The organism is Pseudomonas sp. R1-1, assembly GCF_051132135.1.
Classification (GTDB): Bacteria; Pseudomonadota; Gammaproteobacteria; order Pseudomonadales; family Pseudomonadaceae; genus Aquipseudomonas.
In genome coordinates this window covers 4,242,420-4,297,567 of sequence record NZ_CP071663.1, presented here as the reverse complement: position 1 = coordinate 4,297,567, position 55,148 = coordinate 4,242,420, and the positions used below count along the sequence as shown (strand labels likewise).

General features: G+C 59.5%; 60 protein-coding genes and 1 tRNA gene (2 of these 61 cut by a window edge). 29 read left to right on the top strand and 32 right to left on the bottom strand.

All coding sequences use genetic code 11. The features are described 5' to 3' along the window. From J3P75_RS19205 to puuE, 6 genes are all read right to left on the bottom strand, one after another. A protein-coding gene (locus J3P75_RS19205; RefSeq protein WP_039763799.1) for a nucleobase:cation symporter-2 family protein crosses the window boundary here: on the bottom strand, positions 1–626 show its start. The gene continues 727 nt to the left of window position 1, outside the view; only the first 626 of its 1,353 coding nucleotides appear in the window; the start codon lies at positions 624–626; the stop codon falls past the left edge of the window. Positions 627–787: 161 nt separating this feature from the next. Continuing rightward, positions 788–2,092 carry a urate hydroxylase PuuD gene (locus tag J3P75_RS19200; protein ID WP_434707829.1) on the bottom strand — a complete coding sequence of 435 codons (1,305 nt, stop codon included), beginning with the start codon at positions 2,090–2,092 and terminating at the stop codon, positions 788–790. Between the two features lie 51 nt (positions 2,093–2,143). After that, positions 2,144–2,647, bottom strand: a complete 504-nt coding sequence (locus tag J3P75_RS19195; protein ID WP_016982872.1) for an ureidoglycolate lyase — start codon at positions 2,645–2,647, stop codon at positions 2,144–2,146. Positions 2,648–2,789: 142 nt separating this feature from the next. Then, positions 2,790–3,785 carry an allantoicase gene (alc, locus tag J3P75_RS19190; protein WP_126361596.1) on the bottom strand — a complete coding sequence of 332 codons (996 nt, stop codon included), beginning with the start codon at positions 3,783–3,785 and terminating at the stop codon, positions 2,790–2,792. 87 nt (positions 3,786–3,872) lie between these two features. Then, on the bottom strand, positions 3,873–4,388 hold the full coding sequence (gene uraD / locus J3P75_RS19185) for a 2-oxo-4-hydroxy-4-carboxy-5-ureidoimidazoline decarboxylase (protein WP_434707828.1): 516 nt from the start codon (positions 4,386–4,388) through the stop codon (positions 3,873–3,875). Next, entirely contained in the window at positions 4,385–5,311 is a 927-nt protein-coding gene (gene puuE / locus J3P75_RS19180) for an allantoinase PuuE (RefSeq protein ID WP_203421325.1), read from the bottom strand. The genes uraD and puuE overlap by 4 nt, the downstream gene beginning before the upstream one ends. Before the next feature lie 430 nt (positions 5,312–5,741). Between puuE and uraH the strand changes: the two genes are divergently transcribed. Next, complete coding sequence (uraH, locus tag J3P75_RS19175) at positions 5,742–6,095, top strand: hydroxyisourate hydrolase (protein ID WP_008031462.1); 354 nt, start codon at positions 5,742–5,744, stop codon at positions 6,093–6,095. A 100-nt stretch (positions 6,096–6,195) separates the two neighbouring features. Here the strand turns inward: uraH and J3P75_RS19170 are convergent, their stop codons facing one another. The 7 genes from J3P75_RS19170 to J3P75_RS19140 all read right to left on the bottom strand — a co-directional run bounded on the left by J3P75_RS19170 (position 6,196) and on the right by J3P75_RS19140 (position 17,999). Further along, positions 6,196–7,668 (bottom strand): hypothetical protein, encoded by a 1,473-nt coding sequence (locus tag J3P75_RS19170; RefSeq protein ID WP_434707827.1) that lies wholly within the window; start codon positions 7,666–7,668, stop codon positions 6,196–6,198. 5 nt (positions 7,669–7,673) lie between these two features. Further along, positions 7,674–9,077 (bottom strand): hypothetical protein, encoded by a 1,404-nt coding sequence (locus J3P75_RS19165; protein WP_434707826.1) that lies wholly within the window; start codon positions 9,075–9,077, stop codon positions 7,674–7,676. Between the two features lie 433 nt (positions 9,078–9,510). Then, positions 9,511–11,349, bottom strand: a complete 1,839-nt coding sequence (locus tag J3P75_RS19160) for a hypothetical protein (protein ID WP_434707825.1) — start codon at positions 11,347–11,349, stop codon at positions 9,511–9,513. Between the two features lie 167 nt (positions 11,350–11,516). Then, a complete protein-coding gene (locus J3P75_RS19155; RefSeq protein WP_434707824.1) occupies positions 11,517–15,107 on the bottom strand; it encodes a calcium-binding protein in 3,591 nt (1,196 codons plus the stop codon). 128 nt (positions 15,108–15,235) lie between these two features. Continuing rightward, positions 15,236–15,865 (bottom strand): LysE family translocator, encoded by a 630-nt coding sequence (locus J3P75_RS19150; protein ID WP_434707822.1) that lies wholly within the window; start codon positions 15,863–15,865, stop codon positions 15,236–15,238. An 87-nt stretch (positions 15,866–15,952) separates the two neighbouring features. Next, a complete protein-coding gene (locus J3P75_RS19145; protein ID WP_434707821.1) occupies positions 15,953–17,302 on the bottom strand; it encodes an NCS2 family permease in 1,350 nt (449 codons plus the stop codon). A gap of 250 nt (positions 17,303–17,552) precedes the next feature. Then, positions 17,553–17,999, bottom strand: a complete 447-nt coding sequence (locus J3P75_RS19140; protein ID WP_434707820.1) for a MarR family winged helix-turn-helix transcriptional regulator — start codon at positions 17,997–17,999, stop codon at positions 17,553–17,555. An 82-nt stretch (positions 18,000–18,081) separates the two neighbouring features. On the opposite strand from J3P75_RS19140, the gene J3P75_RS19135 reads away from it, so the two are divergent. Next, complete coding sequence (locus J3P75_RS19135) at positions 18,082–19,248, top strand: PLP-dependent aminotransferase family protein (protein ID WP_434707819.1); 1,167 nt, start codon at positions 18,082–18,084, stop codon at positions 19,246–19,248. A gap of 161 nt (positions 19,249–19,409) precedes the next feature. Here J3P75_RS19135 and J3P75_RS19130 read toward each other — a convergent pair whose 3' ends face one another. The 5 genes from J3P75_RS19130 to J3P75_RS19110 form a co-directional block, all read right to left on the bottom strand. Then, positions 19,410–19,781: a glutathione S-transferase N-terminal domain-containing protein gene (locus J3P75_RS19130; RefSeq protein WP_394507765.1), complete on the bottom strand. Its 372-nt coding sequence runs from the start codon at positions 19,779–19,781 to the stop codon at positions 19,410–19,412. A gap of 105 nt (positions 19,782–19,886) precedes the next feature. Next, positions 19,887–20,432: a GTP cyclohydrolase I FolE gene (gene folE / locus J3P75_RS19125; RefSeq protein ID WP_003236739.1), complete on the bottom strand. Its 546-nt coding sequence runs from the start codon at positions 20,430–20,432 to the stop codon at positions 19,887–19,889. Positions 20,433–20,511: 79 nt separating this feature from the next. Continuing rightward, positions 20,512–21,069, bottom strand: coding sequence for a Smr/MutS family protein (locus J3P75_RS19120; protein ID WP_434707818.1), 558 nt, complete (start codon positions 21,067–21,069; stop codon positions 20,512–20,514). A gap of 73 nt (positions 21,070–21,142) precedes the next feature. After that, on the bottom strand, positions 21,143–21,463 hold the full coding sequence (locus tag J3P75_RS19115) for a hypothetical protein (protein ID WP_007914024.1): 321 nt from the start codon (positions 21,461–21,463) through the stop codon (positions 21,143–21,145). 130 nt (positions 21,464–21,593) lie between these two features. Then, a complete protein-coding gene (locus J3P75_RS19110) occupies positions 21,594–22,184 on the bottom strand; it encodes a cysteine hydrolase family protein (RefSeq protein ID WP_090282502.1) in 591 nt (196 codons plus the stop codon). A gap of 238 nt (positions 22,185–22,422) precedes the next feature. Here J3P75_RS19110 and prmB point away from each other — a divergent pair, with 238 nt between their 5' ends. Continuing rightward, the gene (gene prmB, locus J3P75_RS19105; protein ID WP_434707817.1) at positions 22,423–23,331 is read left to right on the top strand and encodes a 50S ribosomal protein L3 N(5)-glutamine methyltransferase; all 909 of its coding nucleotides are present in this window, start codon (positions 22,423–22,425) and stop codon (positions 23,329–23,331) included. 232 nt (positions 23,332–23,563) lie between these two features. Here the strand turns inward: prmB and J3P75_RS19100 are convergent, their stop codons facing one another. Together J3P75_RS19100 and J3P75_RS19095 are read right to left on the bottom strand one after the other, a co-directional pair. Next, positions 23,564–24,355: a hypothetical protein gene (locus J3P75_RS19100; RefSeq protein ID WP_434590632.1), complete on the bottom strand. Its 792-nt coding sequence runs from the start codon at positions 24,353–24,355 to the stop codon at positions 23,564–23,566. 99 nt (positions 24,356–24,454) lie between these two features. Further along, positions 24,455–25,408 (bottom strand): alpha/beta hydrolase, encoded by a 954-nt coding sequence (locus J3P75_RS19095; protein WP_434707816.1) that lies wholly within the window; start codon positions 25,406–25,408, stop codon positions 24,455–24,457. Positions 25,409–25,538: 130 nt separating this feature from the next. Here J3P75_RS19095 and aroC point away from each other — a divergent pair, with 130 nt between their 5' ends. The 5 genes from aroC to mtnC all read left to right on the top strand — a co-directional run bounded on the left by aroC (position 25,539) and on the right by mtnC (position 29,759). After that, complete coding sequence (gene aroC, locus J3P75_RS19090) at positions 25,539–26,630, top strand: chorismate synthase (RefSeq protein ID WP_434707815.1); 1,092 nt, start codon at positions 25,539–25,541, stop codon at positions 26,628–26,630. Between the two features lie 34 nt (positions 26,631–26,664). Further along, on the top strand, positions 26,665–27,810 hold the full coding sequence (locus tag J3P75_RS19085) for an MFS transporter (protein WP_434707814.1): 1,146 nt from the start codon (positions 26,665–26,667) through the stop codon (positions 27,808–27,810). Beyond that, positions 27,807–28,433, top strand: coding sequence for a methylthioribulose 1-phosphate dehydratase (locus J3P75_RS19080; RefSeq protein WP_434707813.1), 627 nt, complete (start codon positions 27,807–27,809; stop codon positions 28,431–28,433). The genes J3P75_RS19085 and J3P75_RS19080 overlap by 4 nt, the downstream gene beginning before the upstream one ends. Positions 28,434–28,525: 92 nt before the next feature. Next, positions 28,526–29,071: a 1,2-dihydroxy-3-keto-5-methylthiopentene dioxygenase gene (locus J3P75_RS19075; RefSeq protein WP_434707812.1), complete on the top strand. Its 546-nt coding sequence runs from the start codon at positions 28,526–28,528 to the stop codon at positions 29,069–29,071. 4 nt (positions 29,072–29,075) lie between these two features. After that, positions 29,076–29,759: an acireductone synthase gene (mtnC, locus tag J3P75_RS19070; RefSeq protein ID WP_434707811.1), complete on the top strand. Its 684-nt coding sequence runs from the start codon at positions 29,076–29,078 to the stop codon at positions 29,757–29,759. A gap of 217 nt (positions 29,760–29,976) precedes the next feature. Here mtnC and J3P75_RS19065 read toward each other — a convergent pair whose 3' ends face one another. Further along, positions 29,977–30,255: a DUF3509 domain-containing protein gene (locus J3P75_RS19065; RefSeq protein WP_016773780.1), complete on the bottom strand. Its 279-nt coding sequence runs from the start codon at positions 30,253–30,255 to the stop codon at positions 29,977–29,979. A gap of 383 nt (positions 30,256–30,638) precedes the next feature. Here J3P75_RS19065 and J3P75_RS19060 point away from each other — a divergent pair, with 383 nt between their 5' ends. From J3P75_RS19060 to J3P75_RS19015, 10 genes are all read left to right on the top strand, one after another. Beyond that, the gene (locus J3P75_RS19060; RefSeq protein WP_434707810.1) at positions 30,639–32,477 is read left to right on the top strand and encodes a long-chain-acyl-CoA synthetase; all 1,839 of its coding nucleotides are present in this window, start codon (positions 30,639–30,641) and stop codon (positions 32,475–32,477) included. A 96-nt stretch (positions 32,478–32,573) separates the two neighbouring features. Continuing rightward, complete coding sequence (locus J3P75_RS19055) at positions 32,574–33,092, top strand: ankyrin repeat domain-containing protein (protein ID WP_434707809.1); 519 nt, start codon at positions 32,574–32,576, stop codon at positions 33,090–33,092. A gap of 87 nt (positions 33,093–33,179) precedes the next feature. Continuing rightward, a complete protein-coding gene (locus J3P75_RS19050) occupies positions 33,180–33,710 on the top strand; it encodes a hypothetical protein (RefSeq protein ID WP_434707808.1) in 531 nt (176 codons plus the stop codon). Positions 33,711–33,782: 72 nt separating this feature from the next. Further along, entirely contained in the window at positions 33,783–33,974 is a 192-nt protein-coding gene (locus J3P75_RS19045; protein WP_203421346.1) for a PLDc N-terminal domain-containing protein, read from the top strand. A 242-nt stretch (positions 33,975–34,216) separates the two neighbouring features. Further along, a complete protein-coding gene (speE, locus tag J3P75_RS19040) occupies positions 34,217–35,092 on the top strand; it encodes a polyamine aminopropyltransferase (protein ID WP_090282513.1) in 876 nt (291 codons plus the stop codon). 205 nt (positions 35,093–35,297) lie between these two features. Then, entirely contained in the window at positions 35,298–35,531 is a 234-nt protein-coding gene (locus tag J3P75_RS19035) for a hypothetical protein (protein ID WP_093103157.1), read from the top strand. A gap of 212 nt (positions 35,532–35,743) precedes the next feature. Then, positions 35,744–36,091 (top strand): ribonuclease E inhibitor RraB, encoded by a 348-nt coding sequence (locus tag J3P75_RS19030; RefSeq protein ID WP_007960698.1) that lies wholly within the window; start codon positions 35,744–35,746, stop codon positions 36,089–36,091. Between the two features lie 484 nt (positions 36,092–36,575). Next, positions 36,576–37,985 carry a circularly permuted type 2 ATP-grasp protein gene (locus tag J3P75_RS19025; RefSeq protein ID WP_103303811.1) on the top strand — a complete coding sequence of 470 codons (1,410 nt, stop codon included), beginning with the start codon at positions 36,576–36,578 and terminating at the stop codon, positions 37,983–37,985. A 12-nt stretch (positions 37,986–37,997) separates the two neighbouring features. Then, on the top strand, positions 37,998–38,948 hold the full coding sequence (locus tag J3P75_RS19020) for an alpha-E domain-containing protein (protein ID WP_007914063.1): 951 nt from the start codon (positions 37,998–38,000) through the stop codon (positions 38,946–38,948). Beyond that, positions 38,945–39,748: a transglutaminase family protein gene (locus tag J3P75_RS19015; protein ID WP_434707807.1), complete on the top strand. Its 804-nt coding sequence runs from the start codon at positions 38,945–38,947 to the stop codon at positions 39,746–39,748. Before J3P75_RS19020 ends, J3P75_RS19015 begins: the two co-directional genes overlap by 4 nt. A gap of 120 nt (positions 39,749–39,868) precedes the next feature. On the opposite strand, the gene J3P75_RS19010 is transcribed toward J3P75_RS19015, so the two are convergent. Then, positions 39,869–40,675 (bottom strand): c-type cytochrome, encoded by an 807-nt coding sequence (locus tag J3P75_RS19010; RefSeq protein WP_434707806.1) that lies wholly within the window; start codon positions 40,673–40,675, stop codon positions 39,869–39,871. A 600-nt stretch (positions 40,676–41,275) separates the two neighbouring features. Here J3P75_RS19010 and J3P75_RS19005 point away from each other — a divergent pair. From J3P75_RS19005 to J3P75_RS18995, 3 genes are all read left to right on the top strand, one after another. After that, positions 41,276–42,481 (top strand): acetyl-CoA C-acetyltransferase, encoded by a 1,206-nt coding sequence (locus J3P75_RS19005; protein WP_434707805.1) that lies wholly within the window; start codon positions 41,276–41,278, stop codon positions 42,479–42,481. Between the two features lie 25 nt (positions 42,482–42,506). After that, entirely contained in the window at positions 42,507–44,651 is a 2,145-nt protein-coding gene (locus tag J3P75_RS19000) for a 3-hydroxyacyl-CoA dehydrogenase NAD-binding domain-containing protein (RefSeq protein WP_434707804.1), read from the top strand. A gap of 91 nt (positions 44,652–44,742) precedes the next feature. After that, the gene (locus tag J3P75_RS18995) at positions 44,743–45,465 is read left to right on the top strand and encodes an amidotransferase (protein ID WP_434707803.1); all 723 of its coding nucleotides are present in this window, start codon (positions 44,743–44,745) and stop codon (positions 45,463–45,465) included. Positions 45,466–45,575: 110 nt separating this feature from the next. Here J3P75_RS18995 and J3P75_RS18990 read toward each other — a convergent pair whose 3' ends face one another. From J3P75_RS18990 to J3P75_RS18980, 3 genes are all read right to left on the bottom strand, one after another. Then, on the bottom strand, positions 45,576–46,547 hold the full coding sequence (locus J3P75_RS18990) for a magnesium and cobalt transport protein CorA (protein WP_090282521.1): 972 nt from the start codon (positions 46,545–46,547) through the stop codon (positions 45,576–45,578). A gap of 132 nt (positions 46,548–46,679) precedes the next feature. Continuing rightward, a complete protein-coding gene (locus J3P75_RS18985; RefSeq protein WP_332761751.1) occupies positions 46,680–47,402 on the bottom strand; it encodes a lysophospholipid acyltransferase family protein in 723 nt (240 codons plus the stop codon). A gap of 218 nt (positions 47,403–47,620) precedes the next feature. Beyond that, a complete protein-coding gene (locus tag J3P75_RS18980; RefSeq protein WP_090282522.1) occupies positions 47,621–48,310 on the bottom strand; it encodes a crotonase/enoyl-CoA hydratase family protein in 690 nt (229 codons plus the stop codon). A gap of 64 nt (positions 48,311–48,374) precedes the next feature. Between J3P75_RS18980 and J3P75_RS18975 the strand changes: the two genes are divergently transcribed. The 5 genes from J3P75_RS18975 to J3P75_RS18955 all read left to right on the top strand — a co-directional run bounded on the left by J3P75_RS18975 (position 48,375) and on the right by J3P75_RS18955 (position 50,232). Continuing rightward, complete coding sequence (locus tag J3P75_RS18975) at positions 48,375–48,608, top strand: hypothetical protein (RefSeq protein ID WP_434707802.1); 234 nt, start codon at positions 48,375–48,377, stop codon at positions 48,606–48,608. Then, positions 48,604–48,693, top strand: a tRNA-Ser gene (locus J3P75_RS18970). Before J3P75_RS18975 ends, J3P75_RS18970 begins: the two co-directional genes overlap by 5 nt. Positions 48,694–49,003: 310 nt before the next feature. Next, the gene (locus tag J3P75_RS18965) at positions 49,004–49,618 is read left to right on the top strand and encodes a chemotaxis protein CheB (protein WP_434707801.1); all 615 of its coding nucleotides are present in this window, start codon (positions 49,004–49,006) and stop codon (positions 49,616–49,618) included. A gap of 99 nt (positions 49,619–49,717) precedes the next feature. After that, positions 49,718–49,975: a DUF6555 family protein gene (locus tag J3P75_RS18960; RefSeq protein WP_434707800.1), complete on the top strand. Its 258-nt coding sequence runs from the start codon at positions 49,718–49,720 to the stop codon at positions 49,973–49,975. 38 nt (positions 49,976–50,013) lie between these two features. Further along, entirely contained in the window at positions 50,014–50,232 is a 219-nt protein-coding gene (locus J3P75_RS18955; RefSeq protein ID WP_434707799.1) for a hypothetical protein, read from the top strand. Between the two features lie 79 nt (positions 50,233–50,311). On the opposite strand, the gene J3P75_RS18950 is transcribed toward J3P75_RS18955, so the two are convergent. Further along, the gene (locus J3P75_RS18950; RefSeq protein ID WP_434707798.1) at positions 50,312–51,325 is read right to left on the bottom strand and encodes a chemotaxis protein CheB; all 1,014 of its coding nucleotides are present in this window, start codon (positions 51,323–51,325) and stop codon (positions 50,312–50,314) included. Between the two features lie 112 nt (positions 51,326–51,437). Further along, positions 51,438–51,674, bottom strand: coding sequence for a hypothetical protein (locus J3P75_RS18945; protein ID WP_434707797.1), 237 nt, complete (start codon positions 51,672–51,674; stop codon positions 51,438–51,440). Between the two features lie 322 nt (positions 51,675–51,996). Between J3P75_RS18945 and J3P75_RS18940 the strand changes: the two genes are divergently transcribed. The 3 genes from J3P75_RS18940 to J3P75_RS18930 are packed head-to-tail and all read left to right on the top strand — an operon-like array spanning position 51,997 to position 52,807. Then, entirely contained in the window at positions 51,997–52,320 is a 324-nt protein-coding gene (locus tag J3P75_RS18940) for a hypothetical protein (RefSeq protein ID WP_434707796.1), read from the top strand. Then, positions 52,317–52,562, top strand: a complete 246-nt coding sequence (locus tag J3P75_RS18935; protein WP_227973984.1) for a hypothetical protein — start codon at positions 52,317–52,319, stop codon at positions 52,560–52,562. The genes J3P75_RS18940 and J3P75_RS18935 overlap by 4 nt, the downstream gene beginning before the upstream one ends. Then, on the top strand, positions 52,559–52,807 hold the full coding sequence (locus tag J3P75_RS18930) for a hypothetical protein (protein ID WP_122692219.1): 249 nt from the start codon (positions 52,559–52,561) through the stop codon (positions 52,805–52,807). The genes J3P75_RS18935 and J3P75_RS18930 overlap by 4 nt, the downstream gene beginning before the upstream one ends. On the opposite strand, the gene J3P75_RS18925 is transcribed toward J3P75_RS18930, so the two are convergent. The 5 genes from J3P75_RS18925 to J3P75_RS18905 form a co-directional block, all read right to left on the bottom strand. After that, positions 52,791–53,975: an Arm DNA-binding domain-containing protein gene (locus J3P75_RS18925; protein WP_434707795.1), complete on the bottom strand. Its 1,185-nt coding sequence runs from the start codon at positions 53,973–53,975 to the stop codon at positions 52,791–52,793. The two genes, J3P75_RS18930 and J3P75_RS18925, sit on opposite strands and share 17 nt — an antisense overlap. A 106-nt stretch (positions 53,976–54,081) precedes the next feature. Further along, complete coding sequence (locus J3P75_RS18920) at positions 54,082–54,252, bottom strand: hypothetical protein (RefSeq protein WP_434707794.1); 171 nt, start codon at positions 54,250–54,252, stop codon at positions 54,082–54,084. Continuing rightward, on the bottom strand, positions 54,242–54,493 hold the full coding sequence (locus tag J3P75_RS18915; RefSeq protein ID WP_263218944.1) for a hypothetical protein: 252 nt from the start codon (positions 54,491–54,493) through the stop codon (positions 54,242–54,244). The genes J3P75_RS18920 and J3P75_RS18915 overlap by 11 nt, the downstream gene beginning before the upstream one ends. 64 nt (positions 54,494–54,557) lie before the next feature. Further along, positions 54,558–54,851 (bottom strand): hypothetical protein, encoded by a 294-nt coding sequence (locus J3P75_RS18910; protein WP_434707793.1) that lies wholly within the window; start codon positions 54,849–54,851, stop codon positions 54,558–54,560. A gap of 15 nt (positions 54,852–54,866) precedes the next feature. Beyond that, a protein-coding gene (locus J3P75_RS18905) for a toprim domain-containing protein (protein ID WP_434707792.1) crosses the window boundary here: on the bottom strand, positions 54,867–55,148 show its end. 2,517 nt of this gene lie beyond the right edge of the window; the window shows 282 of its 2,799 coding nt (coding positions 2,518–2,799); the start codon falls outside the window, past its right edge; the stop codon is at positions 54,867–54,869.

The window sequence follows — 55,148 nt, the reverse complement described above, 5'->3', positions numbered from 1 at the left end:
AGGCACATGCCGATCAGCACGGAAATGTTCACCCAGAAACCGCGCATGAAGCGGTGAACGAGCAGGATGGTTGCCAGCACCAGGGCGGCGATGGCCAGATAAATCGGTGAGCCGAATTGTGCAGCGTCGACACCGCCGCCGGCCCAATTCACGGCAACAGGGAACAACGACAAGCCGATCGAAGTGATGACCGTGCCGGTCACCAGCGGCGGGAAGAAGCGCACGACCTTGGACATGAACGGCGCGATCAGCATGCCGAAAAAACCGGCGGCGATGGTTGCGCCGAAGATCCCTTGCAGACCAATGCCGGGCATGCCCGCCATGGCGACCATGCTGCCGACCGCCGCGAAGCTGGCGCCCATCATCACCGGCATGCGAATGCCCATCGGGCCGATGCCCAGCGATTGGACGATGGTGGCGATACCGGCGACCAGCAGGTCGGCGTTGATCAGGAAGGCGATTTCTTCACGACTCAGGCCAGCGGCCTGTCCGATGATCAGCGGCACCGCGATGGCGCCACCGTACATCAGCAGAACATGTTGCAGACCGACCAGAATCAGTTGCAAAAGGGGCAAACGCTGAATGGCGGGTGCGTCGGGGATGCGCGCTTTGGACAGCTCGGACATGCAACACCTCGGATCTTTTTTATTCTTGTGATTGACAGCTGCCGGGTTGCTTGCAGCTGTTTCTTTGCATCAGGTTGACCGCGTTGTGGCGGCCATTCGCGAGCAGGCTCGCTCCCACAGGATCTCTGTAGGTGTGAGCCTGCTCGCGAAGCTTTTACGGCTTAGTTGGTCTGCGCTCCCTGAGCGATCCATGCACCGATCAGGTCACGTTCCTGCTGGGTCATCTGGGTGATGTTGCCCAGTGGCATGATCTGCGTGGTGATGGCTTGCGCCTGAATGCGCGCCGCGTTCTGGCGGATCTGCTCGGGGGTGTCGAGGATCACACCGGCGGGCGCTGCGCTGAACAACGGGCTGGTCGGCTTCGACGAGTGACAAACCGTGCAACGTTCCTGAATCACGTGGTGCACTTTGTCGAAACCTGGACCGGCATTGGCGGCTTGCGCTGGTGCGGCGGCAGGCTCGGCAGGTTGCGCCGCATCAGCCGGTTTCGCGCCACCCCCCAGCGCCGTTTCCGGCAACGGCTGGTACTCGATTTTCGCCGGTGCCTTGGCCACGTCCGGGGCGTTCGACATCGGCATCGGGCCGGTGACGTAAGCCAGGCAGATCATGCCCACCGCGCCGACCGGCAGGGTCCAGGCGAACTTGTGGCTGTCGTGACGGGTGTTGAAGTAGTGACGCACCAACACCGCCAACACCGCGATCCCGGCCAGGATCAACCAGTTGTACTGGCTGCCATAGGTGCTCGGGAAGTGGTTGCTGATCATGATGAACAGCACCGGCAGGGTGAAATAGTTGTTGTGTCGCGAACGCAGCAGGCCTTTGGCCGGCAGCGCTGGGTCCGGCGTGCGGTTCTCAGCGATGGCTGCAACCAGTGCGCGTTGCGCCGGCATGATGATGCGGAACACGTTGCCGACCATGATGGTGCCGATGATCGCGCCGACGTGCAGGTACGCACCGCGACCGCTGAACACTTTGCTGAAGCCATACGCCGCGCCGATGATCAGCACGAACAGAATCAAGCCCAGCAGGGCAGGGCGTTTGCCCAGCGCCGAGTCGCAGAGGAAGGAGTAGATGAACCAGCCGACGAACAGCGAGCCGAGACCGATGGCCACGCCTTCCGGACCACTCAGGGTGCTGCCCGGTGCGAGCAGATAGAGGGTCGGATTGGAGTAGAACACCACGCATAGCAGCGCGATCCCCGACATCCAGGTGAAGTAGGCTTCCCACTTGAACCAGTGCAGATTGTCCGGCATGGACGGTGGGGCCAGTTTGTATTTTTCCAGGTGGTAGATGCCGCCGCCGTGGATCGCCCACAGATCACCGGCCAGACCGGTTTTCGGGTTGACGCGGTTGAGGTTGTTCTCCAGCCAGACGAAGTAGAACGACGCGCCGATCCAGGCCACGCCAGTGATCATGTGAACCCAGCGCACGCTCAGGTTCAGCCATTCCAACAGATGTGCTTCCACAGTCTTTACCTCTCGCCTGTCACTCTTGTTGTCGAGTGATCAGACCTTCTCTTATTGGTGGGGGGCGAGGATCAAACGCTCATCCTCTTTGAAAAAATGCTCATCGCAGTTATTGCCTGTGCCACTGCGATCAACCACCAGGAAGTCATCCCGCTTTTCGATCGTCAGCACCGGGTGGTGCCAGACGCCGCGATGGTAATTGATGCCCTGCCTGCCGTTGGTGACGAAGGCGCGGACCAAGCCTGATACAGGTTCATCGCCAAGTGGCGCGACCACGATCAGAAAGGGGTTGCCGAGCAGCGGAATGAAAGCCTGGCTGCCCAGCGGATGGCGTTCCAGCATGCAAACGGTCAGCGGCATGTCCTGCGCGTCGGCGCGGAAAATGCTGATGATCGCGTTGTCCTCAGGCTGTGCGGTTTCGACCGTCGCCAGTTTGTGGAAGCGCATGGTCGAACCGTTGTTGATCATGAAGTGATCGCTGCCGTCGGTTTCGATCACGTCACCGAAAGGGGCGAAGGCTTCTTTGGTCAGCGGTTCAATCGTCAGTGTGCGCATGCTGTTCTTCTTTTTCGTTGAGAGATCGTTCCCACGCTCTGCGTGGGAATGCAGCCCGTGACGCTCCGCGTCACATCCAAAGCGGACGCAGAGCGTCCAGTGATGCATTCCCACGCGGAGCGTGGGAACGATCAGTGCGGTGTTATTTAGCGACCTTGCCCAGTACACGCAGGCGACTCACACCACCATCCGGGAACACGTTCAGGCGGATGTGGGTGATCGGGCCCAGTGCCTTGATCTGCTCGACGAAGGTGTGTTCGGCGTGCATTTCCAGCTTCTGGCTTGGCAGCAGTTCGCGCCAGAACAGCGACTGGGTTTCGATCTGGCTGTCGGTGCCGCCCTTGACGAACGCGCCCTGGATCGAGCAGGTGTCCGGGTAGTTGCCCTTGAAGTGCAGGGTGTCGACAACGATTTTCTCGATCTCACCCGGATGGCCCAGCGCGACGATGACCCAGTCATTGCCCGGCGTGCGACGACGTGCGGTTTCCCAGCCGTCGCCCATGTTGATGCCACGGCCCGGGTTGAGGATGTTGCTCATGCGCCCGAAGTGTTCGTCGGAGCAGGCGAGGGCGCGGCCACCGTTGAGGGCTGCAGCCAGGTCGACTTGCTCGTTGTCACCAACCGCCGACCAGTCGCGGAACGGAACGCCGTACACACGCAGACGGGCGACACCGCCGTCCGGGTAGATATTGAAGCGCAGGTGGCTGAAGGCCTGGTCATTGCTGATTTCGTGGTAGTGGTGGCTGTTGCCCTGCAGCTCTACGGCCGACAGCACTTCGGTCCACTGGGTGTTTTCATCCGGCTCGCCCGAGGCCAGGAAGCAGGCTTCCAGCGAGGCCGACGGCGGGTAGTTGCCGGTGAAGAATGAGGTGTCGATGTCGACGCCTTTGATCGAACCCGGCACGCCGAGACGGATCACTGCGCTGTCGAAACCTTCGAAGCGCTTGCGGCGCGACTCCCAGCCGTCCATCCACTTGCCGTTGTCATCGAACACGCCCTCCTTCCATACGGCCGGGGTCGGCTGAAACAGACGATTGGCGTCTGCGAACCAGTCATCGGTGACCGAAATGATCTTGGTGCCCAGACGGGCATCGGCCAGGTTGACGTATTTTTCGAAAGGTACGGCGTAAGCTTTCATTCTTCTTGTCTGCCTTTGAATTAGTGGCTGGGGATGCTTGCAAGGCCCTGGGTACTCTCCGCGTTTGATGTACTCGGGCAATGCTCGCTAAAGGGTCAGTAAACGGAACAGGGCAATCTTGTTGATCTCCGCCAGCGCGCAGTTGAACTCGGCTTCCACCGAATTGTTGATGCGCGTTTCGAACGCCGCGAGGATCTGATGCCGGTTGCTGCCTTTTACCGCCATGATGAAGGGAAACTTGAACTTGGCTTTGTAGGCGTCGTTCAGCTCGGTGAAGCGCTGGAACTCTTCGGCCGTGCATTGGTGAATACCGGCGCCAGCCTGTTCGTTGGTGCTGGCTTCGGTCAATTGGCCCTGGACGGCGGCTTTGCCGGCCAGGTCCGGGTGAGCGTTGATCAGTGCCAGCTGACTGGCGTGATCGGCGCTCAACAGGATGTCGCTCATGCGCTGGTGCAGGGTCTCGATCTCGTCGATCGAGGCGTCCGCACCGAGGTCGTAGGCCTTTTCGGCCACCCATGGCGAGTGTTCGTAGATGTCGGCGAAGGTGTTGACGAAAGCGTCGCGGCTCAGGGTCGACGGTTGCAGGGTTTGAAAGCGGCTCATTGGGCGGCCTCTTGGTACGGGTGGGTTGCGTGCCAGTGGCGCGCGATGTCGACGCGACGGCTGAACCACACCTGTTCATGACTTTTGGCGTATTCGATGAAGCGTTTGAGCGAAGCGAGGCGACCGGGACGGCCGATCAGCCGACAATGCAGACCGATCGAGAGCATTTTCGGCGCTTCGGCACCTTCGGCGTAGAGGACGTCGAACGCGTCTTTGAGGTATTCGAAGAAATCGTCGCCCTTGTTGAACCCCTGCACCTGGGTGAAGCGCATGTCATTGGTGTCGAGGGTGTACGGAATCACCAGATGCGGCTTGCCGGTCGGGTTGTTCGGCTCCCAGTAGGGCAGGTCATCGTCGTAGGTGTCGCAGTCGTAGAGGAAACCGCCTTCTTCCATCACCAGCCGACGGGTGTTCGGCCCGGTGCGGCCGGTGTACCAGCCCAGCGGGCGCTCGCCGGTCAGTTCGGTGAGGATGCGGATCGCTTCGAGCATGTGCTCGCGTTCCTGCGCTTCGTCCATGTACTGATAGTCGATCCAGCGGTAGCCGTGGCTGCAGATTTCATGGCCGGCATCGACCATCGCGCGGATCACGTCCGGGTGGCGCTGAGCGGCCATGGCCACGGCGAAAATGGTCAGCGGAATATCGAATTCCTTGAACAGTTTCAGAATGCGCCAGACGCCGGCACGGCTGCCATACTCGTAAAGCGATTCCATGCTCATGTTGCGCGCGCCTTGCAGCGGCTGCGCGGCGACCATTTCGGAGAGGAACGCTTCGGACTCTTTGTCGCCGTGGAGAATGTTGCGCTCGCCACCTTCTTCGTAATTGAGTACGAAGGACAGGGCGATGCGGGCATTGCCCGGCCAGTGTGGGTGAGGAGGGTTACTGCCGTAACCGATCAGGTCGCGTGGGTAGTCAGCGCTCACTGCAGTCTTCCTTCTTATACGTTGACAGAGGGTGTGGCGGCCTGGCGGTGAGGGAACAGGCTGGCGTCACAGCGATGAGCTGATTGTATACAACTTTATTTACATTTTGTAAGCCCGAATTTTCGCATTTTTCGCCGACTGTCATCTTTTCCTGATATTGGCGTGAGCCTGCAAGAAACCTGCCTGACCCGTCAGCTATTGAACGGAAGGGGCAATGAATAGGCGTATCGCCGTTCAATCAGGAGGAAACCCCCGAATGGCGGGGGTGAGGTGAAAAATGTCGTTTTTATTGTGTACAATTTTTTTGAAAAGTGTCTTAATCAGTCGCACGCCGCAGCGTTTCGTGCCCCGAATCGGTGCGGTCTCCTTTCCAACTGACTTCGGGAGGCGCGAAGTCTGACTGCTCCACGCAGGCAGGCGCGCAGAATCAATGGGACGTTTGACTACTCACGTTTTGGACGCTGCACACGGTTGCCCGGGCAGTTCGATCAAGGTCGAGCTGTACCGCGTTGAGGGTTCGCAACTGGAATTGGTCGCCAGTGCGATTACCAACAGCGACGGCCGGGTCGATGCACCGCTGTTGCAGGGCGATGATTATCGCACCGGGGTTTATCAGGTTCAGTTCCATGCAGGCGATTACTACCGCGCCCGCGGTGTCCAGTTGCCGGAGCCGGCGTTTCTGGACGTGGTCGTGCTGCGCTTCGGTATTTCTGCCGAGCAGGACCACTACCACGTGCCGTTGCTGATTTCGCCTTACAGCTATTCCACGTATCGGGGCAGTTGATCCCCCAAGCGGCTGCCCCTGCCGGGAAGCGACTGCGCATATAGCTTCTTTGGTCTTTCGCCCGCTCACACTGCGGGCTTTTTTTCGTCTGGCGGCCCCTTCAACGTTCCCTGACAACAAATAACGTCGTCTGCCCCAGCGCGTCCGTTTGCACACCACCACGCAAACAGACAACGTCGCTGGCCTCTGTATGTGTGCGCTCCGACTCGCCTTTTGTCGGCACACGCCCGGCATCTTCGCGTGCGTTCAGCGGATAAATCGTCAAGGCAAATAGCTGATCGATGCCGTCGCGATGAAAGCGCAATTCACGCCTCGATTCCCCCGCAGCGGCGCGTTCGATGACATAGCCTTCATCGGCCAGCACCTCGCTGAAAAGTCTTTGCAAGCGGTCCGTCGAAGGCTGGCTGGCGAAGCGGTTCCAGTGTTGGGCGAAGCGTCCGGGATCAAAGTCCAGGCGCGGTAAACCATAGCCTGGCGTCGAGGCGAGCGGGGTGCGTAGCATCAGCAGCGGGTCGGCCAGTTCCCCTTGAGGCGCTTTGTGCAGATCCCGGTGGGTCCAATAGCGCAGGACCCGGTTCAGCACAGCCAACCCTGCACCAGTAATGACTTCGGAGTGACTGGCTTGATTGAACATGGCCCGGGCCAGCGCGCTGACGGAGCGGTCCGCAAGAGATCGGAATGTGGTGGCGATGTATTGAGTGATCGGCATGGCAAAGGGAACGGGATCGTCCAGCACCGTCCACTGGTTGTTGCGGTTGACGACGAACTTGGGCTGCAGTGACGGGTGATCGCGCAGCATGGATTCGAAGGCGTCGTACAGGGCGGGGGAAAACAGCGGGTGTTGCAGGTACGCCAGTGATGGCTGGGCATTCAGGTTCTGCTGGACGATCGGGTAGTACTGGCCGTCTATTGCAATGTGCTGCCCCAGCAGTGGGCGACTGCTGCGTCCCCAGTTTCGCCAGAGTCCGAAACGCAGATTCGTCGCTTCGGGATTGGCCGACAGCAGGCTGGCCGCCAGTGCTGCGCCGGAATCGGTGGGTGGCGGGGCAGGCTCATGGCGCGTGACTTTGCGCTGCCACAGTCTTGTCCCTGGAATCGGTTCGAACAGCAGAGCGAAATCAGTGCGGCGCGTCGCCGAGCTTTGCTGATAGTCGCCGGCGCTGTTCTTGCGCACCATGACCGTTCCTTGCGCCGTATCGACGTATGTCTTGCGGTGCTTGTCATAGCGGATGCCGTCGAGGTTATCCAGAGGCGATGAGAGGCGGGCGGCGTCAGCGGCTGCCAGATAAATCGGCTGATCGGCCTCTGCGTACTGCTCTTCGCGCTGTGAATCTTGCGTCAACCAGTCCGGTATTTCGACGTTCCACAACGGTTGCCGTTCTGCCTTGATCAGCACGGACGCTGGCAGCGTAGATGCGTCTGGTCCGCCAGCAGAATCAGCCTGTTCGTTTGCGTGGTGGCTGTTTTGCAGATCGATACGAGGCCGTTCCGGTGCGTCATTTATCGGGTGCAGGGGTATCGGCGGCGTATCGGCAGGAACGACTCCCGCGCCGCGCTTGGGTGGTTTGACCATTGGTTTCAACCCTCACGCACGATGAAAAGCGTCTGGGTGTCGGCGGACAGCCGTTGCACGCCACCCACCAGATGGGCGACCTCAACCTGACTCAGGTATTGATCAAGATCGCGTTTGTTCTCTGCGCCAAGCCCTGCGAGAAAATAGGGATCGGCGAAATTGGAGCCGGGGGCGGTATAGCGAGGTACCTGGTCGCCACTGACCAGCGGCAGTTTCAATATGAATAACCCGGCGATATCAGGGCGGTGAAATATGAGAGCGTTTTCCACAAGCAGATTGGTCGGGGGCGCGAAAATGTAACCGTCGTCTTGCAGCAGGTTGAGGAACATCGCACGCAGATTGAGTGCGCTGGGCTGCGCGGTATACGCGGCCCATTGCGCAGGGAATTTGCTCGGGTCGAAGTCCAGACGCTGTAGCAGAGTGGAGTTGTAGTCAGGCAGGGCAAGCAATCCTGCGCCTGGAGTGCTGCCGGGTGGCGTCGACAGTTTCGGTAGCATCAGCAACGGTTCGGCAAGGCCGAATCCCGGTGCCACGTTATTCACCCTGTCGAGCCAATGGCGATACGTCAATGACACCACGGAAAGCCCGTCGCCGTTTATGCCCGTGGGCAGAGAGGCGCGATCGAACACGGCTCGGGCGAGGTTGCTGCTCGAACGTTGCGACAGGTGTCTGAATGCCGTGGCGACGTATTGGCTGGGGGACATTTCAAAGGGTGGATAGCCATCCAGAACCTGCCAGTGGCCGTCGCGTTTGCGCGCCCACATCGGCTGGCGCGACGGTTCATCGCGCAGCATGTTTTCGAAGGCATCGAACCTCTGCGGGGTAAAACCCGGGTGCTGCACATACACCAGGCCGCTTTCAATGCCCAGATGTTGTGCAAGGATCGCGTAGTGCAGCCCGTCTATTTCGATCGAATCGCCTGATTCGGGTCGGGTCGACCTGCCCCAGTTTTGCCAAGGGCCGGCGGAAAGATCCAAAGCCTCAGTTTGGCGCGATACAAGATTGTCGATCAGCGTGCGGGTATCGCTCGGGGCAGGCGATCGTTGTGTCGCGGGCGCGGATTGAACAAGACTGATCGGCGATACCGAGGCCGTTTCACGCCAGAGTGTCGAGCCAGGAATCTGCTCGACCTTTTTTCCGGTCGGCGTCGATTCGCCGGCATGGGTCTGGCGCCAGCCATCGGCGGCATGGCCGACCATGACGATGCCTTCTTGTAGCTCGACATAGGTTTTGTTGCGCTTGTCGTACAGAAAACCCTCTTCGCTGTTGCGTTTGCGCGTCAGTTGCGTGGCGAATTCCGGGTTGATAAAAACCGTCTCCGACGAACCTTCGCTGGTGGAGGGGCTGCCCGATGTCGGCGGCTCGGTGCCAAGAGCATGCTGTTGTACTGAATCGCCGGCGCGGGTCATGCTCACTGCAGTGTCAGAAGCTGGAGGCTCACTGATGGTGACTATGGGACGCGTCGCACGGGTGTCCGGGAAAGGGCTTGCGGTGATTACGCTCGCGGCGGATTGCCCGCTGTCGCCTGCTGAGGTTCCTTGTACAGCAGGCGAAGGATGGGTCGACGTAGTCGGCGTTTGCGTTGAAGACGGGCGAGGGATTTTCTTGGGGGGCTTGGCCATAAAACTGCTCCGATGAACTGCCGATCAGGGTGGGCCGGACAAGCGGGGGCGGGTTCGTGCCTGCCCGATGCCCTGGCCTGAAAGCGTTATGGTCGGCAAAGGGCAGGCGAGGCGTGCGGTACATAGGTATTGCGCTGAGCAGGCGTGTTGCCGCGTGTTGCGCGGCGTAAACGATCCGCCGCCAACACCCGCCATCCAGGGCGAGTGTTGGTAAGGCAACTCAGCGCTCCCGGATGATGAACACCGAGTCTGGATTCGATTCGACCTTCAATACGCCACCGATCAGCCAGATCACTTTGCCTTGCGTGGCTGCGGTGGTCAGCTCACGAAACGCCTCGCTGCCGATTTTGCTCGGCAGGCTCGGGTCTGCCAGTTCATTGCCGGGCCTATGGGACAAGCCAACCTGGGCAACCGAGCCGAGCTTCAAGAAGTACACCGGGTCATGGCCTTCGCGCTTGAACACCAACGTCGGCTGGCGGTGTTCGTACGTCAGAGGAAAGACGTCATAACCGCAGCGAATCAACAGCGCACCGAGCAGGCGCCTGAGGTTCAGATCGGTGGGCCAGGTTTTGTAGTGATTCCATTCGATGGGAAAGCGTTGTGGATCAAAGGTCAGCCGTTGCAGGTCGCTGTCCGATTGCGAAGGCATGGGGATGAGTTTCTTGCCGCCGACATCGATCGAGGGCGCGATCGCCAGCATATTCAGCGGGTCGGCATAGGCCGGTGCGCTGGGAAACGGCTTCTGCTTCCATTGGTGCAGGACCGCCTGGATATTGACCAGACCGGTGCCGGTGATGACGGCGGAATTGTCGGCGAGTTCGAACAGCCTTTTGCCCACCGCCCATGCCGTGGCTGCGGAAAAATCGGGGAAGGTGTTGGCCACCGATTGCGATATGGGCTCTTCGAAAAAGCGTTTGCCGGGGTGGATCTCACCGGGATCGTTACCTATGCGAAACGTGGCGACCGGTTGCAGTGACGGCGCGGAGCGCAGCATCTGTTCGAACCCCTCGAAGCGAGCCGGGGCAAAGTCCGGGTGCTGCACGAAATAGACTTTCGGAGTGCGATTGGAGCCAACCGGCACGATCGGGTAATGCAGCCACCCCAGTTGGATCGACTCCACAACGGGAGGCTTGTTCAAGTGCCCCCAGGGTAACCAGAAAAACGGCGTCTGATCATTCGGCAAACTGGCGGCGGGCGGTGGAGTTGTGACTGTCTGCTCGCTAGCATCGAGGCGCACGCGTTTGTTGCTCTCGACAGTCGGCTCGGCGATACGACGAGGCACGCCAGTTGAAATTCCAGCCTGAACCTGTGTGGTTTTTCGTCGCCAGAGCAGGCTGTCGGGGATCTGCTCAAAGACGATGTCGGGGGCGCTTCGCGTGGTCGCCGAGACATGCAGGTACTCGCCTTGCGGATTCTTGCGAACCATCACCGTGCCTTCTGCCGTGTCAACGAAGGCTTGCTTGAGCTTGTTGTAACGGATGCCTGCGCTCGACATGTCCGCTCGGGTCAGGGTGTTTGCATCTTCAGGCGAAAGGTAGGCGGGAAGCGGGGTATCGGTGGCTGTGGTTCGCGTCTGGCTGGATGCCCGGCCGGGGCGCTGAAGTTGCCAACTGGCGTGCCCTTCAGGCTTCGTCAGAAACGGGCCGGCGACACCGGGTGCGAAAGTCATCGGCATGTAATAGCGGCCTTGCGCATCCTCTTCGACAAGAAAGCGTCCTTCGCTGCCGAGTTGCGCGTAAGTGCGTTGATCCGGTCCGGTGAACAGTCCGCTGTTTTCTCCGATCGGGGTCAGCTCGCTCAGGCGATTGTCAGGCCAGGCGACGGCATGGCGTGGGGCACTGACCGATTGGGTGGCTGGTCCCGGCATCGTGCTGACGGTGATCACCGCAGGGGCGATGTTTGCCGTACTCGACGAGCCGCTGGTCGAGTCGACGCCGGATAACGGTGTGTCAGGCAGACTGACGTTGCTGCGAGTACCTGAGCCTGACTGAACTGGTCGGGTGGTAACGGTGGTGTCGGCTGCTGTGGTCGCAGGAATCTTTTTCGGTGGTTTGGCCATGGGCAATTTACTCATTCGGTTTTGATATCGAGTGCTGTCAGCGCGCTCGCCGTATCGTTCAGGCGCACGCGCAGGCGTCCCGCAAAAGTCTGGTCCGGAACAGGATCTGGAGGTTGGGTCGTTGCTGTTGCGCGGACGTTGTCAGTGCTGAGTAGCGGTCGCCCGCGTCATGCCGGTGGGACATCGAGCGCAGGCGGATTGAAAATGTGCGCATCCTGATGGCTGCACCGATTGATGACTTTCAACTTCGAATATTCGACGCGGGATTTGTCGCTGCGCAGGATCCAGCCGTGGGCGGCAAAGCTGTAGCTGAACGCACCGGGCCAGTTGTCGGCAAAGAGGATGTTGCGCACTTTGACTTGTTGATTCGCCATCGACGCGAAGGCATCGGGGAGGGCTTTCGCCGGGTCGGGTTCTTCAAAGAACCGCGCATCGAGGCCATCCCGGTAAACCCGGTCGAAAGAAAGATCCACCACATGGACGATGCCTTTTTCCGTGATGACGCGGATCTGGTCGATCAGGTCTTCACTTTCATAAACTGGCAAGTGCACCGTGCAGGTACCGATCTGCAATTGGTTGTTTTGCAGTTTGACCTCAACCTTCCCCAGCGCTGTCGCGTCGAGCTCCCAGGTGGATGAGTAAGGCAGCCTGACCACCGCGTTGGCCAGTGCGCCCGGGGTTGTCAGCCTGATGGTCCGGTCGGCGACAAGATGAATCAGGTAGGTGCCACCTTCACCCTCCAGTGTTTCCAGTGCTGTCTGATTGGCGCCGGGCGCAATGACGGCGCATACGTTTTTTGCACTGAGCTTCCACGCTTCGTTCGTTGGTAACTCATAAGTGAACTGCCGCGCACGAAACTCAAGGGGCAACTTCAGCGCCGTCGTCCAGCACCTGAAGGCATTGATCTGGTAGTTGTCGTCGGCCGGGGCGGCGTCGGTTTCTGCCGTAAGCTGCGCATTCAGTGCAACGCCGTCGTTGAATATCAGCAGGTACTGGTGACTGGGGCGGGCAGCCATGGTGCGCAGGATCTTCACCATGTTGCGGGGGGCTGAGCCGCCTCGCGCCCAGGCAAAATGTTTCAACGTCAGGGTTTTATCGCCGAAGTGGTAGGTCAGGTCGCAGCCGGCCAGCAGGTCGCTGCTTTTCGCCGATTCCGTGGCGCGGAAGTGAGCTTCGACTTTGCTCAATTCGGTGCTGGCGTAATCCAGGTGGATACAGGTAATGACGTCGGGTCGTTCGGCTGAATAGAACGTAGTGCTTTGCCCGGTGCGCGGCAGAAAATAACGCGCTTCATGCTGATGCAGGATCCAGCATTCAGGGTTGTAATGGATGACGGGTTTTGGAGGCTTGCCGTGTTTCAGGATGACCACTTCGATATCGACCGTCTCGCCGTTTTCGATGGTTTCCGGCAGGTCCGGTCGCAACACATAGCCGTCCTTGGTCAGGAAGGTCAGTTTGTTGTTTCTCAAACGGCGCTGTTTGTTGATCGTTTCATAGACCTCATGAATGAAGACCACGCATTTGGGCCTGTCGAAAAACTCGAATCCGGACGTAATGACCAGCGAGTTCTTTTCAATGACCCAGCTTTCGATCAAGCTGACGCGCCAGGCAAATTCAATGCTGCTTTCCTGCTTGCCGTCTTCGATGATGCAGAACCGACCCTCCTGATGAGCGATGAAATACTCATCGATACCTTCTTCACCCGAGGCGATCGCGCCTTTGTGCAGCAACCGTATCTGGTCGTTGCCGGCTCCCGCTTTTATCGTGTCGCGGCCGCGGGATTTGATGATGTTACGTTGCTCGGTGCCGGTGACCACGCTTGCCGCACTGTTCACCGTTTCCACATTCTCGATGCTTTCCAGCAGACTTTGGAATGTAAAGTCGGCCCCGTCGTCGGTATTGGAATTGGGCTTCCTCACTTGCAGCGTACCGGCCTGCAGGTCGACGTCATGGCCCTGTTTCGTGAACTTGAAGCCATCCAGAACCAGGGTGTCGTTACCTGCGCCGCCCCTCAACTTCGAATACGTCGATCCCTCGGTTTTTTTCGAGATGGAATCGGCGGCCGACTGGAATACGAAACGGTCGTCCTTTTCGCCACCGGTCAGATCTTTAGCCCCTGATCCGTACTGGAAAATGTTCGATTTCTTTTCCACACCCTTGATCGAATCGCGACCATCGCCGAGCAGCCATAAAATACTCTTGTCGTCGCCGGCGATTCCCAGCACCGCGCCGGGGGTGTCTTTGGTGACGCCTTCGCGGGCATCGATGGTGTCATCGCCACCACGGATCACCGGGACGTTTTCGGTTTCCCAGGCATCGATCTTCGTCCACCAATTGCGTTTCCACACTTGTCTGCTGACCAGATCGACTTCGAACGCGCCATTGACCACCGCTTCGGTGGAATCCTTCAGATCGACATCCAGCAATCGGCGGGCATTGCGCTTGAGTTGTTCGGTGTGCTGAATCAGGGTTCTGGCCCGGCTGTAGCGATCCTTGACGCCTTGCTCGACGTCCATCATGCAGAACGAGAAAAAGCCCGAGCGCCAGCGTTCGCCGACGGTGAGTTCGATGTAATCATCGATGTCGTCGACAATGCGTACCGCGCCATAGATCTGCGATCCGATGGCCAGCATCGCGCCGGCCAGCAGGCCTGCCGGCCCCACGAACGACAATCCCGCCAGTGCAGCGCTACCGAGAATGATGGTCATGGCGGCGCTGGTAATGCTCAAGCCGGCGCTGACGTAATGGTCGATGGCCTCTTTGCCGGTTGCATGGCTCGCGGCATTCAGCGAGCGGACGGCGGTGTACACATCGAATGGTAGTGTCAGCGCTCCGCCAATCAGTCCACCGGATCGACCGAGCCGCACCGCAAACCTGGTTTTGGCGAAATCCTTGAAAGCGCTTTGTCCGGCCGTCAGCATCTCGGCGGCGATTTTGCTGACCCCGATGTCGATGGCGATAGAGCCGAGTTCCGAGGCAATCCCTACGCTGTTGATCACGACTTCAGCGTTATCACCGGCCTTGACGGCCTGAACCACGCCACGCAAACCCATGAATATGCCGAACGCCTGAAGCCCTACGCTCGAGCCGACGGTCAGGTGCGTCTTGGCCGTGGCAACCCAGCGCCGAGTGTTTTGCGGTAACTGACTGTGCTGCAGATCGAGTTTCTGTGCCGAGCCGAGGAGTTTCTTGATCTTGCTGCGGTAACCCGATGAATCGACGTCGTCTTGCGGGTTATCGCTGATCAGCGGCGGGGCGGTCAGCGGGCGGCGGCTGGCCATGTCGAAAAGCAAGGTCGGCAGCAGGTAGGCGTTGCTGCCGCTCGATGACTTCATGTGCCGTTCGATAGCGCTGGCGCTGAACTGTATCGAATTGATGAATGAGCGCTGAGGCGTGCGGAAGAAGGTGTTTTTGCTGGTTATAGGTTGGCCGTCGATTGTCGCTCCCAAGGCATCGAGAGAGGCTCGGGTAATCGAGACTTCACCAATATGGAAAGGGCCGAACACCGAGTCGTTGAATTTCAACTGATGAAGTTTGCTTTTATTCGAAGTGGCCGCTGCGTTGTCGCTACTGTCGATGAAATCGACGGTCGAGACGTTATGTTCATTGGTCTCGATCTGCATATCCGTGATGACGACCGGGTCAGTTTGTATCGAGGCTTCGCTTATCAGGGTGGCCATGTGAACGTCCTTGTTCTGGCGGGTTGTCGTAAAAACACGCCGAGATAGTACGAGGAGCGTTCCAGGGATGTATATCAACGGGTTGTTGCGGTGTATTGCGCGGCCTGCAAGAGAGCAGGGCGTTGGGAATTGCCGACAGGCGAGGAGAGCGCCAGCCTGACCTGGAACAGTTCAAGTCAGACTGGCGGGGGGCGCGGTCAACGATCTCATTGGCTGCTGAGCAACGAAGCGGCGCCAGCGCCGCCGAACAGACCCGCACTGATGCGGTTGAACCAGCTCTGGCCCTTGCCGCTGCGCAGGTAACGCGCCGCGCCGTGGGCACCGAGGCCATAGGCCAGTTTGCACAGCAGGTCCAGCACGGTCCAGGTGGCGATCATCACCAGCAGTTGCGGCAGAAACGGTTGCTCGGCATTGAGAAACTGCGGCAGGAACGCGGCGAAGAACAGGATGTCTTTCGGGTTGCTCGCGCCCAGCACGAAGGCGCGGGTGAACAGTGCGCGAAAACGCGGCACCGGTGCGGCTTGCGGGACGTCGGCACCGACCGACGGCTGGCGCGACTGTTGCCAGCTCTGCCAGGCGAGGTAGAACAGATACAGCGCGCCGACGATTTTCAGCGCGCTGAACAATTGCTCGGAAGCGAGCAACAATGCGCCCAGCCCCAACGCCGATGCGCTGAGCAGACAGATCGATGCCGTCACACCGCCGAGAAACGCCGGGTATGAACGGCGCAATCCGTAGTTCAGGCTGTTACTGATCATCAGCAACGACAGCGGCCCCGGAATGAGGATTACCACCAATGCCGCGCCGCTGAACAGCAGCCAGGTTTCCAGACTCATCTTGTTGCTCCTTTTTGTTGTGTTCATGAATGTGCAAAAGCCCCACCGGCGAGGGTGGGGCTGTCTGGAAACCGGACCGCGCAGCGCTTAGAGGAAAATGAACTTGGCGATGAAGATCGCGCAGAGCACCCACAGGCTGACGGAGATTTCCTTGTACTTGCCGGTACCGGCCTTCAACGCCACGTAGGTGATGAAGCCCAGTGCGATGCCGTCGGCGACCGAAAAGGTCAGCGGCATCATGATCGCCGTGACGATGGCCGGAATCGCGTCGGTGGCTTCGTCCCATTCGATATGGGCCATGCCGCCCATCATCAGCATCGCGACGTAGATCAGTGCACCGGCGGTGGCATACGCGGGAATCATGCCGGCCAGCGGTGCGAAAAACATTGCAGCTATAAATAGCACACCTACGGTGACGGCGGTAAGACCAGTCCGACCACCCGCGGCCACGCCGGCAGCACTTTCCACGTAGCTGGTGACCGGCGGAACGCCGACCACTGCGCCGAATACGCTGGAGGCGCTGTCGGCTTTCATTGCGCGCGAAAGGTTTTCGATACGACCGTCAGCGTTGACCAGATTGGCGCGCTGGGCGACGCCCATCAGCGTGCCGGCAGTGTCGAACATGTGCACGAACAGGAAGGCGAGAACCACGCTGATCATGCTGACGTTGAACACGCCGGCGACGTTCATGGCCATCCAGGTCGGCTCCAGGCTCGGCGGGGCGGACATGATGCCTTGATAGTGAACGATGCCCAGGCCCCAACCGGCGAGGGTGACGGTGATGATGCTGATGAGAATGGCGCCGAAAACTTTGTGGTAGCTGAGAATCGCAATCATCAGAAAGCAGATCGCAGCGAGCAGCGGGCCGGGGTCGCGCAGCGAGCCAAGTTTAATCAGGGTCGCCGGACTATCGACGACGATGCCAGCGGTTTTCAGACCGATCAGGCCGAGAAACAGGCCGACGCCGGCGCCCATCGCAAAGCGCAGGCTGACCGGGATGCTGTTGAGCAGCCATTCGCGGATGCGCGAGAACGTCAGGATCATGAACAGCACACCGGAAACGAACACCGCGCCCAGTGCGGTTTCCCAGTTGTAGCCCATGGTCCCGACGACGGTGTAGGTGAAGAATGCGTTGAGGCCCATGCCGGGCGCCAGACCCACCGGCCAGTTCGCATAGAGGCCCATCAACAGGCAGCCCAGCGCGGCGGCGATACAGGTGGCGACGAAGGCTGCACCGTGATCGATCCCGGCATCGGCCATGATGTTCGGGTTGACGAAAATGATGTAAGCCATGGTGATGAAGGTTGTCAGACCGGCAATCAGCTCGGTCTTCACCGTGGTGCCATGCAAGCTGAGTTTAAACAGACGCTCCAGCAGGCCAGTGCGTAAGGGCGGCGAGAGATCCAGCGGCGATGCTTCGGATTTGCGGCTTTCCACAGCGAGTACTCCTCAAGAGTTTTATTGTTATTTCCAGGGCCGGACCCATGAGGGGTGGCAGCGGCCCTTTGAGGCATACGCGAATTTGTTGACCATGCGGTCAGGAACTCGCACGCTGTGGATTATGCTTTTGTGTACAAATAAAGCAAATATTGTTTTTGGTTTTGTCTTCAGTTCTTCCATTGATAGCGATATATGGCCCGCACAGGCCAATGTGGGAGCCAGCCTGCTGGCGATGGGGCCGGTACAGTCAATCAACAACTGTCTGGCTTTTGCCCAGCGCCACATTCACCGCCAGCCAGCCATTCACCGCCGCCTCGCCAGCCTCGGCAAACACCCGCTCGAGTAATTTCACCTGCTCGCGGCGCAGCGCCTGCTCGAACTTTGCGCCTTCGGCGGTCAACTCCAGCAGGCGCTTACGCTTGTCGGTCTGCGACGCCACGCTGTCCACCAGATGCATTTCCTGCAACTGGCGCAACGGCATGTTCAGTGCCTGTTTGCTCACGCCGAGCAGCGCGAGCAATTCCTTCACGCTCAGATTCGGGTAACGCGCGACGAAAAACACGATGCGCTGATGTACCCGCGACAGTCCGCGACGCTCGAGCATTTCGTCTGCCTTGGCAGTGAACGCCTGATAGCCGAAGAAAAACGCTTCCATCGCGTGTTGTTGGCTGGTCGGGTTTTTAAGGTCAAGCATGTTGACGTACTCGCTCACGTTGGCGTAATTTCAGTCAAGCAGTTTGACTCATTTTCCTCACACCTCGCTACCGGTGACTTCCATGGCTTTTTCCGAACGTGTCACGCGCCTTAAAAGTTCTTTGATCCGCGAAATCCTTGCTGCCGCCCAGCGTCCTGAGGTGATGTCGTTTGCCGGTGGCTTGCCCGCCGAGGCCATGCTGCCGAAAGTCGAGTGGGCCGACATGCCGCTGTCGCTCGGCCAGTACGGCATGAGCGAAGGCGAACCGGCCTTGCGTGAAGCCTTGGCGGCGCAGGCGAGGGCGCTCGGACTTGAATGCCAGGCCAGTCAGGTGCTGGTGGTCAGCGGTTCGCAGCAAACCCTCGATCTGGCGGCGAAGCTGTACATCGACAAGGGCACGGAAATCTTGCTGGAAGCGCCGACCTATCTCGCCGCGCTGCAGATTTTCCAGCTGTTCGGCGCCGATTGCCTGACCGTCGCGCAAGAGGCCGACGGCCCGAATCTGGCGCAATTGCGCCAGCGCCTGGAACAGCATCGTCCCGCATTCATCTACCTGATCCCGACCTTCCAGAACCCGTCCGCCGTACGCTACAGCGAAGCCAAGCGCGCCGCCGTCGCCGCGCTGCTCGATGAATTCGGCGTGGCGCTGATCGAAGACGAACCCTACCGCGAACTGACGTTCGACGGCGCCAGCGCCAGACCGATCGCCGGCCGCTTGCTCAGCGCCAGTTGGATCTACACCGGCACTGTGTCGAAAACCCTGCTGCCGGGATTGCGCGTCGGCTATCTGATCGCCAGCCCAGACCTGTTTCCGCATCTGCTGAAACTCAAGCAATCGGCCGATCTGCACACCAACCGCATCGGCCAGTGGCAGGCGTTGCAGTGGATTGGCAGCGATAAGTACCAGCAGCATTTAAGCGAGCTGCGCGGGTTCTACCGCCAGCGGCGTGATGCGTTTCAAGCGGCGCTGGAGAAGCATTTTGCCGATCTGGCCGAATGGGAGATGCCGCAGGGCGGGCTGTTTTTCTGGCTGACACTCAAGCAGCCGCTGGACACGCGAACGTTGCTCAACGATGCCTTGGCCAATGATGTGGCGTTCATGCCCGGTGAGCCGTTTTTCCCTGATCCGGATAAGAACCTTGGGCATCTGCGCCTGAACTTCAGCCACATCGACCCGGCGCGGCTGGATGAAGGGCTCAAGAGATTGGCGGCGGAGGTGCGCAAGGTACAGCTCGATAAAGTTGCGTGAAAAAAAACCGGCTCGAGGGCCGGTTTGTTTTGTCCAGATTTGCAGTGATGCAGCAGGCCCCATCGCTAGCAGGCTAGCTCCCACATTGATTTGTGGTGTTTACAAAACCTGTGGGAGCTAGCCCTGCTAGCGATAAGGCCAGCACAAACACCGCCGGAATATCAGACCGCGGCAAACCGCTTGTCCAGATAATCAATAATCACCTTGGACTCATACATCCAGGTCGTCTGGCCATTCTCTTCGATGCGCAGGCAAGGCACCTTGATGCGGCCGCCCTGTTCCAGCAGGGTCTGGCGGTCCTGTTCGTTGTTCTTCGCATCTTTCAGCGCCACCGGCACATTCAGACGACGCAGGGTGCGGCGGGTCTTCACACAAAACGGGCAGGCATGGAACTGATACAGGGTCAGGTCCTTGGCGGCGGCGTCGACTTGCGCCTGAGCTGCGGCGGGGCGCTGTTTTTTGCCCGGGCGGGTGATGAAGTCGGCGAAGATAACCAGTTGGCCGAGGCCGACACGAAGCGCTTTGACGAACACGTTGAAAGCCTCACGGTGCGAATTGAGAAAGGCGCGCAGCTTACCCGATTTTTCGCGGACGAAAAAAAACCGGCGATGAAAGCCGGTTTTTTCTGCGACGGCGAATTACTTGATGAGGCTGAGGAATTCGCTGCGGGTCGCGGCGTTTTCGCGGAATTCACCGAGCATCACCGAGGTGATCATCGACGAGTTCTGCTTCTCCACACCGCGCATCATCATGCACATGTGCTTGGCCTCGATCACCACGGCCACACCCAGCGCACCGGTCACCTGCAACACGGCATCGGCGATCTGGCGGCTGAGGTTTTCCTGAATCTGCAGGCGGCGAGCGTACATGTCGACGATCCGCGCAACCTTGGACAGGCCCAGCACTTTGCCGCTCGGGATGTAGGCCACATGCGCCTTGCCGATGAACGGCAGCAGGTGGTGTTCGCACAACGAATACAGCTCGATGTCCTTGACCAGCACCATTTCGCTGTTGTCGGAGCTGAACAGGGCACCGTTGGTGACCTCTTCGAGCGTCTGTTCATAACCGCGGCAGAGGTACTGCATGGCTTTGGCGGCACGCTTTGGCGTGTCGAGCAGGCCCTCGCGGGAGACGTCCTCGCCCAGTTGGCCGAGAATCGCGGTGTAATTCTGTTCCAGGGACATGAAACTACCTGTGGGGGGATTTTCGCAAGCGGCAAGGGTACGGCGGCGGACACAACCCTGCAAGTTCGGTGTGACGCGATTATTCGTCGCGGCCTTCCATCATGGTGCGTTTGAGCATCACGTAAACCGCGCCGGCGCCGCCGTGTTTCGCCTGGCAGGAGCAGAAACCGAGTACCTGGGCGTGCTGGCGCAGCCAGGTGTTGACGTGGCTTTTGATCATCGGCCGCTTGCCATCGAGGCGCACAGCCTTGCCGTGGGTGACGCGCACGCAGCGGATTTCAAATTTCGTCGCTTCGGCCAGAAAGGCCCAGAGGGTTTCCCGGGCCTTCTCGACGCTCATGCCATGCAGGTCGAGGCTGCCTTCGAACGGGATCTGGCCGATCTTGAGCTTGCGCATCTGACTTTCCTGCACCCCGTCGCGCGCCCACATCAACTCGTCTTCCGGGCCGACGTCGATCACGAACTGGTCGGACAGGCCGTCAATGATGGTGGCGTTGCTGCGCACGGTAGCGGACTGACGCAATTTGGCGATCTGCGCGCGGTCAGCCTTGGGTTTGCCGGTGTCGGCGCGGTCGTGCTTGATCGGCTTGACGCCTTGGATGGCACTTTTGAACAGGGAAAAATCGTCGTCTTGCATGTCAGCCTCCGCGAAGGGCGGCCAGTTTACCCAAGTCGAAACAAAACGGCCCGGCAAAAAGCCAGGCCGTCGGTCAGTCGTGTTTTTTCATCAGGTGCGGAGACATGTTCAGTTCCCGCGATTGCCGTGCGCGACGGCGGCAGCGGCGCCACAGGGCGACACCGAAATACAGAAACAGCAAGCCGACCGCCAGAATGATTGCCGAGCCCATCGGCGTGGCGTTCAAGTCACCCAGCGCCGGCGGGCGCCCGAGCAGGCTGGCCGCCCCGGCCATCGCCAGCAGCACGCCGAACGTCGCCAGAATGGCAGCGATCGCCGCGCCAAATCGAAAACGCCAGTTGCTTTGGCCTTTGGGCCGCAAGCGGCGTGCGTCAAATCCATCGGATAACTTCATTCCGACCTTCCTCAATGGGTATCGGCCCTTCGACCGGGAGTTGACCGGGTTGTTCCTGAGGCTATGGCATTTGCGGCAAATCAGCGGGCTTAATGGATGAGCGGCGCCGCAAGCCGCTCATTCGCGCGGATCAGATCAGGTCTTGCGTCAGGGCGAGGGTGGCGAAGTTGTCCGCCATGATCGCCATTTCCGCTTCCTGGACTTGCTCGGCCTTGAGAACGCCGCCCTTGAATGGCAAGTCGCGGGTGGCACAGGCGTCTTCGACCAGGGTGCAGCGAAAACCCAGATTCTTCGCTGCACGCACCGTGGTGCTGACGCTGGAATGGCTCATGAAACCGCAGACGATCAGGTCCAGCGAACCCAGGTTCTGCAGGCGGTCGAGCAATTCGGTGCCGTGAAACGCGCTCGGCAGCAGTTTGCCGATAATGGTTTCATCGCCTTGCGGCTCCAGGCCCGGGATGAATTCGCCGCGCTCGCCCTGTGGGTCGAACAGGCCGCCGACGGTGCCGAGGTGACGCACGTGCACGATCGGCCGACCGGCGGCACGGGCTGCGGCAACCAGTTGTTTGATGTTCGCGACGGCCGCGTCCATGCCGCTCAGGGCCAGCGGGCCACTGAGATATTCTTTCTGGGCATCGATGATGACCACGGTGGCATGGCTCAGTGTGGCCGCTGCGTAACCGCGACCGCTGAGTTGAAACATCGTTTTTGGAACGGACATTCTGGGGCTCCTTGGGGTGGGGCTTTTGCGACATTGTCCTCTGGCTGAGCGCTTCTGTGAATCGCTACCATCGTAGGCGCCGTCGTTATTGGCCTGCAGCCTTGTCAAGTTACACCTTCTGTTCAATAGCTGATGCAAAAAACAGAAAACTCTACCGTCGCCGCACTGGTTTTCCTGCGTCGCCGTCACGCGTTTTGGCTGTTAGAATCGCCAGTCGTTTTTTCAGGAGTTCTGCCCCGTGATCACTTCCCGACTTCGTACCCTGCGCGACCATATCCGTTGGGCCGTCAGCCGCTTCCATGGGGAGGATCTGTTTTTCGGCCATGGCACCGATAATGCCTGGGACGAAGCCCGGCAACTGGTGCTGGGTGCGCTGCACTTGCCATGGGAAATCGCCGACAGTTACCTCGACTGCGCGCTGGAAGACGACGAACTGGTCAACCTGCAGCGCCTGCTCAAGCGTCGCATCGAAGAACGCATTCCTAGCGCGTACCTGCTGGGCGAAGCGTGGTTCTGCGGCATGTCGTTTATCGTCGACGAACGCGTGTTGATCCCGCGTTCACCGATTGGCGAGTTGATCGAGAACCGCTTTGCCCCGTGGCTCGGCAACGAACCGGCGCGGATTCTCGACCTGTGCACCGGCTCCGGTTGCATCGGTATCGCCTGCGCCTACGAGTTCCAGAACGCCGAAGTAGTGTTGGCGGACCTGTCGTTCGAAGCGCTGGAAGTGGCCAATCAGAATATCGAGCGCCATGGCGTTGATGAACGTGTCTATACCGTGCAGGGCGATGGTTTCGATGGGTTGCCAGGACAGCGTTTCGACCTGATCGTGTCGAACCCGCCTTACGTGGACGCGGAAGATTTCGCCGACATGCCGGACGAATATCAGCATGAGCCTGAGCTGGGCCTGGCCTGTGGCGATGATGGCTTGAACCTGGTGCGGCGCATGCTCGCCGAAGCGGCAGATCACCTGACCGAGAAGGGCTTGCTGATTGTTGAAGTGGGCAACAGCCAGGTGCACGTCGAGGCGTTGTACCCGGAAGTGGATTTTGCCTGGCTCGAATTCGCCCGTGGCGGGCATGGTGTGTTCATGCTGACGGCGGAGCAGTGCCGCGCGCATCAGGCCTTGTTCGCGTCCCGCATCTAAGGTTGTGACTGATCGTTCCCACGCTCCGCGTGGGAACGCCTCAATGGACGCTCTGCGTCCGCTTTTGGGACGCGGAGCGTCCCGGGCTGCATTCCCACGCAGAGCGTGGGAACGATCAATCGCGGGCAAGCCCGCTCCCACAGGTTTTTGTGTGTACCGCAACATTCGGGTACGGCGCATAAGCTGTGGGAGCGTGGCTTGCCCGCGATGGGACCGCCTCGGTCTTGAATCTTTACCGGTGCGTAGCAATCCAGATCAACAACCCCGCCTGAAACACCGCAAACGCCACCAGACAGGTAATGGTGAAACGCAGCCCGGCGTCTTCGCGCTTGAACTTGCTGACCTTTTCTTCCTGTTTTTTCAGTTTCACTTCCTGCTCGGCCAGATTCTGCTCAGCCTGCTGGAGCATCTGCGCCGCTTCAAGAATCTCGACGATCTGCAGCTTTTCGCTGTTCCAGTCGCCGAGCAGATCACCGACCTGCACCGTCTTGATACTGCCCTTGAGATGCTGAGCATCAGCGTAGGCCACATCAAAACCATGGACCCGCAGAAAGTGATCGCGACGCAGGCGCGTGTCTTCGTTCAGCGCGTCTTTGTTGTTCAGGTCCATGCCGTCGACGGTGTAGCCGGGCCAGCGTTTTTTTGCCCAGTTGATGCCTTGCGCGGCGATGAAACGGCCGATGCCGCGGTTCAGCGGTTCGATCTGCAAGCCGCTGTCGGGGCCGAAACGCACACGCTTGGTGGCGTGGTCGGCCCACACGTCGAGGACGTTCTGTTCCTTGCGCACGCGCTGGCCGGGCAGTTTGATCGCCATGCGCATCAGGCTGTGTTCTTTGCTGTGACGCTCGGCGTAGCCGAATTCGACGAAGCGCAGCGGCCGGCCACCAGTGTGGCGATCGGTCTGCAGCGGCGCCAGGCGGAGCATCTTGTGGTGCTCGGCGTGAACATCCGCCCACGGCAGCTCGACCGCTGGCGGCGCGTCTTTTTCAGCGGTGGTGTCGGGTGAAGTCTGGGTATCAGTCATAACGGCGCGATCCTGTCCATGCCCTGCTTGTCACCAGCCGTTGCGCTGGCGACAAAGGCTTATCGGCCGTTTTTTCAAGGACTGGAGGGCTAACAGCGGTTAACGGGTGCGAAGTCCGTCAATAAAACCGAGAATCGCCGAACCAAGCTCGGCAGCCAGCGGCAAATTCGGGTCTTTGTACGAGGCCAACTGCCGTTTCATGTCGTTGTGGACGATGCGCAGCACATGGTTCATGCCTTCAATGACCACCAGTTGCGCATCCGGTTTGGCGGCTTTGAGAAGCTTCGCGTCTTCGGTGCCGACCTGGATGTCATTGCTGCCCTGAACGATCAGCGCCGGCATCTGCAACTGCGCAAAGGCTTTGGCGGGGTCCTGGCGGAACAGCGAAATCAGGTACGGCTGCACGCTCGGGCGGAAAATCACCTGTAACGGCTGCGGTACATTGTCATCGGTGCGGCCGGCCTTGAGGCTGTCGAGCAGCTCATTGCTGCGCAGCATCAGCGGCGGTGGCAGGCTGCGCGCCAGTTGTTCGCGGATCACCTGATCGACCGGTCGCGCGCTGCCGGATAGGGAAATCACCGCCGCCGCATCGAGCTTCGGCGCGGCGAGGCTGGCAATCAGCGCACCTTCGCTGTGACCAAGGACGATCAGCGGGCCGAAACGCGGATCGGCCTTGAGCTTCTGCCCCCACGCCACGGCGTCCGACGCGTAAGCCTCCACCGACAGATTGCGCTCGTCCGGGGTCGCGGCGAGGCTCGCGGCCACTCCGCGTTTGTCGTAACGCACGCTGGCAATATTGTGTTTGGCCAGCACCCAGGCCAACCGCTTGAGACTGTCATTGCGCCCGCCGTCGGGGTTGTTTCCGTCACGATCGGTAGGACCAGAGCCAGAAATGATCAGGACAACCGGTACCGGGCTGTCAGACTTTGGCAACAACAGTGAACCGAAAAGTTCGCCGCTGCCGGTAGTCAAAGTCATCGGGCGTTGCAGGACCGTCGCTTGGGCAAAGCCCGTGAACAGGGTAAGACTCAAGATCAAAACTCGCAGCATCATCACGCCATCATTCGCCAAGGTGCCGGTTGGACTCGCCAACACCGCCAAGGTTCGAGGATGAACTACTCGGTTAGCCTGCGTATACTGGCGCGCATCAAGAATTCGGGTTTGATTTCACGGAGCGTCCTGCATGTCCGGCAATACCTACGGCAAGTTGTTCACTGTCACCACCGCTGGCGAAAGCCATGGTCCGGCGTTGGTCGCCATTGTCGACGGCTGCCCGCCGGGCCTGGAGATTTCCCTGGACGATCTGCAGCGCGACCTCGACCGCCGCAAGCCGGGGACCAGCCGCCACACCACCCAGCGCCAGGAAGCCGATGAGGTCGAAATCCTCTCCGGCGTGTTCGAAGGGCGCACCACCGGTTGCGCGATCGGCCTGTTGATCCGCAATACCGACCAGAAATCCAAGGACTACTCGGCGATCAAGGATCTGTTCCGCCCGGCCCACGCCGACTACACCTACCACCACAAATACGGCGAACGCGATTATCGCGGCGGCGGGCGCAGCTCGGCGCGTGAAACCGCGATGCGCGTAGCGGCGGGCGCGATCGCGAAAAAATACCTGGCCAGCCAAGGCATCGTCATTCGTGGCTACATGAGCCAGCTCGGCCCGATCGAAATCCCGTTCAAGACTTGGGATTCGGTGGAAGAAAACGCCTTTTTCAGCCCCGACCCGGACAAAGTGCCGGAGCTGGAAGCCTACATGGACCAGTTGCGTCGCGATCAGGATTCGGTCGGGGCGAAGATCACCGTGGTCGCCGAAGGCGTCATGCCTGGTCTGGGCGAGCCGATTTTCGACCGTCTCGACGCTGAACTGGCCCACGCACTGATGAGCATCAACGCGGTCAAGGGCGTGGAAATCGGCGCCGGTTTCGCCTCTGTAGCCCAGCGCGGCACCGAGCACCGCGATGAAATGACCCCGGAAGGTTTCCTCAGCAACAACGCCGGCGGCATTCTCGGTGGCATTTCTTCGGGCCAGCCGATCGTCGCCCATCTGGCGTTGAAGCCGACATCGAGCATCACCACCCCGGGCCGTTCGATCGACATTCACGGCACCCCGGTCGACGTGATCACCAAGGGCCGCCACGACCCGTGTGTCGGCATCCGTGCCACGCCGATTGCCGAGGCGATGATGGCCATCGTGCTGATGGATCACCTGCTGCGCCACCGTGGGCAGAACGCCGATGTACGTGTGAGCACGCCGGTGCTGGGCCAGCTCTGATGGCTGCGCTCAAAGCCGTCGCGGCATAACCGGCGTGGCGGCGCTTCCGTACTGGCGGCTGTCCAGTTTCTATCTGTTCTATTTCGCCTTGCTCGGTTCGACAGCGCCGTTTCTGGCGCTGTACTTCGATCATCTCGGCTTCAGCGCGGCGCGTATCGGTGAGCTGGTGGCGATCCCGATGTTGATGCGCTGCGTGGCGCCGAACATCTGGGGCTGGCTCGGCGACTACACCGGCAGGCGTCTGGCCATCGTGCGCTTTGGCGCGGTGTGCACGCTGCTGACCTTTTCGCTGATTTTCATCGGCAAGAGCTACGCGTGGCTGGCGATGGTCATGGCCCTGCATGCGTTTTTCTGGCACGCGGTGCTGCCACAGTTCGAAGTCATCACCCTGGCGCACTTGCAGGGCCAGACTTCGCGTTACAGCCAGATCCGCCTGTGGGGCTCGATCGGTTTCATCATCACCGTGGTCGCGCTGGGCCGGCTGTTCGAATGGCTGAGCCTGGATATTTACCCGGCGGCGCTGGTATTGATCATGGCCGGCATCGTCCTCAGCAGCCTGTGGGTGCCGAACGCGCAGCCGCCGCAAGGCAACCGGGCGAGCGGCGAGGGCTTTCTCAAGCAGTTGCGCAATCCGGGAGTGTTGGCGTTTTATGCCGGCGTGGCGCTGATGCAGATGAGCCACGGCCCGTATTACACCTTTCTGACCTTGCACCTTGAGCGACTCGGTTACAGTCGCGGCGTGATCGGCATGCTGTGGGCGGTGGGGGTGGTGGCCGAGGTTTTGATGTTCATGGCCATGAGCCGGATTCTCGCGCGGTTTTCCCTGCGCCGGGTGCTGATGGCTAGCTTTCTGCTGGCGGCGCTGCGTTGGGTGTTGCTGGGCACATTTGCCGAATTTCTCTGGGTGCTGCTGTTCGCCCAGGTGCTGCATGCGGCGACTTTCGGCAGCTTTCACGCCGCTGCCATCGCGTTCGTGCAACGTAGCTTCGGCGCACGTCAACAAGGCCAGGGCCAGGCGCTGTACGCGGCGCTGGCCGGCACCGGCGGTGCGCTTGGCGCGCTGTATTCCGGCTACAGCTGGAATGCCCTGGGCGCGACATTGACCTTCAGTATTGCCAGTCTCGCGGCGCTCGCCGCGGCCGTTATCATTGCCACACGTATGCAAGAGGACAGGCCATGAGCCTTACCCGTGAACAACTCGCTCAGCAAATCGTCGACGCCGGGCGCTTTCTCTATGGCCGCGGCTGGTCGCCGGCCACCAGCAGCAACTATTCGACGCGCCTGTCGCCGAGCGAAGCGCTGCTGACCGTGTCGGGCAAGCACAAGGGCCAGTTGGGCCTGGGCGATGTGCTTGCCACCGATCTCTCCGGCAACAGTCTGGAGCCGGGCAAAAAGCCCTCCGCCGAAACCCTGCTGCACACCCAGCTCTACAGCTGGCGCGCGGAGATCGGCGCGGTGCTGCACACCCATTCGGTGAACGCCACGGTGCTGTCGCGCCTGACGCCGGACGACTTCATTGAGTTCGAAGACTACGAACTGCAAAAAGCCTTCAGCGGCATCTCGACCCACGAATCGCGGGTGCGTGTGCCGATTTTCGACAACGATCAGGACATTGCGCGCCTCGCCGCCAAGGTGCAGCCTTGGCTCGACGCCCATCCCGATTGCGTCGGCTACCTGATTCGCGGCCACGGCCTGTACACCTGGGGCGCGCAGATGAGCGACGCACTGCGGCAGATCGAGGCCTTTGAATTTCTGTTTGAATGCGAGTTGAAGACCCGCAGCGTCATGAACCGCCAGGGCTGACTTCACCACCAGCAGCCCGTTTGCCCTGATGAATGCACTGCCCGACCGGTCTGCAAGAGCCGGACGGCAAGGCCGATACCGAGGAATTGCCCATGAGCAGCCTGTCCGTTTACCACGTTTCCAGCCCTGAGATTCCCAACAAGGTGCTGACCCATTTCGAAGACATCGCCTCAACGCTGGCCGAGCAGGGCGTGCGCTTCGACCGCTGGCAAGCCGCGGCGAAGATTCAGCCCGGCGCCACTCAGGAAGAAGTGATCAGCGCCTATAAAGAGCAGATCAACAAGTTGATGACCGAGCGCGGTTACGTCACCGTCGATGTGATCAGCCTGAACAGCGATCACCCGCAAAAAGCCGAATTACGCGCCAAGTTCCTTGAAGAACATCGGCACGGCGAAGACGAAGTCAGATTTTTCGTCGCTGGCCGTGGCTTGTTTACCCTGCACATCGACGATTACGTCTATGCGGTACTTTGCGAGAAGAACGATCTGATCTCGGTTCCGGCGGGCACCAGGCACTGGTTCGACATGGGCGAACATCCACACTTTGTCGCGATCCGTCTGTTCAACAACCCGGAAGGCTGGGTTGCCAATTTCACTGGCGAAGACATCGCCGGCCGTTTCCCGCGTCTGGAGGACTGAGCCCGTGTCGATCAAAGCCATCCTCACCGATATCGAAGGCACCACCAGCGCGGTCAGTTTCGTGTTCGACGTGCTGTTTCCGTACGCGGCCAAACATCTGCCGGACTTCGTGCGCCAGAACGCCGAGCGTGCCGATGTCGCCGAACAGCTCGATGCCGTGCGCCGCGAGAGCAACGAGCCGAACGCGGACATTGAACGGGTTGTTGAAATCCTCCTCGGCTGGATCGCCGAAGATCGCAAGGCCACGCCGCTCAAGGCCTTGCAAGGCATGGTCTGGGCTGAGGGTTATCACGCCGGGCAGTTGAAGGGGCATGTTTACGCGGACGCCGTTGAAGCCCTGCAACGTTGGCATCAGGCCGGCTATCAACTTTTTGTTTACTCGTCCGGCTCGATCCAGGCGCAGAAGCTGATATTCGGCTGCTCGGAGGCGGGGGATCTGACGCCGTTGTTCAGCGGCTACTTCGACACCACCTCGGGCGGCAAGCGCGAGGCGCAGTCTTACACCAACATCCAGCAAGCGCTGGGTGTTGAGGCGGAGGAAATCCTGTTTCTATCGGATATCGTCGAAGAACTGGACGCTGCGCAATCAGCCGGCCTGAAAACCTGCGGCCTGACGCGCGAAGGCGGGGAGCTGGGAAGCCACATCACCGTCGACAGCTTCACCGGCATCGAGCCCGAAGCCTTCTAAGTACACATAAGCCCAATGTGCGAGCCAGCCTGCTGGCGATAGCGGCAGATCAGCAAAACAGATATCAGCTGACCCACCGCAATCGCCAGCAGGCTGGCTCCCACAAGGTTTCGTGGCGAACAAAACCAGCAGGCAGGCCCTCACAGGGTTTTGTCGCGAACAAAAACAAACAGGCCGTGAAGCGCATGCTCCACGGCCTGTTTTTGTTTAAAGCGAATTACAGCGAGTGATACGTCGGCAGGGCAAAACGCTGCTGGCTCTGCAGCATGGCAATTTGCGGCAGCTCACTGGCTTGTTCGGCCAGGTCACGACGGATTGCACTGATCGCCCACGACAGTTGGTCGCCAGCGTGCAGTTGCTGATATGAGAGTGCGCGTTTGAAGACTTTGCCGTCGCTGCTACGCAGAGTCAGCAGGATGCCACCGTCAGGACGTGGGGCAGTGCTGACTTCGTAGTTGGAGAACAGCGATGTAAATTTTTCTTGAATCAGGCTCATGTCATCAGCTCCGTATGTACTTGAATGGCAAGCATGCATAGGAGGTTGCAGCGATTGTGCCAGCATTTATCTTTTTAAAAATCCTTTTAAAACAATGGTTTACAAGGAGTCGGATTTTTGGCTGTCGTGCAAACTGCATGAATGGCCATCGTGCATCCTGCATTTTGCGGGATTATTCCTGGCACCATGGAACCAAATGCCGGAGTGAAGATCCTCGCTGTGGCCGCGTGACCGGCGGATACAAAACATTGCAAAAACCGCGTGTACAGGCCGCGAAGCGCTGACGTATTTTCAAGCTCGACCCGCGTTCGAAGGCGCCGGTTGCTTCAAGCCATGCCCGACAATAAAAACATCGGCCAGCCAAGGTCGAACGGGGAGCTTTCATGCGTCACGCGCCAAGCGACACGATTACCTGGGGCATGATGCTCCGCAAGCTGCCGACGATTGCCAAAGCCATCCCGCGGGTGGTCAAGGGCATGAAAGCCGCCAATGTCACGGACCCGACGCAGAGCTGTGGCCTTGGCTGGACGTTCGAACAAGCAACGCTGCGCAACCCCGACGGCCCGGCATTGATGCAGGGCGATGTGCGACTGACGTACGCGCAGGTCAATCAATGGGCCAATCGCATCGCTCACTACCTGAGCGGGCAGGGCATCGGCAAGGGTGACGTGGTCGCGGTGTTCATCGAGAACCGCCCGGAATTGCTTGTGACCATTCTGGCGCTGGCCAAGGTCGGCGCGGTCAGTGCCTTGCTCAATACCGCACAGACCCGCGATACGCTGATTCACAGCGTCAACCTGGTCGCGCCGGTGGCGATCGTGGTCGGCGAAGAGTTGCTGCCAGCCTTTGCCGCCGTTCGCGAGCAAGTATCGATTGCCGCACAACGCATCTGGTTCGTGGCCGATCAGGACACCTACAGCCATCCAGGCATCGCGCCTGAAGGCTACATCAATCTGATCAGCGCCAGCGCCGATGCCAGCAGCGACAATCCGCCGAGCAGCCGGCAGATCTTCTGCGACGATCCGTGTTTCTACATCTACACCTCCGGCACCACCGGTTTGCCCAAGGCCGGGGTGTTCAAGCATGGGCGCTGGATGCGCAGCTCCGCCAGTTTCGGCATGATCGCCCTCGACATGAGCCCTGACGACGTCGTCTATTGCACCTTGCCGCTGTACCACGCCACCGGTCTGTGCGTGTGTTGGGGGTCGGCGGTCAACGGCGCCGCGGGTTTCGCGATCCGGCGCAAATTCAGCGCCAGTCAGTTCTGGAACGATGTACGCCGCTATCGCGCGACCACCATCGGCTACGTTGGCGAGTTTTGTCGCTATCTGGTCGATCAGCCGCTCAGTGCTGACGACAGTCGTCACGGCGTACGCAAGATGATCGGCAATGGCTTGCGCCCCGGTGCCTGGGCCGAGTTCAAAAGCCGTTTTGCCGTCGAGCACATCTGCGAGCTGTACGCGGCGAGCGACGGCAATATCGGCTTCACCAACGTGCTCAACTTCGACAACACCATCGGTTTCTCGCTAATGGCCTGGGAACTGGTGGCCTACGATCACGACAGTGGCGAGCCGCTGCGCAGCGCCGATGGTTTCATGCGCAAGGTCGACAAGGGCGAGGAGGGGCTGTTGCTGGCGCGGATCGACGAAAAAGCGCCGCTGGACGGTTACACCGATCCGCAGAAGACTGCCCGGGTCGTGCTGCAAGACGTGTTCAACAAGGGTGACCGCTATTTCAACACTGGCGATCTGCTGCGCAATATTGGTTTCGGTCATGCGCAGTTTGTCGATCGCCTCGGTGACACCTATCGCTGGAAGGGCGAGAACGTCTCGACCACCGAAGTCGAAAACCTGTTGCTGCAACACCCGCATATCTCCGAGGCAGTGGCGTATGGCGTGGAGATCCACAACACCAACGGCCGCGCCGGGATGGCGGCCATCACCCCGGCGGAATCCCTGGCAACGCTGGATTTCGCCGAACTGCTGGCCTTCGCCCGCGAACGCCTGCCGTCCTATGCGGTACCGTTGTTCTTGCGGGTCAAGGTGAAAATGGAAACCACCGGCACCTTCAAATACCAGAAAACCCGTCTCAAGAATGAAGGCTTCGACCCCGGCCAGACGGGGGGCGACCCGATTTATGCGTGGCTGCCCGGCACACAGACATATAGCCGAGTCACCGAGCAGGTGCTGGCGGAAATTCTCGAGGGCAAGCACCGTTATTGATTTCGGCTATCGCTGTGCTGTGGAAAAAGAGGGTGACAGTTTTCCTCTGCCTCGGGAAACTGTCGGCTTTCCGATTGACCGAAGTGGAGTTGCCCCATGTCCGACCAAAGCCGCCAGATGACCCCGGAAGAAGCCGCCGAATTCACCGAGCAGGTCTTCAACAAGGCGCGTGACGGTGATGCCGAAATGCTTGATCGTTTGGTGACGGCCGGTTTGCCGGTGAACCTGAAAAACAGCAAGGGCGACACTTTGCTGATGCTCGCCAGCTACTACGGCCACGTCGATGCCGTGAACGTGCTGCTCAAGCACAAGGCCGATCCGGAAATGCGCAATGGCAACGGCCAGAGCCCGATTGCCGGCGCCGCGTTCAAAGGCGATCTGCCGGTGGTCAAAGCGTTGGTGGAGGCGGGTGCCGAGATCGAAGGTTCGTCCTTTGATGGCCGTACCGCATTGATGATGGCGGCGATGTTCAATCGCGTGAAAATCGTCGATTACCTGATCAGCAAAGGCGCCGATCCAAAGGCCAAGGATGCCAATGGCGTTACCGCGCTCGACGCAGCGCGCACCATGGGTGCTGTCGATACCACCGCGCAGCTCGAGAAGCTGTTGGGCTGAAAATCCGCCCCGCCGGACTGTGGCGAAGCAGAGAATGCGCTATCCTTCGCGCCCCTGAAATCTCCCTTCGCCACAGGATCCGCCCTCATGAAAGCCGCACTCGTCGAACTCATCAGCAAAATCAGCTCCGGCTGCATGGGCGAGGACGAGATCCTGAAAGTCGCTGACGAAGCGGCGCAAGCCTACGCCGATGCCGACGCCTTTCTGACCGCCAACCCGGACATCAACTACGACGACACTTTCCCGATTCCGTTGGGCGAGTGGGTGGTGGTGGGCAGCCTGCCCGAAACCGTGCTGTTCCAGGCCGATACCTACGTTGACCTGTTCGCGCAAATCGTCGCCTCGTTCGGGCCCGGCGTGGATTTCAACCTCAAGCCCAAGCAACTGGCCAAGACCGAAGCCCTGACCGCGCTCAATCGCATTCAGGTGCAGATGAGCAGTCTGAACAAGGAAAACGGCGGTTACACGCTGATGAACTTCAGCCAGTTGCTCGACGACGAACTGCAGATGGTGCTGGTCTTCGGCAACGACGTGCCGCGGGTACTGGAACTGTGCGCCGAAGTCGGCATCAGCTCTGCACCGGCACTCGAAGCGTTGAAGGTCGCTGTTCACGTCTGATTTGCAATAAAACGGAACCCTGCGCAAGGCCGTCTATCCTAGAAGTGCATGCCACTATTCTGGAGCGACATTATGGGTTCCACGTTCAACGGTCTGATCGGTCTGATCATTCTCGCCCTCGACATCTGGGCCATCATCAATGTGCTGAAAAGCGGCGCGTCCACCGGCATGAAAATCGTCTGGACGCTGCTGATCATCCTCCTGCCGGTGCTGGGCCTGATCATCTGGGCGATTGCCGGACCGCGGGGCAATGTGCGGGTCTGACCTGATATCAGGATCACCGCAGTACCCCTGTAGGAGTGAGCCTGCTCGCGATAGCTATCTATCAGTCAATATCTCTGTGGCTGGCAAACCGCAATCGCGAGCAGGCTCACTCCTACAATGGATTGTGCTGCGACGGTGAAGTGAGGTTCGACCTGTCATCTTCGGCAACGTAGAATGCGCGCCTTTCCCGGGCAATCGTCCCCCACGATTGGCGCCCGCGCATTTCATCGGAGCACTTGACCATGACCGTCACCAAAACCAGCGAGTACCTGGAAACCCTCTACGAAGGCTACGGCCAGCGTTTTCGCATGGAAAAACTGCTGCACGAAGTGCGCACCGAACACCAGCATCTGGTGATTTTCCAGAACCCGCGCATGGGCCGGGTGATGGCGCTGGACGGCGTGATCCAGACCACCGAAGCCGACGAATTCATCTACCACGAAATGCTCACCCATGTGCCGATCCTCGCCCACGGCAGCGCCAAGCGTGTGCTGATCATCGGTGGCGGCGACGGCGGCATGCTGCGCGAAGTGACCAAGCACGCGGGCGTCGAGCACATCACCATGGTCGAAATCGATGGCACCGTGGTCGACATGTGCAAAGAGTTTCTGCCGAACCACTCCGCCGGCGCCTACGACGATCCACGCCTGAACCTGGTGATCGACGACGGCATGCGTTTCGTCGCCACCACCACGGAAAAATTCGACGTGATCATCTCTGACTCCACCGACCCGATCGGCCCGGGCGAAGTGCTGTTTTCGGAGAACTTCTACCAGGCCTGCCACCGCTGCCTCAACGAGGGCGGCATTCTGGTCACGCAGAACGGCACACCGTTCATGCAGATCGACGAAGTGAAAACCACCGCCGGTCGCCTCAACAGCCTGTTCCCGGACTGGCATTTCTATCAGGCGGCGGTGCCGACCTACATCGGCGGTTCGATGACCTTCGCCTGGGGCTCGACCAACCCGGCCTACCGCAAACTCAGCCGTGAAACCCTGCAACAGCGCTTCATCGGCAGCGGCATCGTCACCCGTTACTACAACCCGGAAATCCACATCGGCGCTTTCGCCTTGCCGCAATACGTACTGCAGGCGATCAACAAGCCGGGCAATAACTGATTTTCAACACAGTACCCCTGTAGGAGTGAGCCTGCTCGCGATAGCTGTTTATCAGTCGATATCTGTGTGACTGGCAAACCGCAATCGCGAGCAGACTCACTCCTGCAATTTGATCATCGCCCTGTGTAATCCTTTTGAACCAACTATCGCGGCAAAACGTCCAGATAGAGGTAAGCCCATCTACGGGTTGATCGAGGAGGCACTGATGCAAAAGTGGAAAGTCACTTTCGTGGATGATCATGGTGAAATCGTTGATGAAATCTTCGAACGTGAGGAATGCCCGACCGACGATGAAGCCGCCCGGCTGATCAAGGAAAGGCTCCTTCCGGTGGCTGCCCAACTGGATCTGAACGATCTGGAAGGACGCACCGCCGATGCTGGCGTTAAAAACCTCAAGACCCAGAACGGCATCGAGATCCGCAGCATCACGCCAATCTGAACACTTCCTGTCATCTTATGAACCAGGCCTTGGCAGCGCCGCTCTCTTGCGGCTACTCTGCAGGGGAGATCAGCGAATGGATCGCTAAGGTCTGGTCTTGTCAGCTACATGCTTGTTTCCCGCGTGCAACCGCAGCGTTGTCGACGTACTTAGGCCACAGGCCCGGGGCGGGAATACGGAAAGTCTATCCATCTATGCGAGGGGGACGATTCATGAGCACAGCCTATCAAGAAGACATCAGCAGCAATGTTCTGCGCCGCATGAAAGAAGGCGGTTTCGACTTTTCCAGGTTTCATCCCATCGAGTTCTACGCCATTTTCCCGGATGAGGAGCGGGCGCGCAGGGCGGCGGGCAAATTTCGCGGTGAATCCATCAATGCCCAGGTCAGCGCGCGCGACGACGGCGCCTGGTCGCTGGAACTCAGCAAGGTCATGTACGCGACCTATGACGATATCGGTGATTTCGAGCAAGGCTTTTCCGCCGTGGTCGAACCGCTGGGCGGCATCATCGAAGGCTGGGGCGTCAAGCAGGAGGTGCGCAACCGCCACCGTTTGAACTGATCGTTTGCACGGCTTGTTGAGCAACGGCTGACCTTCGGGTCGGCCGTTGTCGTTTGTGCGCTGCGCAAACGCTGTGGCAAAACCCTGAAACAAGAATCCAAGGCAAAAAAAAGCCACCGGAGAGGGTGGCTAAAAGGGAAGAGCGATACGCGCTGAAACCCTTGAGGGCTACAGCGGGCGGGCTGCCGGAGCAGTCCTGGTCGGTTGAGCTGGCCGTTTCGCGAGCCTCTGGCCGGCGAAGTTTTGCAGCGGATGCGCGGATTATCCGTACGCCGCGGCGGGCAGTGAAATCAGTTCTGACTATGCTGGTGATAGGCGTTGCAATGCGTCGCAATGAAGCGGGGGCAATCCTGTTGGAGCATTTGTCGCACAGGAATGGTGCGGCGTCTGCGATGTGAATATCCAACCGATTGAAATCAAAGCGTTTATGCCGATGGCACGGGCCTTGCGAAGGCCTGTATGTCCGGGTGACAAGGAGTACGGCATGATCCGCACCTATTTTGATGAGATGTACGATGCCGGCGGCCAGGTTCGCCCGCATTATCGCGAGTTCGCCCGATGGCTGGCCGATACGCCGGATGAGCTGCTGGCGCAACGGCGGCGAGAAGCCGATCTGCTGTTCCATCGTGCCGGGATTACCTTCACGCTCTATGGGGACGAGCAGGGCACCGAGCGCCTGATTCCTTTCGACACCATCCCGCGCAGCATTCCTGCCAGCGAATGGCGGATCGTCGAGCGTGGCTGCATTCAGCGGGTCAAGGCGCTGAACATGTTTCTCGCCGACCTGTACCACGAGCAGCGCATCATCAAGGCCGGGATCATTCCCGCCGAACAGGTGCTGGCCAACGAGCAGTACCAGTTGGCGATGCAAGGCCTGGATCTGCACCGCGATATCTATTCGCATATTTCCGGGGTCGATCTGGTGCGCGACGGCGACGGCACCTATTACGTGCTCGAGGACAATCTGCGTACGCCGAGCGGCGTGAGCTACATGCTCGAAGACCGCAAGATGATGATGCGCCTGTTCCCGGAGCTGTTCGCCGCCCAGCGCATCGCGCCGATCGACCACTATCCCAACCTGTTGCTCGACACCCTGAAAAGCTCAAGCCCGATCGATGACCCGAGCGTGGTGGTGCTGACACCGGGGCGCTTCAACAGCGCGTTCTTCGAGCACGCGTTTCTCGCCCGGGAAATGGGCGTGGAACTGGTCGAGGGCGCGGACCTGTTCGTGCGTGACGACAAGGTATTCATGCGTACCACCGATGGCCCGAAAGCGGTCGACGTGATCTATCGACGCCTCGATGACGCCTTTCTCGATCCGCTGGCTTTCAATCCGGATTCGATGCTCGGCGTGCCGGGGCTGCTGTCGTCGTACCGCTCCGGCAATGTCGTATTGGCCAACGCGATCGGCACTGGCGTCGCGGATGACAAATCGGTGTATCCGTTTGTCACCGACATGATCCGTTTCTACCTCGACGAAGAGCCGATCCTGAAAAACGTGCCGACCTGGCAATGCCGCAACCCGTCTGAACTTTCCCATGTGCTGGCCAATCTTCCAGATCTGGTGGTCAAGGAAACCCAGGGCTCCGGCGGTTACGGAATGCTGGTAGGGCCGGCCGCGACGACGGCGGAAATCGACGCGTTTCGCGAGCGCATCAAAGCCAAGCCGCATGCGTACATCGCCCAGCCGACGCTGTCGTTGTCGACGTGTCCGACCTTTGTCGAAAACGGCATCGCGCCGCGCCATATCGACTTGCGTCCGTTTGTCTTGTCCGGTCGCGAGACCCGGGTCGTGCCCGGCGGTTTGACCCGTGTCGCCCTGCGCGAGGGCTCCCTGGTGGTGAATTCCTCTCAGGGTGGCGGAACCAAGGACACCTGGGTGGTCGAGGATTGAAGGAAGCTTGCCATGTTAAGTAGAACTGCCTCGGATCTGTATTGGATGTCGCGTTATCTGGAGCGCGCGGAAAACCTCGCGCGCATGCTCGACATCAGCTATTCGCTGTCGCTGATGCCGCAGGACGGGCGTGGCGATGGTTTGCACGAACTGGCGATGCCGCTGCTGATCACCGGCACCCTCGATGATTACCTGGAGCGTCACGGCGCGCTGCATGCCGAACGCCTGCTGCACTTTTTCGCCCTCGACGCTGCCAACCCGGCCAGCATCTACAGTTGTCTCGGCGCTGCAAGGGCCAGTGCGCATGCGGTGCGTGGGCGGATCACGGCGGACATGTGGGAGAACATCAACGCGACCTGGCTGGAAATTCGCGGGATCGCCGAACAAGGCCTGAGCCGCTATGGCATGAGCCGTTTCTGCGAATGGATCAAGGAACGTTCGCACCTGTTTCGTGGCGCGTCCTACGGCACGATCATGCGCAACGATGCGTTTCGCTTCATTCGTCTGGGCACGTTCATCGAGCGCGCGGACAACACGCTGCGCTTGCTCGATGCGCGTTACGAAATGGCCGGCGATCAGGCCGAAGCCGTCAGCGACGGCACTGCGCATGCGTATTACCAGTGGAGTGCCTTGCTGCGCGCATTGTCATCCTTCGAGGCCTACACCGAAATCTATCGCGATGCGCCCGGCGCCCGACATGTCGCCGAACTGCTGCTGTTGCGCGCCGATGTGCCGCGTTCGCTGCGTGCCTGCACCGAGGAGATCGACCAGATCCTCGCGCAGCTGCCCGGTGCCAACGGGCGACCGGCGCAACGTCTGGCCGCAGAAATGGACGCACGCCTGCGCTACACCGGCATCAACGAAATCCTCGAGGAAGGCCTGCACGCCTGGCTGACCGAATTCATCCCGCTGGTGCGCCAGTTGGGCAACGCCATTCACAGTTCCTACCTGGAGGCTGCATGAGACTTTCCATAAGCCACGAGACCACCTATCACTACGAAGATCAGGTGCGCGCGAGCATCCAGTACCTGCGCCTGACGCCCCATGACAGCGAACGTCAGCATGTGCTGAGCTGGCAGCTCGATCTGCCGCGTCCGGTGCGCGCGCAACTCGATCCGTTCGGCAATATCCTCCACGTGCTGACCATGGATGAACCGCACGAAGCGATCATCATCGGGGCGCGCGGGCAGGTCGATATCGACGAACTGCGCGAGGCCGAGCACGAGAGCCAGTCGGCGCTGCCATTCCTGCGCTTCACCCGCCTGACCGAGGCGGACGAGGCGCTGCGCGCATTCGCGGAAAAATCCTGCAAGCAGCGCCGTGATCGCACCGCGCTGATCGACTTGATGCACGGCTTGAATCAGTACATGACCTATACGCCGGGTTCGACCGAAGTCGACACCAGCGCCGCCGAAGCGTTTGCCGGCCGCGCCGGCGTCTGTCAGGACCACACCCACGCGTTCCTTGCCTGTGCCCGTAGTTTGGGGATTCCGTCACGTTATGTGTCGGGCTATCTGTACAGCGAGGATTGCGAGCATCTGGCCAGCCACGCCTGGGCGGAAGCGTGGCTGGATGACGCCTGGTACAGCTTCGACGTGACCAATCAACTGGCGCGGCCCGAGCGGCACCTGAAACTGGCGGTAGGTCTGGATTATCTGGATGCCTGCCCGGTACGCGGCATGCGCCGTGGCGGCGGGTGTGAGCAGATGCATGCAAAGGTGCTGGTATCGCCGACGCCGGTCATTTCCGTGCAGCAACAATAACTGATTCACGCGAACCCCCTGTAGGAGTGAGCCTGCTCGCGATAGCGATGTGTCAGTCAGCATTACGGTGTCTGACACACCGCTATCGCGAGCAGGCTCGCTCCCACAAGGGGAATGGCGTCAGGGCTTAACCTTGCGTCCGGCCATGTGCTTGAGATACCCCACCAGCATCTCCAGCTCCCCATCCGGCAACACCGCCGCGGAAAACCCCGGCATCTTCGCCTGCGGCCACTGGCGCAAACTCTGCGGATCGCGGATGTAGCGCTTGAGGAAGTCCGTGCCGAAGTATTCGGTCGGGTTGTACGGAATATTCAGGTCCGGCCCGAATTGCGCATCCCCCGCGCCATTCAAGCGGTGACAGGCCAGGCAGTTTTTCTGAAACAGCGCGAAGCCCTGATTCACTGGATCATCCGCCTTCAGCGCCGGGTCAGGTAGCAGGGCAGGGAAGCGCTCGGTGACGGGGGCCATGCGCTTGATACTCGCCACTTCGAATGGCCATTGCTCGGGGCTGATAGAGCCTTTCTGCGGATCGCTCCAGACCAGATAGAACGGCCCGGCGCTGTGTTTGCCTTCAGCCAACGGTGGCCATGGCTGTGCCGGGTCTTCAATGGCCAGCCACGCTCGCGCGCCGTCACGGTTGAGCAGCGGTGCTGCCGCCAACTCAGCGGCAAAGCCGTCCAGCGCCACCGCTTGCAGATGATCCTGCGGCTTGATGCCGGTTAGCAACGCGGCCATGGGCACGACGCGATAAGTCATGTCCCTTTTGTAGGACACATCGTCTTTGATCGTCAGGGTTTGCACTTGAGGATGCTTGAGCAATTCCGCGGTCTGCCAGGTGCGCGCGGTGGCGCCCAACTGCAGATCAAGCTGAGCGGCTGACAAGTGCGTGCTGAGCAGCAGCGCCCCGAACACAATGAACGCTTTCAAATGATCGCCATCCCTGTCGTGGAAAGGCGCAAAGATTGGCACAGCCGCGCGGGCCCGGATAGCGGGCCAGTTATCTATTCGCTGGCGATTGATCGCAGCTGCCGCTTGATTCAGCCAATGACCTTGGTCAGATTCGGCAAAATCAACAACAGCGTCGTGGCAAAAAGAATGAGCCCTGCTTGACGTACTTTCGGTTGTTTGAACATGGCTTGACCGCCTTTATTGTTATTTCCTGATGCCTGCCTGCATATCCATGACGGCACGCGCTGCACTTCCTGTTGAAGAACGCCGGCCTCGGCAAAACCCGACGACCATGACGTACATCTTCTACATTAGGGCCCATGCGGACCGAGGCTTAGATCCATTTCATATGTCTTTGCTGCGATCTGCGATTAAAAGGCTATGAGGCGTATTGCCAGCTTCTTTGCTGGCCGCTGGCTAGACAACTCGCCGACCTGAACCGGTTCACCTGATGGCGGACGACCGTCCGTCTGAGCGTGTGCGTCAAGCGCTTTGAGCGCTGTGGTCATTGAATCCTCGGGCGCTGCGGTCGACAGTGAGGCAACAAACATTCACTGACCGCCCAGGTTCGAGGACGCCATGACCGAAGCTTTGATATTCGATGCGTTACGCACGCCCCGCGGCAGGGGCAAGGCCGACGGCGCCTTGCACAGTGTCAAACCGGTAAATCTGGTCGCCGGCCTGCTGACCGCGTTGCAGCAGCGCACCGCGCTCGACACCAGCCAGGTCGATGATGTGGTGCTGGGCTGCGTCACGCCAGTTGGCGATCAAGGCGCGGACATCGGCAAGACCGCCGTGCAGGTCGCCGATTGGGACGTCAGCGTGGCGGGGCTGCAAATTAACCGTTTCTGCGCTTCGGGCCTGGAAGCGGTCAATCTTGGCGCGATGAAAGTGCGTTCGGGTTTCGAAGAGTTGGTGGTGGTCGGTGGTGTCGAGTCCATGTCGCGGGTGCCAATGGGCAGCGATGGCGGCGCCTGGGCGCTGGACCCGCAAACCAACCTGCACAGCCATTTCACCCCGCAAGGCGTCGGCGCGGATCTGATCGCCACGCTCGAGGGTTTCAGCCGTCACGACGTCGATGCCTACGCGCTGCATTCGCAGCAAAAAGCCGCGCGGGCACGGGCCGATGGCTCGTTCAACAAATCACTGGTGCCGGTGCAGGACCAGAACGGCATCATCCTTCTCGCCCACGATGAGTTCATTCGCGCCGAATCGACGCTTGAAGGTCTCGGCAAGCTCAAGCCGAGTTTCGAGATGATCGGCCAGATGGGTTTCGACGCCACCGCGCTGCGGGTCTACAGCCATGTCGAGCGGATCCATCATGTGCATACCCCCGGTAACAGCTCCGGGATTGTCGACGGTGCCGCGCTGATGCTGATCGGCTCCGAAGCCAAGGGCAAAGCGCTGGGCCTGCAACCTCGGGCGCGGATCGTCGCCACGGCGGTGACCAGTACCGACCCGACCATCATGCTCACCGGCCCGGCGCCGGCCACCCGCAAGGCATTGGCGAAGGCCGGGCTGCGCGTCGAAGACATCGACCTGTTCGAGGTCAACGAAGCGTTTGCCTCGGTGGTGCTGAAATTCATCAAGGAAATGGCCGTCGATCCGGACAAGGTCAACGTCAACGGCGGCTCGATTGCCATGGGCCACCCGCTCGGTGCCACCGGCTGCGCCATTCTCGGCACCGTGCTCGATGAGCTGGAGGCGCGGCGCTTGCGCTATGGCCTGGCGACGCTGTGTGTCGGCGGCGGCATGGGCATTGCCACCATCATCGAACGCCTCTGAGCACTCGCATTCAAGGAACCGTGTCATGAACCAAGCCATTCGTTACGAAGCGGGCCCGGACTGCATCGTTGTGCTGACCATCGACTTGCCGGGCCAGAGCGCCAATACCATGAACGCTGTGTATCGTGAGGCCATGGCCGCCTGCGTCGCCCGGCTGGTCGCGGAAAAACAGCAGATTGCCGGGGTGATCATTACCTCGGCGAAGAAAACCTTCTTCGCCGGTGGCGACCTCAACGAGCTGATCAAGGTCGGCAAGCCCGAAGCCAAAGCCTTCTACGACATGGTGCTGACCCTGAAAGCGCAATTGCGCACCCTTGAAACCCTCGGTAAACCGGTGGTCGCCGCGATCAACGGCGCGGCGCTGGGCGGCGGTTGGGAAATCTGTCTGGCCTGCCACCACCGGGTCGCGCTTGACGATGCGTCGATGCAGCTCGGTCTGCCGGAAGTGACCCTGGGCCTGCTGCCGGGTGGCGGCGGCGTGGTGCGCATGGTGCGCATGCTCGGTATCGAAAAAGCCCTGCCGTATCTGCTCGAAGGCAGGAAAGTCCGTCCGCAACAAGCCTTGCAGGCCGGGTTGATCGATGAACTGGCGGCGGATCGAGACGAGCTGCTGGCCAAGGCTCGCGCCTGGATCGTCGCCAACCCGACGGCGGTGCAGCGCTGGGATGTTAAGGGCTACCAGATTCCTGGCGGTACGCCGTCGAACCCGAAAGTCGCGCAGATGCTGGCAATTGCGCCGTCGATCCTGCGTACGAAAACCCAAGGTACGTTGCCGGCGCCGGAAAAAATTCTCTGCGCGGCGGTGGAGGGTGCTCAGGTCGATTTCGATACCGCGCATTTGATCGAAACCCGTTATTTCACCGAACTGACCACCGGGCAGATCTCGAAAAACCTGATCGGTACGTTCTGGTTTCAGCTTAACGAAATCAATGCCGGCGGTTCGCGGCCGCAAGGTATTGCGCCTTACAAGACGCAGAAAGTCGGCGTGCTGGGCGCGGGGATGATGGGCGCCGGCATCGCTTTCGTCAGTGCGTCGGCGGGCATCGACGTAGTGCTCAAGGACATCAATCTCGCCGCCGCCGAGAAAGGCAAAGCCCATTCGGCGGCGTTGCTCGACAAAAAAGTCGCCCGTGGCCAGATGGACGCGGCAAAGCGTGAGGCGGTGCTGGCGCGGATTCAGACCACTGACAATGATGCCGATCTGGCCGGTTGCGACCTGATCATCGAGGCGGTGTTTGAAGATCGCGAACTCAAGGCGCGGGTCTCTGCGGCGGCGCAGCGTGTCGTGGGACAGGAAGCGGTGATCGCTTCCAATACCTCAACCCTGCCAATCACCGGTCTGGCCGCTGCTGTGCCTGATCCGGGCAAATTCATCGGTCTGCATTTCTTCAGCCCGGTGGAAAAAATGCCGCTGGTGGAAATCATCAAAGGCGCGCACACCAGCGCTGAAACCCTGGCGCGTGGTTTCGATTTCGTCCTGCAGATCAAGAAAACCCCGATCGTGGTCAACGACAGCCGCGGCTTCTTCACTTCGCGGGTATTCGGCACCTTTACCAACGAAGGCATCGCCATGCTCGGCGAGGGCGTGAGCGCGCCGATGATTGAAACCGAAGCGCGCAAGGCCGGCATGCCGGTCGGGCCTCTGGCAATCTCTGACGAAGTTTCACTCAGTCTGATGAGCCACATCCGCCAGCAAACCGCCAAAGACCTACAGGCCGAAGGGAAGCCGCTGACCGAGCATCCGGCCTTCGCCGTGATTGATTTGCTGCTCAACGAATACAAGCGAGCGGGCAAAGCGGCCGGCGGCGGTTTCTATGAATACCCGGCCGGTGCGCAGAAGCATTTGTGGCCAGAACTGAAAACGCGTTTCGAAAAGGCCGACGGGCAGATTCCAGCCAAGGATGTGCGTGATCGGCTGTTGTTCGTGCAAGCGCTGGAAACCGTGCGCTGTGTGGAGGAGGGCGTGTTGACCTCGACGGCTGATGCTAACGTCGGCTCGATTTTCGGTATCGGTTTCGCCGCATGGACCGGCGGCGCGCTGCAGTTCATCAACCAATATGGCGTAAAGGATTTCGTCGCCCGTGCGCAATACCTGGCCGAGCAATACGGCGAGCGGTTTGCGCCGCCGGCGCTGTTGCTGGACAAAGCGGCGAAAGGCGAAAGGTTCTAAGGCACGGGAGCACTGCGGGGCTTGCCTTGGCCGGGTGTTTCAGGGCAGGCTCTGGGTGTGCAATATTCCCATCACGTGTCAGGTATTTTTTATGTCGCTACGCATCTGCATTCTGGAAACCGACATCCTGCGTCCGGAACTGGTCGACCAATATCAGGGTTACGGGCAGATGTTTCAGCGCCTGTTCTCGCAGCAACCGATCGCCGCCGAGTTCACCGTCTACAACGTGATGCAGGGCGACTACCCGAGCGATGAGCTGAGTTTCGATGCCTATCTGGTTACCGGCAGCAAAGCTGACTCGTTCGGCACCGATCCCTGGATCCAGACCCTCAAGCAATACCTGCTCAACCGGTACGAGCGTGGCGACAAACTGCTCGGCGTGTGCTTCGGCCATCAGCTGCTGGCGCTGTTGCTGGGCGGCAAAAGCGAGCGCGCCACCCAAGGCTGGGGCGTTGGCACGCATCAATACAAACTGGCGGCCAAGGCACCATGGATGAGTCCGGTGCGCGAAGAACTGACGCTGCTGATCAGTCATCAGGACCAGGTCACCGCGCTACCGGAAAACGCCACGGTGATCGCGTCCAGCGATTTCTGCCCGTTCGCCGCGTATCACATCAACGATCAGGTGCTGTGCTTCCAGGGGCACCCGGAATTCATCCACGATTATTCACGAGCGTTGCTCGATTTGCGTCAGGAAGCGCTGGGTTCGCAGATCTACAGCCAAGGCGTGGCCAGCCTGGAGCAGGAGCACCACGGCGCGACGGTTGCGGAATGGATGATGCGTTTCGTCGCGCACAAGCCGGAAACCGTCTGACATCACACAGCATCGCCAGCAGGCTGGCTCCCACACGGGTCTGCGTTACTACGCAAATCCCCTGTGGGAGCTAGCCCTGCTAGCGATTCGCCAGGCCAACCCGGTCAGTCTTACAACCACCCGGACCGCTTGAAACTCGTCCACAACCCCACACACCCCACCGTAATAAACCCCAATACCGCAAAATAGCCGTAGTGCCAGGTCAACTCCGGCATGTTCTCGAAGTTCATCCCGTAAATCCCCGCCACTGCCGTCGGGAACGCGAGAATCGCTGCCCATGCGGCAAACTTGCGCTGCACCACACTTTGCCGTGACGCCTCGAGCAACACGCCAATCTCGATGGTCTGGCTGGCGATGTCGGCCAGCGTGCTGAGATCCTCCATCTGCCGCGTGACATGAATCTGCACGTCACGAAAGTACGGGCGCATGTTCTTGTCGATAAACGGGAAGCTGAGCTTTTGCAGCTCCTCGCCAATTTCCACCATCGGCGCTGCGTATCGGCGCAGGCGCACGACATCACGGCGCAAGCCATGCAGCTTTTGAATGTCACGCTCGTTTAACGCGCTACACAGGACGTTGCGCTCCAGCTCATCGATTTCGGCGTGAATCGCTTCGCCCACGGGCTGGTAATTCTCGATGACAAAATCGAGCAAGGCATACAGGACGAAATCTTCGCCGTGCTCCAGCAGCAGCGGCCGTGCCTCACAGCGCTGACGAACATGCGCATAGGAGGCCGAGTGGCCGTTGCGGGCGGTGATGATGTAGCCCTTGCCGGCGAAGATATGCGTCTCGATGAACTGCAGAACGCCATGTTCACGCACCGGTGAGTAGGTGACGATAAACAAAGCGTCGCCAAAGGTTTCCAGCTTCGGCCGGCTGTGTTTTTCCAGAGCGTCTTCAATGGCCAGTTCGTGCAGGTTGAACTGACGTTGCAGATTGAACAGTTCCTGAGCGTCCGGTTCTTCGAGACCGATCCAGACAAAATGGCCGGGTTTTGCCGCCCAGGCCGCGCCTTCGTCGATGGAAATATCGCTAACTTTCTTGCCTTCGCTGTACACCGCAGCAGCAACAACTCGACCCATGGTGGTGATTCACTTCTTCTTGGCAGGTGGCAGGGATTCACGGCATCAGCTTAGCCGTGTCGCTGCTTGAGAGTCAGTGAAATCTGTACAGTTCAGCCACTAAAAGAAAACCCGCACAGGGCGGGTTTCGTTTCACGCGGCTTGCAGTTGCCGGTCCATCGATGCGATGCACTCGCGCATCTGCTCTCGACACTGATCGATCAGCCTGGGCATGTCGTCCATGGTCAGGCCGGCGGTAGGAATAGCCGGCAACGAGCGTATGAGAATGTCCCCGCTGCGCCAGCGATCGAGGCGCATCTGTTTAACGTAACTGCTGACACACACCGGCACGATCGGCACGCCCGCGGCGATGGCCATCTGGAACGCGCCTTTCTTGAACGGCAGCAGTTCTTCACCCAGATTGCGCGTGCCTTCGGGAAACACCCAGATCGAGGTGTCCTCGTTCTGCAAGGTATGAGTGGTGGTGAGCATCGATTGGCGCGCCTTGTGCGCGTTGCCACGGTCGATCAACACATTGCCGGCCAGCCAGAACAACTGCCCGAACAGCGGCACCCACTTCAGGCTCTTCTTGCCGATGCACACGGTACGCCGCGGTACGACATTGCCGAACACGAACAGATCATAGTTGGACTGATGGTTGGCGATGATCACGCAGCTGTCGGGCTTGTTCATCAGGCCGCTGACCTCGGATTTAACCCGCAGGCGCAAAATGCACATAGCCGGCAGCGCGTAGAGGCGGGCACAGAGGCGACTGTTGTCGGGATTGAACGGACGGCAAAGTCCGAGAATCACGCCGAGCACACCAGCCAGAATAAAGTGCAGGCCCATCAACAACATACGAAACACGAACAGCATTTTCAGGCCCGTCGGGACAAAAGGTGGCGCAGTGTACGGATGTGCACTGTTTTCGGCAATTGCCACTATAGAGTGCGGAGATGGGCGATGTTTAAGCGCATGTTTCAGTGGTGGCTGTCAGGCGCGTCCTAGAGCCACTCAGGAACGTTCAACAACGGGCGCATGAAAAAGCCCGACACGACGGTCGGGCTTTTCTTGTGCTCTGCATTCGCCAGGGATCAACCCAGATGCTGCTGATCCATCGCGATTGCATTATCGAGTGTTTCCAGCAGCGCCTTGCGTACTTTCAGCTTGGTGTTCTTGTGCGCCGTCATGTTGATCTTCTTCAACTGACGCGCAGCGGCGAGGGCGGCACCTTGCAACTCCTCGGCCGAGACCACCTTGTCGAGGAAACCAGCGTCGACCGCGCTTTGCGGATCGAACATCTCGCCGTTGATCACCGAACGGTGAAATGCCGAGCGGCGCAGGCGATCACGCGCCAGCTCGATACCCGCGTGGTGCATGGTCATGCCGATCTGCACTTCGTTCAGACCGATGCTGAACGGACCGTCGACGCCAATCCGGTAATCGGCCGACAACAGAATGAACGCGCCTTTCGCCACCGCATGCCCTGGGCAAGCGACGATGACCGGGAACGGGTGAGCGAGCAGGCGACGCGCCAGGGTCGAACCGGCCGTCACCAGCGATACCGCCTCCTTCGGCCCGGCGGTCATGACTTTCAAATCGTAACCACCCGACAAAATCCCCGGCTGCCCGGTGATGATCACCACGGCACGATCAGCTACCGCCTGATCCAGCGCCGCATTGAATGCCGCAATCACATCCGGCGAAATGGCGTTGACCTTGCCATTGTTCAGGGTCAGGGTCGCGATACCGTCTTCGAGGTGGTAGGCAATCAGCTCACTCATGACGCTATTCCTTATTAGAAAGATGGGCAGACGTTACCCACCGGCGCAGGCCAGGTAAAGCGCCGTGACTGACCCGCCAGTCACCGTTTCGCGGCTCTTCCTGCGTAACGAGGCGTTTGCCTCTATAGGGAAGCGCCGAGCCCACCGGAGATTGGCCGGTTTGGCATGGCCGGTCGATGCAGAAAATCGTTTCTCGCTTAACCGCATGAAAATTCTGAAAAAAAATTTGCCATCGCAAAAGCTTTCGACTACATTAGCGCGCCTCGACAGACAGAACATGTTTGACGAGATACGGTGAAGTGTCCGAGTGGCTTAAGGAGCACGCCTGGAAAGTGTGTATACAGGAAACTGTATCGAGAGTTCGAATCTCTCCTTCACCGCCACATTCAGTAAACGCAAGCCCCTGATTTTCCTAGAGAAAGTCGGGGGCTTGTGGTTTTTCGCGTCTGAAAAAAGCCCATATGGGACAGGTCTGGGACAGATGCTCGTTTTTGGTGCGCAAATGCATGGGCAGAATAGCGTTTAGATAATCCGTCCCGATTTCGACTTTTCTGCATCAATTCATTGGTTACCGCGTCCGGCGTCCGCTGCCAGGCTCCTAGCCTCTATTCAGGTCATGCAAACGCTCGCCCGCAAAAATGAACGTTCAACCGCCGCTTCGCTCCACTCTTAAAGACAGCGGCGGTGAATGGCATGAATAAATTTAGAGATATCGTTGTAATCGGTGGCTCCGAGGGAAGCTTCGTTCCACTCCGTGAAATACTCTCCGGGCTCCCCGCGAACTTTCCAGCAGCAGTTTTGATCGTCGTGCACACCGGACCCTCGAGCCCGCGGCTGTTGGCATCGATATTTAACTCTTGGTCAACATTGCCCGTCGAATATGGAGACGATGGAATGTCAATCGAGAGTGGTCATGTCTACTTGGCCCCGCCAGGACGGCATTTAGAAATTGTCGAGCCTGGGGCTTTGCACTTAAGCGATGGGCCGAAGATAAAGTTTTCAAAACCCGCCGTTGACCGGCTGTTTCACACGGCCGCTGCTGTGTTCGGCGACCGAGTGGTCAGCTTAATTCTCTCCGGCAACGATGGAGACGGAGCTTTCGGTGCCGCCGCTGTCCGAGCAGCGGGAGGGCTGAGTCTGGTGCAAGATCCGGGAGACGCGCTTGTGTCCAGTATGCCGGTACGTGCGATAGAGGAGGATCATCCCGATAGCTTGGTTCGTTCAAACGAGCTTTTGAGCGCGCTGCTTCATGCAGTCATGCCTTTCAAACATAGGGAACCGCTGTCGACGGTTACTGCGGTTGAGTGATATCACCCTCATCACCTATGTTGTTATCGATTGTCGAACGATTTTTTGAATTTTATGGCGTCCCGCGCCATCACTTACTCATGAGTAATAGGAGTTCTCATGACGAAAGCGGATTTTTATATTATTGACTACCAGCTCCACGGTGCGCCGAAAAGTTTCACTATCAGAGCCAAGTTGATGAACAACGCGGAAGCGTGGCAGTGGGCGAGCTGTGACGCTGGCTTGACCCCAATCCCCAAGCCGGGCCGGCCACCTTTGAAACGGTTCTCAAAGCCTATGGCCGAACGTTTCGGAGTGACCAACGTGCATTGGCGCGGGTCGGTATCGCTCGCTTGGGATGAAGATCATGCAAAATGATATGCACATTACCACCCATCAGTTTCAAGGACGACACCATGCCAGTTCACGCAGACGCCAATATCGTCACCGCAGATGCTTTGACCTTACTGCTGCACAACCAGCATGCCCTCGGTGCAGCGATTGAAGAGGTCACAAAATGGCTCTCAGACAATGGTGTCCACACTGTCGCGGATAACGCATATGTCGCTATGCAAACCTTAGACACGAACGCAAAAGCGATAACAGATGCGATTACGCGGCTACGACAGTATTAGGAAGTTGCCTTGGTAGGCAGTGACCGGCCACAAGCAATCAGGCGCTGATCCGTTCCATGGCGCCTGATCGATGCGTCACTCAGCTGGTGCGAAAAAAATCTGGGTCTAATACAAGTTCGCGAAGCGGCTTCAAACGCTCTTCTGCATCTTTGGCTTGAGATCGGGAAAGCTCAGCATCTTCCGTAGAGCCTTGCGCTTCTGCCAGATCGCCCATTTGACGAAGCAGCATGATTCTTTCTTCAATCGCTCTAAGCGCGTCCCACAGACCGGTATCGATCGCGGCGTTAACTTCAGCAATTAGTGTCTTGATCGAAAAAGCATGGCCCGTGTGGCAACGAAACCTGACGATCGATCCTTCCTTTATTTGCACCAAAACTCCGTGACAATCGGGACATGTGTAGTTTGAGATATTCCCTATATTCATAACGCCAGCTTCCAAGCCGTTGCCGTGCTCACTGATGCTCGTCTCGATCAGATGGCGCTCGTTCAAGGGGTCTGTAACCAGTTGCTCCATTGGCAATCTAACCCGCGTTGCAATCTGATTCGCCAGCTCCGCCAGCGTGCCTACGAAGTCTGTTTCCACGTGCTCTATCGCACTGCGGGGCATGGAATCATACGTAGCTTCAGAAGGATCCTGCACGAGTGCCGTACCGTTTCTATCCTTTATTGCCCAAAGGCCCGCAGTTCCGTCGTCCAGTGCGCCGGTCAATATCACGCCGATCACCCTAGAATCATAAGCTACAGACGCTGAGCGAAAGAGCACGTCGATAGCTGGACGGACTCTGCATTCCTTGGGGCCGCGGGTGAGACGAACGCCTTCTTTCGTCAAAAGCAGATGGTGATCAGCGCTGGCGACGTAGACAGTTGAGTTTCTCAGAGACTGATTGGCTTGGACCGAAACGACCTCCATTCTGGTTTCACGCGCAAGTATCCTGCTTAACTCACTTGGCGAGTGTGGAGGAATATGTAGCACGACCAAAAAGGCCGCTGGCAAGTCAGCGGGTAAGGAGCGAAATAGGCTTCTCAGCGCTTCGACTCCACCGGCGGAAGCACCGATAACGATAATATTCCGACCCCGGCTATCGAGCTGCATATGAACTTGCCTCCTTTTTACCAAAGCAAAACGCCAGATGAGCGAGCCGCCCTGGCGGAAGAGGATAACTCGTTAAAATCAGGCCCCCATTCGCTTAAAGCGTGACCAGCGCTCAGTGTTTCTTGCGGAATTTGGCTCTCGCTTGGTCCCAAGCTTTTTTACCTTCAAGGCTTTTCGCATCAGCTGCAGCGCGCGCTTTTTGAAACGCAATCATGGCCTCAGGCGAATCTGCCGCATGAGTCAACAGTTCATAAGCGATGGCGTTGAGGCGGTCTGCCTCTTGAAAAAGCTCGTTGGCGCGGTCGGTGGCTTCATGCCAAGCGGAAACAGTTTTTGGGATATTTCTCATGATCGTCCTCACGTCTCATTCGGCCTCCATTTAATGAGAGGAGCGTTTTTCAGTATAGGTAGTTTATGGACTTCATTCGCGCGGAATACAAATGAACGCGAAATGGAGTAACTGACGAATCTCGGCTGACCGGACCGCCTCCGACCGCTTGTGGTGCCTGATGACGGCTACAGAGAACGCCGTTTATGTTCAACAGGCCCCCACACCTGGCCCAGGTGTGGGGGCCTTTTTCATGCGCCGTGGAAACCAGACGTCCCAGGACTGGTCTACCATCCTCCTACCGCTTGGCTTGCTGCAGCCACTCATTATTTGAAGGATGCCCATGTGCTTTTATGAAGGTCTGGCCACCGTCACCGTGTTGGCCCGCTATCAGGGGCGGGAGCCGGCCGAGCTAACCAGTCTCGAATGCCCGGTGCGCCTCATTCATGTGGGCTCCGGTCGCGTCCGCGTTGAACTGCAGCATTACCTGCAAGGCCCCAAGGAGGCCAACGCGCTGCGGGTGATGCTGCCGCATGGAACAATGGTGCAGGGGCTCTTGATCGACGGGTCTAACCAACCCACCGGCGGCTGGCTGCTGATCGACGTCGAGCAGTACGACTTGGTGCTTGAGCCACCGGGGACCCTGAATGGATGGCAATGGCAATGATTGACCACGACGAATTTGCGGCACTTAACCTGCCGCGTTCTGTGCATGCGCAAGCGCTGAAGTTGCTCGCTGGCATCGTCCAGGCAAGCACCCTAGCCGACACGCTGCATGCCGCCGACCGAGCCGAAGGTTTCACCCTGGGCATTGAAACGGTGAAAGCACTCAACCTCGGGGCCATCGAAGGGCTGTATCTGATATTCGACCGCGCTTTACAGGCGCGTCAGCGGGAACTGAATAGATGATCGGCGAAGGCATTCACGAAGACGTATTGCGCGCCCTGGTTGAACAACACGCTGTGCGTGAATGCCTAGTCGCCAAAGTCGATGGCGGCCCCGACTGGGGCCTGTCGATTCGTCTGGGCGGGAGCAGTGCACGCTGGGTGCCGGTGCGCTCGCGACGTGAGCGCCTGCGCACCTGGGCGAGTTTGACCGCCGTGGGCCGTTTTGCCGAAAGCGTGGGCATTAACGGTTTCAGTGTGGAGCTGTGACCGGCGTCAGCTTTAACGCCATTTGCAGCATGCCGACCACGTCCGGTCCGTCTTCATTGATCCACGTCCCATAATGCTGACGGATCATGTTGCCGTTGGTGTGACCCATCTGTTCCGCAATCCAGTCGATCGACGCCACACCGGTGGTCAACAACTGGCTGGCGTAGGTGTGCCGGCATTGACCAGGGCCGCGGTAGCGGACGCCGGCCGCCAGTAAGTGCGCCTTGAAAAAACGATCGCGCACAACAAAATCGTTGGCATGCGGCAGGCCGGTTTTGGTGTTCAGGAACACGAAGTGCAGTTTGTGTTTTCGCACCGTCTTGTTGTCCCGCTCGACGACCTCCACGGTTTCCGCTTTCCTGTTGCGGTTCAGCGCATCGATCTTGCGCAAGGCGTCCCACGCCGGTGCCAGCAGGCGCACCCGCCGCGTCGATCGGCGGGTTTTTGTCACACGATAAGCGCCGCGCACCTTCGACCGGCGAAAGGTCACCGTGCCTTGCGCCAGGTCGACGTCCTCCCAGGCCAAGGCGATGGTTTCCGAGACCCGCGGGCCGGCCCATAACATGAACTGCACCATCAGCAGTTCCTGCGTGCGGTGGGTTGGGGTCTCGAGGATCTGGCGGATTTCGGCGCGGGTAAACGGGTCCGGCGCTTCGGGATCGGGCAGACGCACCATCAACCCTTCGGTCGGGTCATGCGCGACTTTCATCCGCGTGCGGTACAGGCGGAACACCTGGCGCACGTTGCTGATAATGTCGCGGATGGTCTTGTTCTTCAGGGTTTTCGACAGCGTGTCTTGAATCCACTCCTGCAGGTCCAGATGGTCGATCTGGTTAATCTGGACCTTGCCCCAGCGCGGGCGCACATGCACCTCCGCTTTGTTGGCGTAGCCGCGATAGCTGGAGGCGGCGACGCTGTTGGCCTTGATCTTCAGCCACAGGTCCAGGTAATGGCCAAAGGTGTTCTCCACCAACCTGGGGGAGTGCGGGAAGTGCCGCGCATAGTCAAAGGTGCCGGTCTGGATTTCGTACTCGATGATGTCAACCAGGCGCCGGGCCTGTGCCACGATCGCTGGTGTGTTGCCGCCCGGGATCGCTTCCCGGCATTTTTCCCCGTTGTATTGAAAATAGATTCTCACGGACTTTCCGCGAGCTTCGACCCCACTCATGTAAACCCCTAACGCTGTACTCGTATTACAACAGTCTGACGATCGGAAACAAAAAGGCCCGTTTCCGGGCCAAGTATCTGCAAGCGCGTCTTCTGGTGGACGCGGCTTATGGCTTGGGCTTGGGATGGCGCAGATGGGCGTTCAACCGCTGCCGGCGGCGGCTGCATTTCTCATGACTACCCTGAACGCGCCACTTGCCGCACTGGTCGCAGACGCTGGTGTAGTCAATGTTCCAGGGAAAGCGGCGCACCGGTGCTGCGGCCGGTTCATTGCGCATGGTGCGAATCTCCGTGGAAGACAGGGGCGGCGAGCAGTTGGCGGATCACCGCGGCATCCGTGGCGCTCAGGTCACCCAGACTGCTCGCCATCTGGCTCAGGCTTTCCAGGCGCGTACGGGCCTCGGGGGTTTTGTGCACAAGGTAGCCGATGACGGCGGCACCGATGATCGCGGTGGCCACCAGGTGCCGCGCCGGTGTGGTAGCCTTCGCGCCGCTGCTGCTGTGGTTCTGTGCTTGCATGGTAGGGTCCTCAGAAGTGGTCGGGTGTCGAGGAGCTGCAACTCCTCGACACTGTTTTTTAAGTTCAGTCCTTGCGAGCCAGGTGGATCACCAGGCCATCAAAATCCGGCTCATGTTCAACACATGACTGCCATTCCAATACCCGCAAGATCTGCTGCCTGTTGCAGTCGTCGACGAGGATTTCGCGCTGGCCAGCGGCTGCCCGAACTTCCAGCATCTGCAGCAAACCTTCCTCTGCGTACGCACCGGCCTGAATGATCGGCGCGCTTTGACCTGCCAAATCCAAACGGTCTTGTACCGACTGGAGCTTGTTGGTTTGGCCGTCGCCGGCATTGCCCATAAACACTTGGATCTGCATCGGTGTTGCTCTCCTTTACGCCTTGAATGTCCAGCACTTGACGGTGGTCGGCCGGGGTTGGGAAACGGGGTTGCGATGATTGAAGGCGGCGCGCACGGCGCTGTGCACGGCCTTGTTGCTGTCGAGGAACTTGCGCGAGCGAGACTCTTTGAGCAGGTCGCGCAACGTGGCCACGTCGGCCAGCTTCTGTTTGTGTTCGGCGGCGCGCTCGCAGAATTCATTGAGGTTGATGGCGATGACGGTCGGGTCGCTGCTGTGGTCGACCACCGGGTCTTCACTCAAGGATTCGAGGTAGTC

What these genes read in the sequence shown, in the direction of transcription:
- J3P75_RS19195 (WP_016982872.1), bottom strand. Translation starts at nt 2,647, where the DNA reads ATGCGCACACTGACGATTGAACCGCTGACCAAAGAAGCCTTCGCCCCT.
- alc (WP_126361596.1), bottom strand. Translation starts at nt 3,785, where the DNA reads ATGAAAGCTTACGCCGTACCTTTCGAAAAATACGTCAACCTGGCCGAT.
- uraD (WP_434707828.1), bottom strand. Translation starts at nt 4,388, where the DNA reads ATGAGCCGCTTTCAAACCCTGCAACCGTCGACCCTGAGCCGCGACGCT.
- uraH (WP_008031462.1), top strand. Translation starts at nt 5,742, where the DNA reads ATGGGACGTTTGACTACTCACGTTTTGGACGCTGCACACGGTTGCCCG.
- J3P75_RS19170 (WP_434707827.1), bottom strand. Translation starts at nt 7,668, where the DNA reads ATGGTCAAACCACCCAAGCGCGGCGCGGGAGTCGTTCCTGCCGATACG.
- J3P75_RS19165 (WP_434707826.1), bottom strand. Translation starts at nt 9,077, where the DNA reads ATGACCCGCGCCGGCGATTCAGTACAACAGCATGCTCTTGGCACCGAG.
- J3P75_RS19160 (WP_434707825.1), bottom strand. Translation starts at nt 11,349, where the DNA reads ATGGCCAAACCACCGAAAAAGATTCCTGCGACCACAGCAGCCGACACC.
- J3P75_RS19150 (WP_434707822.1), bottom strand. Translation starts at nt 15,865, where the DNA reads ATGAGTCTGGAAACCTGGCTGCTGTTCAGCGGCGCGGCATTGGTGGTA.
- J3P75_RS19140 (WP_434707820.1), bottom strand. Translation starts at nt 17,999, where the DNA reads ATGCTTGACCTTAAAAACCCGACCAGCCAACAACACGCGATGGAAGCG.
- J3P75_RS19135 (WP_434707819.1), top strand. Translation starts at nt 18,082, where the DNA reads ATGGCTTTTTCCGAACGTGTCACGCGCCTTAAAAGTTCTTTGATCCGC.
- folE (WP_003236739.1), bottom strand. Translation starts at nt 20,432, where the DNA reads ATGTCCCTGGAACAGAATTACACCGCGATTCTCGGCCAACTGGGCGAG.
- J3P75_RS19120 (WP_434707818.1), bottom strand. Translation starts at nt 21,069, where the DNA reads ATGCAAGACGACGATTTTTCCCTGTTCAAAAGTGCCATCCAAGGCGTC.
- J3P75_RS19115 (WP_007914024.1), bottom strand. Translation starts at nt 21,463, where the DNA reads ATGAAGTTATCCGATGGATTTGACGCACGCCGCTTGCGGCCCAAAGGC.
- J3P75_RS19110 (WP_090282502.1), bottom strand. Translation starts at nt 22,184, where the DNA reads ATGTCCGTTCCAAAAACGATGTTTCAACTCAGCGGTCGCGGTTACGCA.
- J3P75_RS19100 (WP_434590632.1), bottom strand. Translation starts at nt 24,355, where the DNA reads ATGACTGATACCCAGACTTCACCCGACACCACCGCTGAAAAAGACGCG.
- J3P75_RS19095 (WP_434707816.1), bottom strand. Translation starts at nt 25,408, where the DNA reads ATGATGCTGCGAGTTTTGATCTTGAGTCTTACCCTGTTCACGGGCTTT.
- aroC (WP_434707815.1), top strand. Translation starts at nt 25,539, where the DNA reads ATGTCCGGCAATACCTACGGCAAGTTGTTCACTGTCACCACCGCTGGC.
- J3P75_RS19080 (WP_434707813.1), top strand. Translation starts at nt 27,807, where the DNA reads ATGAGCCTTACCCGTGAACAACTCGCTCAGCAAATCGTCGACGCCGGG.
- J3P75_RS19075 (WP_434707812.1), top strand. Translation starts at nt 28,526, where the DNA reads ATGAGCAGCCTGTCCGTTTACCACGTTTCCAGCCCTGAGATTCCCAAC.
- J3P75_RS19065 (WP_016773780.1), bottom strand. Translation starts at nt 30,255, where the DNA reads ATGAGCCTGATTCAAGAAAAATTTACATCGCTGTTCTCCAACTACGAA.
- J3P75_RS19060 (WP_434707810.1), top strand. Translation starts at nt 30,639, where the DNA reads ATGCGTCACGCGCCAAGCGACACGATTACCTGGGGCATGATGCTCCGC.
- J3P75_RS19055 (WP_434707809.1), top strand. Translation starts at nt 32,574, where the DNA reads ATGTCCGACCAAAGCCGCCAGATGACCCCGGAAGAAGCCGCCGAATTC.
- J3P75_RS19050 (WP_434707808.1), top strand. Translation starts at nt 33,180, where the DNA reads ATGAAAGCCGCACTCGTCGAACTCATCAGCAAAATCAGCTCCGGCTGC.
- J3P75_RS19045 (WP_203421346.1), top strand. Translation starts at nt 33,783, where the DNA reads ATGGGTTCCACGTTCAACGGTCTGATCGGTCTGATCATTCTCGCCCTC.
- speE (WP_090282513.1), top strand. Translation starts at nt 34,217, where the DNA reads ATGACCGTCACCAAAACCAGCGAGTACCTGGAAACCCTCTACGAAGGC.
- J3P75_RS19035 (WP_093103157.1), top strand. Translation starts at nt 35,298, where the DNA reads ATGCAAAAGTGGAAAGTCACTTTCGTGGATGATCATGGTGAAATCGTT.
- J3P75_RS19030 (WP_007960698.1), top strand. Translation starts at nt 35,744, where the DNA reads ATGAGCACAGCCTATCAAGAAGACATCAGCAGCAATGTTCTGCGCCGC.
- J3P75_RS19025 (WP_103303811.1), top strand. Translation starts at nt 36,576, where the DNA reads ATGATCCGCACCTATTTTGATGAGATGTACGATGCCGGCGGCCAGGTT.
- J3P75_RS19020 (WP_007914063.1), top strand. Translation starts at nt 37,998, where the DNA reads ATGTTAAGTAGAACTGCCTCGGATCTGTATTGGATGTCGCGTTATCTG.
- J3P75_RS19015 (WP_434707807.1), top strand. Translation starts at nt 38,945, where the DNA reads ATGAGACTTTCCATAAGCCACGAGACCACCTATCACTACGAAGATCAG.
- J3P75_RS19005 (WP_434707805.1), top strand. Translation starts at nt 41,276, where the DNA reads ATGACCGAAGCTTTGATATTCGATGCGTTACGCACGCCCCGCGGCAGG.
- J3P75_RS19000 (WP_434707804.1), top strand. Translation starts at nt 42,507, where the DNA reads ATGAACCAAGCCATTCGTTACGAAGCGGGCCCGGACTGCATCGTTGTG.
- J3P75_RS18995 (WP_434707803.1), top strand. Translation starts at nt 44,743, where the DNA reads ATGTCGCTACGCATCTGCATTCTGGAAACCGACATCCTGCGTCCGGAA.
- J3P75_RS18990 (WP_090282521.1), bottom strand. Translation starts at nt 46,547, where the DNA reads ATGGGTCGAGTTGTTGCTGCTGCGGTGTACAGCGAAGGCAAGAAAGTT.
- J3P75_RS18985 (WP_332761751.1), bottom strand. Translation starts at nt 47,402, where the DNA reads ATGCTGTTCGTGTTTCGTATGTTGTTGATGGGCCTGCACTTTATTCTG.
- J3P75_RS18980 (WP_090282522.1), bottom strand. Translation starts at nt 48,310, where the DNA reads ATGAGTGAGCTGATTGCCTACCACCTCGAAGACGGTATCGCGACCCTG.
- J3P75_RS18965 (WP_434707801.1), top strand. Translation starts at nt 49,004, where the DNA reads ATGAATAAATTTAGAGATATCGTTGTAATCGGTGGCTCCGAGGGAAGC.
- J3P75_RS18960 (WP_434707800.1), top strand. Translation starts at nt 49,718, where the DNA reads ATGACGAAAGCGGATTTTTATATTATTGACTACCAGCTCCACGGTGCG.
- J3P75_RS18955 (WP_434707799.1), top strand. Translation starts at nt 50,014, where the DNA reads ATGCCAGTTCACGCAGACGCCAATATCGTCACCGCAGATGCTTTGACC.
- J3P75_RS18950 (WP_434707798.1), bottom strand. Translation starts at nt 51,325, where the DNA reads ATGCAGCTCGATAGCCGGGGTCGGAATATTATCGTTATCGGTGCTTCC.
- J3P75_RS18945 (WP_434707797.1), bottom strand. Translation starts at nt 51,674, where the DNA reads ATGAGAAATATCCCAAAAACTGTTTCCGCTTGGCATGAAGCCACCGAC.
- J3P75_RS18940 (WP_434707796.1), top strand. Translation starts at nt 51,997, where the DNA reads ATGTGCTTTTATGAAGGTCTGGCCACCGTCACCGTGTTGGCCCGCTAT.
- J3P75_RS18935 (WP_227973984.1), top strand. Translation starts at nt 52,317, where the DNA reads ATGATTGACCACGACGAATTTGCGGCACTTAACCTGCCGCGTTCTGTG.
- J3P75_RS18930 (WP_122692219.1), top strand. Translation starts at nt 52,559, where the DNA reads ATGATCGGCGAAGGCATTCACGAAGACGTATTGCGCGCCCTGGTTGAA.
- J3P75_RS18925 (WP_434707795.1), bottom strand. Translation starts at nt 53,975, where the DNA reads ATGAGTGGGGTCGAAGCTCGCGGAAAGTCCGTGAGAATCTATTTTCAA.
- J3P75_RS18920 (WP_434707794.1), bottom strand. Translation starts at nt 54,252, where the DNA reads ATGCGCAATGAACCGGCCGCAGCACCGGTGCGCCGCTTTCCCTGGAAC.
- J3P75_RS18915 (WP_263218944.1), bottom strand. Translation starts at nt 54,493, where the DNA reads ATGCAAGCACAGAACCACAGCAGCAGCGGCGCGAAGGCTACCACACCG.
- J3P75_RS18910 (WP_434707793.1), bottom strand. Translation starts at nt 54,851, where the DNA reads ATGCAGATCCAAGTGTTTATGGGCAATGCCGGCGACGGCCAAACCAAC.